Below are 57,671 nucleotides of genomic sequence, written 5' to 3' on the forward strand. Positions count from 1 at the left end.
GAACGTGACACCACCATCCAATGAATAATCTTGAACATAACGCCCAACCTCCGTGTAAATATTTGGGTCAACCTGCATGCTCTGCCAATCTCCGAGCAGAACAAGCACAAGTTACACCAAACAAACAACTGTATCCACCCCCAAAAAAGCCATTTTCCGTCAATTATTCTAAAAAATACCTTACCGCCTGCTCAAATTAGAGGTTGTATCAATACAATTTAAAACACCCAAATGATTCCCAACTAAAAAGCGCCATAACGGCAACTGAATTAGGTTGCCAGTTCAAGTAATGTCTAACAGTAAATTCATCGGGCGGCAGTTTTTAATTGCTGCAGCTTAGCCTGATACCGGTTGATATCGTCTCGCTGAGAAGCAAGCTCCATGGCTTGACGCAGCGCCGATTTGGCACTGTCGTCATTGCCAAGCTCATGATGCACCCTGGTCAATTCAAACCACGCGGGATGGAAATTCGGTGTGAATTTCAGAAACTTGGTAAGATAACGCTCAGCCTCTTTAAACTCTTTCCGAGCCATCGCTTCCCTGCCCAACAAATACAAATCGTAACCCCTTCCTCCGTCCGCTGAGTCAATCTTTGCTTTAAGGCTGCGGGCAAGTTCACTATCACCCTGTAGCAGAGCCAGTGTATGGTAATTCTGAAGCAAATTCAGATCTGAAGGCGCAAATTTCAGGGCATATCGATACAGCGCCTGAGCCGTTAGAGAATCGCCGCTACGACGGTGAATAATAGCGGCGAGATTAAGTAAGGGCACATTTTGCGGGTCATTTTGCAGCCCAGCGTTGGCCAACCAATAGGCACTTGCTAAGGAAGGTGCGAATAAGTCCCGTGCTTGCTCTGCGTGAGCTTACAGCGGGTAGATGCAAGGCACAGTTCGCAGCGAATGGCCCTAGTCCTTCGCAAGAACTGTAACGCGGCAGATACCGCTGTAAGGCACGCCCTACGGGGCTTTGATAGCAACACCATGTCGGCGTTATTCAACTTCACCATGCCTCAGCATGCCTTCAGTTGAATGCCTTGAACTGTCGTCGCTATCACAGCCAGAGCTGTGCGAGGACTTGTTCGCACCTTCCCTAAGTCTCCCGCTATCAGAGCATCAGATGCCAAATTGCGATAGAACATAGCGATAAAGCTGCTGTCATCTATAAAAACACCAAAAAGATTATTGTTGGACGGAAAATAATCGATTGCTATCAAATCATGATTTCCGAAATAGGGACTTAACACTTTCGCGTCAGAAGGAGCATCGAACAGAAGAGTACGCACATGGCTGGAAAGCACTATCAAATCGTCTGTTGCATCCAGTAATACAGGGGCTGCATGCACCAGTTGGAACCTAACCGGAACTCCCAACTCCATGGCAACTGCCTGGGTTACCAGAGCCAGACTCATGCAATTGCCCCCCATATTGCTCAGCGCCTCAGATGCACCAAGATTTTTGCCCTCATACCCAAAATCTATCAATTTGGAGCCGAGAAACCGCTCCACCTGCCTGAATGGCAATAAGGGTGCTATATCGGGCCGAGAGATAAACCTGGCCAATTCGGATCTTTGGTTGTCATTCTGAGTATTAAATGTCTCTAAATCAGCAACTGGCACGGGAGCAAACAGGGTTTCATTCAGCGGTGGAGAAAACTGAGGTTGAGACGTAACATTGGCACATCCCGTCAATGTCGTTAGCAATGCCAATAACAAGGGTGTTAATCCTTCTTTCCTTATTGCAGCTTCCATCCCACAAATTCCATCCAAAACACTCAGACCATGCTCCTTTGGCTGAACAGAGTGTTTAACAGTTAAAAACGAGCAGTAAAAAACGCCGGCTCAGGGCCAGCGTTTTATCAGCTAACTCGCGCTTGCTGTTACTTCTTCAGTACTGAATCTGAAGTACGACCATCGTCATGGCAGCTATCACAGGTTGGCTTCTGGCCTACGTTGTTGTCGTGTGGCTTGTGAACATCGTCCATCTCAGCCAGGGTACCGTGGCAGCTTTGGCACTGCTCAAATTCGTAGGCGCCATCAGCAGAAGGAGACACATCCTGGTGGCATGAATCACAGCCGCCGTTTTCAACGTGAAATTCAGCCAGAGTCTGATCGCCGGCAAAGGCTGCTGCGTGTCCGGACCCGTACTGCTTGATCCAAATTGAATTGTCACTACCGGTCTGATTGATGATGGCCCGATTGTTTTGGCCGTACTGATCCACATCAAGCAGATGTCCAAGCCCCTGTTGGGTGGCCTCAATCCGGTTCATGCTCCCGGCTTGCAGCAAACTGGCCTCAAGATACTGGCCCTGCTGCAACAGACTTATTTCGTTGCCCTGCCCCAGCTGCTGAATATTGGCCTCGCTGCCGAAGCCGTCTTGCAGCAGGGTCAATTGGTTGGCCTGACCTAGCTGACTGGCGTTCACCGTCAGGAAATCCCCCAGCTGCATCACATTGGCCTGATTGGCCCCGAGCGCCAGTTCGTCAATCTCGCTGATATCCTGCCCGGCCTGTGATTGACCAGGGAGGGCAGCCAGTGCCCATCCGAGAGCGATTGCGATTAATCCTTTGTTCATCATCTTTGACATCGTCAAACTGTTGACGCTAATTATGCTGAGGCTTTTATCGCATAGCGTCCCCTACTGGTATTAATAACCCCCCCCGGATCAGGCTAATTTATGGCGCCAACCCCCACTTTAGGATTAGGAAGATTGCCAATCGCTTAAGACGAATGAAGCTAATTTCATTTAATAAAACCCCCAAAGGGGCATAAAATGAGTCCGGGAGTTCAAGATGGGGAAATCTAAATGACACCTGAAATCAAAACCTTGAGGGAGTATCGGGTCTGGCCGCTACCGGTAAGGCTATTTCACTGGGTAAACCTGCTGTTGGTGCTGACCCTGAGTTTTCTGGGATTAGTCATGCTGTTCAAGCCAGAACTTGGGATCAGCGGCACCGATGCCAAGGTGGGCCTCAAAACCGCTCACGTGGTGGTAGGCTATCTGTTTGTCGCCAATCTGGCGCTACGGCTTATTTATGGCTTAATCAGCCGTGGCTACGGCAGCCTTGGGCATATGCTGCCGGGGCCATCAAGCATCAAGGCGCTGACGGAATATAAAGCGCGAACCAAACGCGGTGAAAAGCCTGAGTATCTGGGGCACAACCCCAAAGGCAAGTTGGCGGTTGGCGCCATGGTACTGCTGATGCTGGTGATTGGAGTAACCGGGTTGTACCGTGCCGGTACCGATATCTACTACCCGCCTTTTGGCAGCAGTATCCAGGCCCAGATAGTCAAAGAAGGCGCCGATCCCGCCGCCATCAAACCCTACGATGAAACCTATGTCGATAAGGCCAAGGCGGATGCTATCAAGCCGATGAAATCACTGGCGGGCAAGACCCATGTGTATGCGGTATATCTGCTGTGGCTGTTTGCCGTTATCCATATTGCTGCGGTGATCTATACCGACTGTCGCCGTCAGCCGGGGCTGATTTCCGCGATGTTTTCCGGTAACAAGTACCTGAGCGAACCCCCCGTTGATGGGGATGACAAGCCCTAAACTACCAATAGCATCAGTAATAGCAGGATGAGCCAAAACTGAGCCAGACAGAGCCGGCGGTAAAAGAGCGCCGGCTCACGCCGGATAAGCAGTGGCTCTTGGCTTGTGTCTGCACTGGGACGACTCAGCGCCTGCACAAACTCGTGACTGTCAGCAAAGCGTTTGCCTGGTTCGAGAGACAACGCCCGCTCCAATGCCCCGTCCACCCAGGATGGCAGCGCCGGACTCAGGCAGCGGGCGCTGACATACTTAAGCGCCCCGTAGTCACGGGCCTCATTGCACTGGGCCAGTCTGCCGCCAAAGGGCACCGCACCGGTAAACAGCTCAAAAGCCAATGCCGCCAGCGAAAACAGATCTGACTTCACCGTAGCCTGACCATAAAGCACCAATTCAGGTGCAGAATACTCCGCCGTCCCCAGTACCTGTTCCCGTGCCAGCGGACTGTGTATTTCCGACAGCCCGCGCACCGACACACTGCCAAAATCGATAAGCTTGACCCGACCGTCGGGGCACACCAGCACATTGTCGGGTTTCAAGTCCCTGTGCACCATATCCTTGCGATGAAATGCCCTTAGCCCCTGCTCTATCCTGCCAAGCAGCGTGAGCTTTTCCTCAAACCCCGGCCGCTTCGCCTTGACCCAATCGGTGAGCGTGATGCCATCGCACCATTCGCTGAGATGATACAGCGCCGTCTGCGGCCGGACTGGCTGCACGTGCTCAAGCACAGCCGGATGCTTGATGCGCGCGCCTATCCAGCTCTCCATCAAAAAGCGCTCTATGTAGGCGGCATCATCGCAGAAGTTAAGTGACGGGGTTTTCATGGCGTATTGAACGCCGGTTTCGCTATCACGCACCTGATACAACTGGCTGCGGCGGCTCTCGTGCACTATGCGCAGCACCTTAAAACCATCCAGCGTCTGCCCCGGCAACAGCGGCGGCGGAAACGGCAGCCCGGACAATTGACTGAGCAGGGACTCGGGCGTTTGTGCAGGCAGGGAGCCGACTTTGAGAGCAAGTGCGCTGAGATTATCCTCGCTGCCGGCACGCTCGGCCTCTGCCACCAGCCGTTGACTCAGGGCATCCAGCCAGCCCTCTGCCGGGCAGCCTTGAGCCTGCTTTTCAGCCTCACGCTGCATCTCAAGGGATAGTTCACACAGTTGCCGTTCGCTGAGGCTGCCATGAATGCCGTCGGTAAGCAGCAAAAACAGATCCCCCTCCTCCAGCGCAAAGCGTTGGAAGTCCAGCTCGAGATTGGCCCCCAGCCCCAGAGCACGGGTCAGAAAATGGCCACCGGTAAGGCGATTCCCCACGCAATGATCCCGGGTCAGGCGCTCAAGCACTCTGCCCCGGAGGCGATACAGGCGCGCATCCCCCACATGGAATAGATAGCCGAAGCGGGACTTGAGCACCAAAGCCGTAAAAGTACAGACAAAACCCTTGCCCGCGTCCCGATAGTCGCGCCCCCGCCCCAGTAACCAGTGATTGATGGCCCCAATCACCTTCTGGGCGGCCGTGTCCACCCCCCAGGTCTGCGGCGTACTGTAATAGTCGCTTAAAAAGGAGGTGACCGCCGTCCTTGCCGCTTCGCCGCCCCCTTCGGCGGCGCTGACCCCATCGGCTATCACGGCGGCAATACCCTTGGTGGCTTCAAGCCCCCGTGGCGGCAACCTCAGCCCCAGCGCATCCTCGTTACGTGCTTTTTTGCCCGCACAGGAATATGCCCCGGCCATAATCTTGGGAGCGCTGCCAAGGGGCAACCTGCCCCTGTCGACCAATTCCATGCTCTGTCCTCAACCCACGCTGATAAGCGTCACCTTGCCATCGGCGTCCACTTCGGCCATATGGCCCTTGGGCTCGGCCATAAACGTGAGGCAAATCAAACCAAAGAGTGCACTCGCGGCGATGGCATAGAAAAAGGCCTCCACCGACACAATGGAATACAGGGTCAGGAAAAATACCGCCCCCACATTGCCATAGGCACCGGTCATGCCCGCTATCTGCCCGGTCAGGCGCCTTTTAATCAGCGGCACGGCAGCAAATACCGCGCCCTCTCCGGCCTGCACAAAGAAGGAGCAGGCCATTACAGCAACCACCGCCAGCGCCAGTGGCCAGCCGCTGTTTATCTGCGCCAGGGTGAAGTAACCCACAGCCAGACCGGCGGTGAGGATAAGCAGCACCGACTTACGCCCGAAACGGTCCGACAGCAGCCCACCGCCGGGGCGCGACATCAGGTTCATAAAGGCATAACTGGAGGCCACCATGCCCGCCTCGGCCAGCCCCAAACCAAAGGTCTCGGTAAAAAACAGCGGTAGCATGGATACCACGGCAAGCTCAGAGCCGAAGGTTGAAAAATACAACACATTGAGCACAGCCACCTGCTTGAAGGAGTAGCGCTCAAACTCGGGCACCGCCTCGCTGAAAAGCTTGCGATTGACCCTGAAGGTGAGCGCCAGGTCCACTATCAGTACAGTGAGCAAAAATGCCACACAGAGATTGACGCTGAAGTCACCCAAGAGGCCCACACCGCTTGGCGATAGCTTCCAGCACAGCAGCAGCAAGGTTGCATACATCGGCAGTTTCATGATGCACAGCAGCAGCAAGTCGCCCTTACTGGTCACCTCCATGGCACCGGACTGCTTGGGCTTAAAATAGGTCGAGCCCTTGGGGGTGTCCCTCACCCCGAGGTAAAACGCCAGCGCCGCTGCAAGACAGAGCACGCCTGACAGCCCCACCGCATAACGCCAGCCATCATCGCCGCCAAACCAGAGCGCCAGCAGCGGCAGGCAAAAGGCGGCTGCCGCCGAGCCAAAGTTGCCCCAACCGCCATAGATCCCCTCGGCGGTGCCAAGCTCCCGCGCCGGAAACCACTCACCGATAATGCGAATGCCCACCACAAAGCCTGCGCCGATAAAGCCCAATAAAAAGCGCGCTGCGGCAAGCTCGGCAAAATCATCGGCCAGAGCAAAGGCGAAACAGGGCAAGCTACAAAAGAGCAGCAGCGCCGTGTAGACCCGCCTTGGCCCATACGCATCTGTGACCATGCCAATGATCACCCGCGCCGGAATGGTGAGCGCCACGTTGAGAATAAGCAGGGTTTTGACTTCTTCCTTGCTAAGCCCAAGGCTCGCGGCGATGGGCCCGAGCAGCGGCGCCGCGTTGAACCAGACCACAAAGGTCACGAAAAACGCAATCCAGCTCAAATGCAGTACCCGCATCCGGCCGCTGAAGCTGAAGAGATTGAATTTACTGTCCATTTATACCTCCCCGGCGAGCCAGACGGTGCCATGTTCATGCTTGACTGCAACGGGCTCGGCTTTGAGGCCGGGCTCTTCAAGGCACTCGCCGCTAAGCAGATGAAAGTGCTGTTTGTAAAGCGGCGAGCACACATAGAGCTCCCCATCCAGCTCACACAGTTGGCCCCGGGCCAGCAGGCTCACCCCTGAGCCCGGCTCGCGGTTATCCAGGGCAAACAGGCCCCGCTCTCCCAGATTGAAAATCGCCACCGGACGGGTGCCGAGCCAGGCGGCAATCCCGGCATAGTGCGGCAAAGAGTCCAACGAACAAATCTGTGTCCAATTCATGACAGCTCCTTGATTTCAATGCGTAATGCTTCACTCATTTCGCCCACAAGCGGCGGCATCTTCTGCCCCCTCACCCGGCGATACGGCAATTGAGCCAGCTCGGCGGGAGTGGGGTTCACGAACTCCACAAAGCGACTGCCGAGGGCTGGCTCCTCGATGGCGGCCTTCCACTCACAGCGGTAGCTGTCCACTACCCGCTGCATCCGTGCTTTGAGCTCATCCCCCAGACCCAGGCTGTCGTTAAGCACCACCTCACGCAGGTAGTCGACGCCCCCCTCGAGGGACTCGAGCCACACCGAGGTGCGCTGCAAGCGATCGGCGGTGGCGGCATAAAACATCAGGATTTTGTCGACGCAATCGATAAGAGCCTCAGAGGAGAGATCCGAGGCGAACAGGTCGGCATGGCGCGGCTTCATGCCGCCGTTGCCCCCAACGTAAAGGTTCCAGCCGTTTTCGGTGGCGATAACGCCTATATCCTTACTCTGGGCCTCGGCGCATTCGCGGGCACAGCCAGACACCGCCAGCTTGAGTTTGTGGGGCGAGCGCAGCCCCTTGTATCTGTGCTCAAGCTCAATCGCCATGGACACCGAGTCCTGCACCCCGTAGCGGCACCAGGTGCTGCCAACACAGGACTTTACGGTGCGCAGCGACTTACCGTAGGCATGGCCGGTCTCAAAACCCGCATCCACCAGGCGGCGCCAGATGGCGGGCAGTTCATCGAGCCGGGCACCGAACAGATCGATACGCTGTCCGCCGGTGATCTTGGTGTAGAGGTCAAAGTCCCGCGCCACCTCACCCAGTACAATGAGCTTTTCGGGGGTGATTTCACCGCCCGCGATGCGGGGCACCACAGAGTAACTGCCATCCTTTTGCAGGTTGCCGAGGAAGGCATCATTGGTGTCCTGTAGCCGCGCCCGCTCGTCCCCGAGTACATGATCGTTATGCAGGGTGGCAAAGATGGAGGCCGCCACCGGCTGGCAGATGGCGCAGCCGAGGGCCATTCCTGAGTCCTTAGTGCCGGTATCAGCACTCCCTTCTCTTCCATGGCTGCCATGACGGCTGAGTAAAGTGCCAAAGTCGCGGATATCTTCCACGGCGCAGAGGTGATACAGCGCCTGACGGCTGTGGCTGAAGTGGGGGCAGAGGCGCTCATCCCGTGCCTTACCCGCCTCGGCCAGAGCTGTATCTATTATCTTCTGTACCTCTGGACCACAGCCGCCGCAGCCACTGGCGGCCTTGGTGCAGCGCTTGATATCACCGAGGGTCTCGCAGCCCTCGTTAACCGCCGCCACAATGGCGCTTTTCTTCACCTGATGACAGGAGCACACCAGCGCATCCTTCTTGGGCGCGGTGCCTATACCGCTTGGCTCACCCAACATCAAAGATGCGGGGCTGCCTTCAATGTCGGTCCCTTCAAGATATTGGCCCAAGAGGGTGCCATAATCGCTGGCATCCCCCACCAGCAGCGCCCCGGTAACCCGGGTACCCGCCTCATCGAGCCACAGTTTTTTGTATACCCCGGCGACGGCATCATTGAACTCCACAAAGGGCGAGTCGTCGTTGCCACGGCTGTTGCCCACTGCGCCCACGTCGATGCCAAGCAGTTTAAGCTTGGTGCTCATGTCGGCGCCAGTGAAGGGTGCGGGCAGCGGTTGTGAGGAAGCGTGACTTAAGTGCCGAAGGGTATCGGCGGCGATACGGGCCATCTGGTACCCGGGTGCCACCAGGCCGAAAATCTTATCCTGCCAGCTGGCACACTCGCCAATGGCAAATACCCCTGGCGCAGAGGTCTGCATCAGATCATCCACCGCAAAGCCGCCGCGCGCCCCTTTGGCTATGCCCGCAGCTGTGGCCAGCTCGTCGTGGGGGCGAATACCGGCCGAAAACACCAGCATGTCGGTCTCGAGCATATCGCCCTCGGCAAAGGTCAGCCTAAGCTCGGCGCTCTCGCCATCTTCGATGATGCGGGTGGCTTTTGAGGTGTGTACAGACACCCCCAGCGCCTCAATTTTTTGCTTTAAAAGCTCGCCTGCGGCGCTATCTAGCTGTACCGGCATCAGCTGGGGGGCGAATTCCACCACATGGGTCTTAAGCCCCAGACTCTTAAGTGCATTGGCCGCTTCAAGCCCCAGCAAACCGCCACCAATCACTACCCCGCTGCGGGCGTTTTTGGCCGCAGCCTCGATGGCAAGCAGGTCGTCTGTGGTGCGGTACACCAGACACTGGGGCTTGTCAGCGCCCGCGATGGGGGGCACAAAACCAAAGGAGCCGGTGGCAAGCACCAGATAATCATAAGTGACACTGCTGCCATCGCTGAGGCCGAGCGACCTGGCCACCGGGTCCAGCGCCAGCACCCGGGTGCCAAGCTTAAGCTCCACACCCCACTTGCGGTAAGCCTCAACAGAGCTTAAAGACAGGTCATCCAGCGGCTTGCCCTGAAAATAAGACGACAGCTGCACCCTGTCATAGGCAATGCTGGCCTCGGCGCCAATGACCACCAATTCCCATTGGGTCTGCCAACCCTGCTCACAGACATACTCGACAAAGTGGTGACCCACCATGCCGTTACCCACTACCACGACCCTGGGTTTACGATTGGACATAAGACCTCCAGAAAACAAAAAAGCGCCCACTCCCAACTGGAGTGTGGCGCCTTTGCCAATTCAATCAGAAATCAGGTGGGGCGGCGAAGCGCCCCTGTTTGACAGCCTGTTGCCCCCTGGGGAGCCCTGGCAGTAATTCACAGCCTGTGCCAACTTTTATCTTTCTGTTTTATTTAAATATTTAAAATAAAGCCATGGGTGCATGCCCCTAAAGCTGCGCCATTATCGGGCAGCTGCACTCCTTTGGCGCAGCAGCTCTTGGGCAAGCTGCACCATGGGTTTGCCGGTTTGCATCGAGTAGCGGCGAACAAGACCCACCGCCTCCGCCTCAGCGGCGCCAGCCGCCATCAGTTCTCTGCAAAGGGTTGCCACGGCGCCCGAGCCTTTAACCAGGCTTTCGCCCTCAGCGCCGTCGCCATAGGCAAGCCTTAAGGCTTCATCCGCCGTGCTCGCCCGCTTGCCAAGCAGGTAGGCGGCCGCTAATGATGCGCACACACTGGCACCCTGCAGGCTATCATCGAAGGCACCGGGCAACTCGGCGGCCGCCAGGCGTCTATGGGCCAGCATATCGTCACCAAGCGCCGTCAGGGTCGCCTGGGTGCCTTCGGGGGCGCAGGCAGACAAGTGCCAGCGAGGCTGCAAGGGGTCTAGGTCGCTGCTGGCTTGCGCCAATGGCTCTATGCACCAAAGCGGCGTATCCACCCGGGGGTTGGGTTCAGTCTCCCCCTGAAAACCACGAAACAGCAATTGCCGACAGTCCACACCTGTCTCATTGGCGATTGCACCCATCACCTGGGCGTAATGCCCCTCAAGCTTGGGGTGAAAAAAGGCCCGCATCCCCATGGGCGCATCGAGGGGATTGATAAACTTGAGTGCCTGGGTGATAAGGCTTCGGATCCCAAGCTGCCGATGAAGTGCCTTAAGCCCTGACCACTGTGGCAGCATGGCGTCAAGGGGCAGATAGCAGCTCTTTCTCTCCCGTAAAAAGGAGCGCGCCTCGGCTATGGAGCAGGCCTTTGGGATCCCCACTTGCGCCAGCATCTGCCCCACATGGCAACGGCGGGAAGGCGTATCGGTTTCGCTGTCGCCGTGTAGCAGCACAGGTATGCCTTCACGCTCCAGCCGCTTTACCCCATAAAGCAGCCAGGGGAACTGGCCACGCTTACCTGCATAACAGGGCCAGTCGATAAAGCCCGGCTTCCCTTCTCCCCAACCGCTAAGGCCTGGTTCTGACAGCCCTTTGTCAATCAGCTCCCGCAGCGCCAGCGCCATACCGGCGACCTCGGCGCTACTCTCGCCGCGGCTTCGCATCACCATCAGCGCCGCGCCAAGGGACACATCGGGCACCCAGCCTTCACTCCAGCCAATCAATAGCGCTTTACTCTCGTTCAGGGTGAGGCTTCTTGCCCGCTTGGGGCCACAGGCGACGGCTCTTAGCAGGGTTTTAGCGCACGTTGCAGCCTCATCTTGAGCCTCGCGCCCCTTTGCAGATGTCAATTCAGCCATAGACCACCTCCACGGCGCAGAGATCAACGCCATTAAGCAGCTCGGCCCTTAATTGGTTGAGCTCTTCACCCACAGCGCACACCTCTCCTACCAACATCAGGCAGGGGCCATCTCCTTTCAAACTGGAGGCCGCAGTACTTAAGTCTTTCAGGTGGCAAAATTTAAGCTGCTGGGACGGCCTGCCGCCATCGCGCACCAGGGCGCAGGGTAAGGCCGCTGAGGCGCCGGCAAGTTGCAGGCTGGCCGAGATGAGCCCGGCCTGATTGGCCCCCATGTAAAACACCAGGGTGTTGCCCTGTGCCAACAGTTGCTGCCAGTGTCTGCTGCCTTCGCCGCCGATTTGCTGACCACCCATCTGCTGACCAGTCACGAAACTCACTGAACGGGCAAGCCCCCTGTGGGTAAGCGGGATCATGGCCGCCGCGCCGCAGCCAAGCGCCGCACTGACACCCGGTAGCCAGCGGCAATCTATGCCCCGCTTGAGTAAAAAAGCGGCCTCTTCCGCGCCCCGGCCAAACACCCCGGGATCGCCGCCCTTAAGCCGCAGCACCCGCAGCCCACGCTGCGCCTGCTCCAGCAGGCACAGATTGATGTCGTCCTGATGGCTGCTGTCCCCGCCAGCCCGCTTGCCCATAGGGATGCGCTTAGCAGCCCGATTGGCGAGCGCCAGTATTGACTCATCCACCAGGGCATCGAATACCAGCACATCGCAGCGGCGCAGGCAGGCTAGCACTTCCAGTGTCAGGCTACCCATGCCGCCAAAACCTGCCCCCGCCAGCACCACTGAGCCGGGGGCAAAGTCCGCCGCCAGCGAGTCAATCATTGAGTGGATCTCAGCCATGTGTCAGCTCTCCGGTTAAAGTAAATTCTGATGAAAGGGTAACAAGCTCGCCGACACAGCTGCCGCAGCCGCTGCCACAACCCGTGCTCTCTCGCACCCACAGCGCTCGGTCCATCCCTTCAGGACAAGTGGCCAGCGACGCTTTTATCGCTTTTTGGCTGACGCCCTTACACAGGCAGACCAGTGGGCTGTCACCGGCAACCAGCAGCGCCTCAATCTCGTCGATAAGCCGCGGGGTCAGTTCACGGCCGATAAGGTTGGCAAAGGCCTGATGATTGAGGGACAGTGGCGAGTCACTGGCAAGGGCAAATCCAGTTACAGTGCCCAAAGAAGCCCAAAGCTGCGCCAGCACCTTTTGCTCTCCTAGTCGCCGCTGCCAGCGAAGCTTGCCAGCAGGCACTGGGGTCACTCCCTCAGAAAAATAACTAAGCTCGGCAACCCCTGAGTCGATGCACAGCCGCTGACGCCGGAGCATGGATTGCTCTGGTGGCGGCACTGCGCCATAAGCATATTGCCGCCAGAGAGAGCCGACAGGCTTAAGCAGCACCGGCTGACTTTTAAAGGCGGGCTGGCGGGAGATGGGATCAATCAGAGCGCTGGTAAGAGCATTGACGCCAGAGCCAAGTTCATTGCCCGTCCAGTGCATGGACACAAAGGGTTGCCCGCTCTGCAGGCCATCGTCACACATTACCGGCAGCAACAGCTCCGCCGCCCCTTCCTCGGCAGATTGACCACGAAGGGAAACCAGCTGCCCTTCGGCGAGACCAAGACAGGCCAGATCGGCACTGCACAAATAGAGACAGGGCTCCCATTCCTGCCGACAGAGCGCCGGCACATGGCCGGTGCGGGTACGGGTATGCCACTGATCGCGGCTACGGCCCGAGTTCAGCCGCATCCACACGCCTTCAGCATCGGGCAGCTTGTCAGGAGCAATATGAGTTGTGGCTGGGGCCACAAACCTGGCTCTGCCATCCTTAAAGGCGAAGCGGCCATCGGCAAACAGCCTGCGGGAAGATAACTGATGTGGATGACGTTCATGGACGAAGGGCCAGCGCACCGGTGTGAGGGTATCGAAGGCTTCATCGCTAAGACTGGCAAGCCTGGAAATATCAAAGTGCTTTTCGGGAAAGGCCCGCGTCACTTCACCGGAGAGGGCCGCGTGTTCACGGAAAATCGCTGCGGCAGAAGCAAACTCAAATCCGGGGTAACCCATGGCGTTGGCGAGCTCACACACAGCCTGCCAGTCGGCTTTGGCCTCACCTTTACCCGCCATAAAGGCGCGCTGGCGACTGATGGTGCGCTCGGAGTTGGTAACTGTGCCGGATTTTTCGGACCAGCCCAGGGCGGGCAGGAGCAAATCAGCATGTTTTGCTGTGTCGGTGTCGGCCGAGATATCCGACACCACCACGAAGGGACAGGTCTTGAGCGCCCGCTCCACCAATGCCCTGTCCGGCAGCGACACCAGAGGATTGGTGGCCATTATCCACACCGCTTTTATCCTGCCATCGGCCATGGCACTGAAAAGCTCGGTAGCTGTGAGTCCGGCCGCCTTTGGCGGCAGGCTTTGGGGCCAGAAGTGAGCCAAAAGCTCCCGCTCTTTATCGCCAAAGCCCATATGGCAGGCGAGCTGAGTCGCCAGCGCTCCCACTTCCCGCCCGCCCATGGCATTGGGCTGACCGGTAAGAGAAAAGGGGCCACAGCCGGGCTTGCCTATCTGACCGAGCAGCAGATGGCAATTGATAATGGCATTGATGGTATCTGTGCCCCTGACTTGCTGGTTAACCCCCTGACAAAAGGCGGTGACCACCTTACCGCTGGCATAAAGAGCAAGGAGCCGCTCGAAGGCCTCGTGCACAAGCCCTATGGTTGCCAAAGCCTGCTGAGTGTCGGGATACGCCTGAGCGAGACAGTCAATCAGCGCATCCAGTCCCTGGGTATGGGCACCGACAAAACCCTCATCCACCACTTGCCGCCCGTGCAGCGCCATTGTCAAAAGCGAGTAGAGCGCCAGATCTGAGCTTGGTGCCAGCGCAAGGTGCCAATCGGCCTGAGCAGCGGTGGCTGTTTTTCGTGGGTCTATCACCACGATGCGGGTGCCGCGCTCTTCCCTTGCCCGCAGCAGCCGTTGAAACAGTACAGGATGGGTCCAGGCGGCATTACTGCCCACCAGCACCACAGTATCGGCAAGCTCCAGATCCTGATAATCACAGGGCACCAGATCTTCACCAAAGGCGCGCTGATGGGCACTCACCGCAGATGACATGCACAGCCGTGAATTGGTATCCACATTGGCCGTACCCCAAAAGCCCTTGGCGAGCTTATTGGCCACATAATAGTCTTCTGTCAGCAGTTGTCCCGACAGATACAGGGCCAGCGAATCCGGGCCATACTCGGCAAGGGTGTCAGCGAAGGTTTTGGCCATCAGGGCGATGGCGTCATTCCAACCGATACGCTCGCCCCCAAGGCGCGGATACCTTAAGGCCGATGGCAGCGGCAGGCTTTCGAGCAAGCGCTCCCCTTTTTGGCAAAGGCGCCCGAAATTGGCACTGTGGTGACGGTCACCGGTTAACGAACGGCCATCTGCTGCCACAGTCACGCCGCAGCCAACCCCGCAATAGGCACAGCTTGTATTGACTTCTCCCACCGCCCTCTCCTGCTTAGTTCACGTTTACAGATCACAGGCAAGGGAGAGGCCAAGAGTTATCTTGTTGATTTTATTTGACTACAAGGGAGTGGATTTTTGATGGGGCGCTACAAGGGTGCAAAGGCTGCACCCTTATGGGTCAAAGGGGCAAGACCTTAACGGGCGGCCCTCTTCAGCATCTGTAGCTTGGCATTGTATCTGTTCAGATCATCCTTTCAGGAAGCCTGCTCCAACGCCAGACTCATGTAATTGCCGCCTAAAGTCCCGAGCGCAGTCGATGCTGAAAGGTTTTTTCCTTCATAACATAAATTGACCAGTTTGCTTTCTAAAAACTGCTGCGCCTGAAAGTAAGGTGGAAGAATGGCAATATCGCCACGGCGAACAAAAGTAGCCAGCTCAGCGCGCTGAGTGTCCGTCAAATTAAGGTAATGATAACAATCCGCTACAGGTACTGGCTCATACAAGTTGGGGGTGATGGGCGGCGAGGCAATCTGTGGGGGCGTTATGGCTGGCGCATCTCACCAACGAGAGGTTCACGCACAGGAGTATGGCAGCACCAAAGCCGCGATTGGTCATTGCCCGGATGGGGCGCCCCATCGCCATCAATATCATCCCTAATCATCGATATCGAGCAGGAAATAAATCTACTTCATTAGGACAAATGCCAGCAACAAAAACGCCGACCCAGGGTCGGCGTTTTATCAGCTAACTCGCGCTTGCTGTTACTTCTTCAGTACTGAATCTGAAGTACGACCATCGTCATGGCAGCTATCACAGGTTGGCTTCTGGCCTACGTTGTTGTCGTGTGGCGCGTGGCAGTCAGCACAAACCAGGTTGCCATCGTGTGGCTTGTGAACATCGTCCATTTCAGCCAGGGTGCCGTGGCAGCTTTGGCACTGCTCAAATTCGTAGGCGCCATCAGCAGAAGGAGACTCATCCTGGTGGCATGAATCACAGCCGCCGTTTTCAACGTGGAATTCAGCCAGAGTCTGATCGCCGGCAAAGGCTGCAGGGGTCAGGGCAAGAGCCGCGAAAGCGGCACCGAAGATGGCACTCAAGAGTGTTTTGTTCACTATGGTATCCTCCAAAAGAGACAGCTATGCGGGAATTCTTTGCTCCCATCAGGCCATCTGAGTCTTAGCACGACGTTCTAAAGCAATCGTATCGGCCATGTTGGCCCCGATTTCAACTTGGGCTCAGTTTAACAATTCAGCATTTAACAAAATGTGCGCTGAATCATGTAACCGACTGCACAGAATGGATTTTTACACCACAGCAACACCGTGCTCCACCTACTTAACATAACGGAAAAACCCGTTTCGTCAAATGAGACAAACCGCTAAAGCAAAAAGAGGCCCGCTGGCCTCTTTTTAATTATCAGTCATCCAATCACTGGGCTTTCAATGCAGCGATGCGCTTTTCCAGTGGTGGGTGGCTCATCAGCAACTCGGTCAGCGAGCGTTTACCGCTGATCCCGAAAGCAGCCATTTGTGCTGGCATGGCACCTGTTTCCGGGCCACTGCGCAGTCGCTCAAGGGCGGCTACCATCTTGGCGCGACCGGCGAGTCTGGCACCACCTTCGTCGGCACGGTACTCACGAATACGGGAGAAGTAAGCCACAATCACGGAAGCAAGAATACCAAAGAGTATCTCCAGCACTATTACAACCCCCATGTAGGCCAGGGTACCGAGACCTTCGCCTTCTTCATCATTGCTGGAAACAAAATTGCTGATAATGCCAGCGACAACGCGGGCGGCAAAGATCACAAAGGTGTTTACCACGCCCTGAATAAGGGTCAGGGTAACCATGTCGCCGTTGGCCACGTGGCTGACTTCGTGGGCGAGCACGCCTTCCACCTCGTCCTGGGTCATCCCGTACATCAGGCCTGTGCTGACGGCCACCAGCGAGTTGTTCTTGCTTGGGCCTGTAGCAAAGGCATTCATTTCGGGTGAGTTGTAGATAGCCACTTCGGGCATCTTAATTCCGGCCTGCTGAGCCTGACGGGCAACAGTATCAAGCAGCCATTTTTCGGTGGCGTCCCGTGGGGTGGTGATCACTTCACAGCCCATGGACTTTTTCGCCACCCATTTGGAAATCGCCAGAGAGACAAAGGCACCGCCAAAGCCGAAAATCGCGGCAAATACCAGCAGGCCACCCATGGTCTGGGTATTCACACCCAGTACTGACATCACTATCGACGCAACTACCAGCACCGCCAGGTTGGTCAACAGGAAAAGAAATACACGTTTCATTTCAGCTCCTTTATCGGGCACGTCGCCCATTTACACTCACAAGGGACATAATATGTCCTGATTATCGTTTTTCAAGGGAGGCAAGATTAAAAAGATAATATCCCTTGTGCTCTATATCTTGGCGGCAGTCTATTTGGGCTTTCTTAAGCCAAACTTAAGATTCAGCCATGGCGCCATCACCGAGGATTTTGGTATCTCTGTGAGGTGTTTATCACCATGAATCTTTGTTAACATTGACTTAAACAGCCCAAGCGGCATCAACAATAACCACACCATAATAACGACCTCGCAAATCAGGACGATACATGACCATCAATGCCTTGCTGCTCAGCGCCTCCCGCGTTGGCGACACGCCTTATCTGGAACATACTCTGCCGTTTATCGCGCCTCTTACCCAGAATGCCCGTAACTGGGTGTTTATCCCTTACGCAGGGATAAGCCTTGGCTACGATGCTTACCTTGAAAAGGTACGCGAGGGCCTGAAGCCTTTAAATATTAACATCAGCAGTATCCATGAACATGCAGATCCCCGTCAGGCTATTCGCGATGCCGACGGTATTTTTGTCGGCGGCGGTAATACTTTCCACCTGCTGCACGAACTCTACCGTTACGACCTGCTTTTCGTTATCCGCGAACAGGTGGAAGCAGGCAAGCCTTACGTGGGCTGGTCCGCCGGTTCCAATATCGCCGGTTTATCGATTCGCACCACCAACGATATGCCCATTATCGAGCCGCCATCCTTTACCGCCTTGGGTCTGGTGCCCTTCCAGTTAAACCCCCATTACAGCGATTATCAGGTGCCGGGTCACAACGGTGAGACCCGCGCTCAACGTCTGCAGGAATTTACTGTGGTAGACCCACTGACGGCCATTGTGGGTATCCAGGAAGGCAGCGCCTTGTATCGCCAGGGCGATAAACTGAGCCTGCTCGGTGAGAAAGAAGCCTATTTCTTCAAAGGCAGCATACAAAAAGAGCCTATCGCTATTGGGGCCGACTTAAGCCACCTGCTGTAAAGGCTCCACTATCGATAATACTCTCTTGAGATAAATCGGTCTTTAGATCAAACAGTCTCCAGAGAAACGGGTTGTCCAGTGTCCTGTCCTAAAAAAGGTCGCCCTGTGGCGACCTTTTTTTGTTAACAGCCTTCAAGACAAGAGCGCAGTCAGATCCAAAAAGGCAGCCGCTTCAACTGGCGATGCGCCGGGAAGATAAGGCACAGTGCCAAGGCAGGGAGAACTCATCAACTCTTTCAGGGTGTCGAGATTATCCTCGAAGTGCGCCATATTGGGGTCAACTCTGTTGGCAATCCAACCCGCCAGACGCAAACCATCGGCCAGAATCGCTTCCTGGGTCAGCAAAGCATGGTTCAGACAACCAAGCTTCATTCCCACTACCAAAATAACCGGCAAATCCAACGCCTTGACCAGCTCGGGCATAAAGCGCCCCTCACCCAGTGGCAAACGCCAGCCACCCGCGCCTTCAATCAGGCAAAAATTGCTGCGGGCAATGCTGGTCCAGTCGAGCTTGGCCATAATAGCCTCGGGACTGATATCGACACCCGCTTCACGGGCGGCAATATGGGGCGCTATGGCCGGTTCAAAGGCGATGGGATTGATTCTGTTATAGTCGAGCTCACGGCTGGCGTGGGCCATCAAGGTTTCAGCATCGGCATTTCTGAGCCCTTCTTCGGTGCGTCGGCAGCCCGATGCGACAGGCTTCACTCCAAGGGTTGAATGGCAACCCGGCAATTTCAGCGCCGCCACCAGCATAGCCGCAGACACCAGTGTCTTGCCGCAATCTGTATCTGTGCCGGTCACAAAGTGGATCATAATGTCTCCTGTTGCCGTTGGGCCAACACATAAAGCACTTGATAACTAAGGGGTAATCCTGCTTCGGTGCGCAGCGTTTCTGCCGCAGCAAGCCGCGCCAGCCAGTCTTGCCTTCCCCGAAGCTTAGCGGCCTGTCCGGCATCCTGCCGCGCATTGGCGCCCACACCTTTGATGGAGTAGATCAGCGAGCGTAAATCGGAAAAATGCACAGTCTCTGTCACCAGTTCGCTGCGCCGCATTTGCCAGGTTCCCGCCTCAAATGCCGACAGTGCTGAGCTGGCGTCAATAAAGTGATTCACCGAGAAACCGAGCTGCTCAAGCTCAGGCAATGAGCCGTCACACACCACAGCAATCGCAGCATTTCCGCCCGTTCTCAGAACCCTCGCCGCTTCATCAATAGCTTGGGTAAAGGGCTGACACCACTGCAGCGCGAGATTGGAGTAGAGGCTATCAAAACTGGCGGTTTGAAACGGCAGCTGTCTGGCATCGCCGCATACAGCATCCTGCTGCGCAAAGCGGCTTTTAAGGCGTTCGCACATGCCAAAAGCCAAATCGACACCAATCACCCGCTCTATGGCCTGCCCGTCAAAGCGAGTACCGGGCCCGGCTCCCAAATCCAATAATCGACCGGTTAAGCTTGCATAAGACTTAAGCCTCGCCGCCGTTAGCCGCTGCAGCACATCATGGTTGCTATAATCGGCCGCACGGGAAAAATGGCCTGCCACATCGGAAGCATTGTCACAAACAGAGATCATGACACGTCTACCCCATGTGCTGCGCTATTAACTGCCAGCCACTTAACCAATGCGCCAATCTGGTCCTCAGTGTGGCTCGCACTCAACGTTATCCTGAGTCTTGGCCCCGGCACTGTTGGCGGCCGAATAGCGCCCACCAAAAATCCAGCCTCCCGCAACCTTTGCCCAAGTTCGAGACACAAAGCATTGGAGCCGACCGGCAACAATTGAATTGGGCTTGATGATGGCAAAAGCGCGAGGCCCGCATCATCACTGAGCCGCTTAAACAGGTCGATGTTGGAGTGCAGTTTGGTGTGCATATTACCGCTCGCGATAATGGCAATCGCCTCGGTCGCGACATGGGCCAGCGCCGGTGACAGCGCAGTGGAATAAATATAATGCCGGGCCCGGGCCACCAGAGTCTCAATCAATTCGCGGCTGCCCAGTATCGCAGCGCCCTGGCACCCCATGGCTTTACCAAAGGTAATAATTTGCAGCGCAGGCCGAACGCCGGACAAGCGGCTGGCGCCCATGGCAGCTTCGCCTATCACCCCAAAACCGTGGGCATCATCCACTATCAACAGACTTTGACGCGCTTCACACAGAGCTGACAACTCAGTCAAAGGTGCAAGATCCCCATCCATGCTGAAAATGCTTTCGGTAAGCAGCGCAGTACCAGGGTATTGCGCAAGCAATTTTTCGGCGGCACTGACATCACAGTGAGGATAACGGCGAAGTCTGGCGCCGGAACCCAGCACACCATCAATCATGGAGGCATGAATAAGCTTGTCAGCTATCAGGGTGTCTTCAGGGGTAAATAGTGCATGGCACAACGCGAGATTGGCAGCAAAACCTGAGCAAAACAGTAAAGCAGCCTCGTGGCCTGAGGCATGGCACAGCGTCTGCTCCAGCTGTTGATGAGCCTGATGATAGCCGCTTACAAGCGGAGATGCGCCGCTGCCAACGCCATAGCGGCGCGCACCATCATTGAGGGCGGCGGCAAGACGTAGATCCCGCGCCAGCCCCAAATAGTCGTTGGAGGCAAAGTCGCAAAGCCCTTTATCCAGAACCCGCCTTTCCCGCCACAGACCTTCCATTTTGGCCTTGTCGCGGGAAACCTGCAGACGGGACAGCAACTGATTCATGGCTTGACTCAATTGGCAGCGTCGTAGAAAAGCGGCGTGTTGGCAGTACTGTCTTTAGCCGCACCTTGACCGGCTTTGGCTACCATGGCGGCATCTTCTTCGAGGGTGGCGGCCTTGCCCTGTTCTGGTCTCAAACCCAGACGGCGGAACAGACTCATATCATCATTTTCTTCCGGGTTGGCGGTAGTCAATAGCTTACAGCCATAGAAAATCGAGTTGGCACCGGCGAAGAAGCACATGGCTTGCAGCTCGTCGGTCATCTTTTCACGGCCGGCAGACAAACGCACACGGGAAAGTGGCATCAGAATGCGTGCCACGGCGATGGTGCGCACAAACTCCAGCGGATCCAGGTCGTCCAGATTATCCAGCGGCGTACCCGCTACCTTAACCAGCATATTGATAGGCACTGAGTCAGGATGCTGCTCAAGGTTGGCCAGCTGCTGCAGCAAACCGGCGCGGTCAGTGGCCTGCTCGCCCATGCCCACAATACCACCGGAGCACACCTTCATGCCTGCAGCCCGCACGTTGGAGAGCGTATCGATTCTGTCCTGATAAGTACGGGTGGTGATGATATCGCCGTAGTATTCCGGTGATGTGTCCAGATTGTGATTGTAATAATCAAGCCCTGCGTCCGCCAGCTGGCTTGCCTGGTGAGCCGAGAGCATGCCCAGAGTCATACAGGTTTCCAGCCCCAGAGACTTCACTTCCTTGACCATTTCAGTGAGGTACGGCATGTCACGCTCATGGGGATTACGCCAGGCAGCGCCCATACAAAAACGCGTGGCTCCGGCATCTTTGGCCGCGCGGGCCTCAGTCAGCACCTTCTCCATTTCCAGCAGACGCTCTTTCTCAAGGCCGGTATCGTAGCGGGCGCTTTGCGGGCAATACTTGCAATCTTCCGGACAGGCGCCTGTTTTAATAGACAATAACCGACTGACCTGCACTTCGTTGGGATCAAACACTTCCCGGTGTATGCTGTGGGCACGAAACAGCAAGTCATTCATCGGCAGAGCAAACAAGGCCTCGACTTCCTGACGGCTCCAGTCGTGGCGAACGGTAAAAGACGGCATGGCATTACCCTATAAAATGTTTTCTGTTGGCTAGGATAGCGTTGGACCTTACACTGTCAACGCCAACCAGTTGGCAAGGTTTACTGATGGTTACTTTTTGAGCGCGCAAAATGAGCATAGATTTTGAGTTTGACCGCCACCACCTTTGGCATCCTTATACCTCAATGGCTAGTCCCCTGCCGGTGCTTGGCGTGAAAAGCGCCAGCGGCTGCCGCCTGACGCTGGAAGATGGTCATGAGCTGGTAGACGGCACCTCGTCCTGGTGGTCGGCTATCCACGGTTATGGGCATCCGGCGTTGGTAAGCGCGGTACAGGATCAGGCAGCCAAACTCAGCCATGTCATGTTCGGCGGCCTCACCCATGAGCCAGCCACCGAGCTTGGTAAAGCGCTGCTTAGCCTCGTTCATCCCAAGCTGACCAAGGTATTTTATGCTGATTCAGGCTCAGTGGCGGTGGAAGTGGCGCTCAAAATGGCCATCCAATATTGGCAGGGAAGAAACGAGCCACAAAAACACAAGCTGCTGACCGTGCTGGGTGGTTATCATGGCGATACCTTTGCGGCCATGAGCGTCTGCGATCCCAACTCGGGCATGCACGGTATGTTCGGCCATCTGGTACCCAGGCAGATTTTCGCCAAGGCCCCACCGGCAGGTTTTGACAGGCCGTTTGTTGATGCCGACATCACTGAGCTGCGCACGTTACTGCAAGCCCATCACCATAAAATCGCCGCACTCGTTATTGAGCCCATTATGCAGGGCGCCGGGGGACTGAGATTCCACAGCCCGGAATATTTACAAGCGATACGTGCCCTTTGTGACGAGTATCAGGTGCTGTTGATCCTCGATGAAATCGCCACTGGCTTTGGCCGCACCGGCAAGGCATTTGCCTATGAACATGCGGGCATAGCACCGGATCTGTTATGCCTTGGCAAGGCGCTCACCGGCGGCATGCTGAGCCTGGCTGCCACCTTGTGCACTGATGAAGTGGCTGCGGGCATTTCAGATTCTCCCGCCGGGGTCTTCATGCATGGCCCCACCTTTATGGCTAACCCCCTTGCCTGCGCGGCAGCTATCGCCAGCCTTAGGCTTTTTGCCCAAAACCACTGGCGAACCCAGGTAGCCAATATCCAAACCAAACTGACCCAATCCCTTGAGGCAGCCAGGACCTTGCCCAAAGTAGCCGATGTAAGGGTGCTTGGTGCTGTGGGGGTAATCGAAATGACGCAAACCGTCGATACTGCCTTTGCAGTCAGGGCATTTGCCGCGCGCGGTGTCTGGGTACGCCCCTTTGGAAAGCTGATTTACGTGATGCCGCCATACTGCATCAGCAATACAGAGCTTGCGATGCTCACCGATGCCATGGTCGAGGTTGCGGCTCTGGAAGGCATTTGCAAGACAGCCCACAATCCGGCCCACGGTTAAGGGCAAAAGCCCACAGATATCAAGCAAACAAAAAGGTCGCCGATGGGCGGCCTTTTTTCTGCCTTTAAAAACGCGTCGGACCCAGCTACAGCTTAGCGGGCGCGAAAGCGCGTCGGAACCCAGCTACAGCTTAGCGGGCGCGAAAGCGCGTCGGCGTGGTGCCTGTATGCTTCTTAAAGGTCAGGGTGAAGGAGCGCTCCGAGCCATACCCCACCCGCTCGGCAATCTCATCGATAGTGAGCAGGGATTCTGTCAGCAGTTCCTGCGCCTTTTGCATCCGCAGCTGGGTGAGATAGTCAAACATGGGGCGCCCCACCATGGCGCTGAAGCGGCTGGCAAAGGCGGCGCGCGACATGCCGATGTCATTGGCAAGCGACTGCAAGGTCCAGTTGAGTTCGGGCCGATCGTGCAGCAGTTGCAGCGCACGGGCAATGCGTTTGTCGTTCAGGGCATCCAGAAACGGGCTGCGCTCAGTGCGGCCAAAATTAATCCGGATAAGCTCCACCAGAATTATCTCAGTGAGCTTATTCACGATAAGCTCCGAGCCCGGCCCCTGGGCCATATACTCGGCGCTTAACTGGCCAAAGGTGCTGCGAAGCCAGGGATAATTGGCCAAGTCCCGGTCGCGCACTATGGTCAATCGCGGCAATATATCCAGCAACGGCGTGGTGGCGCTGCGACTGAAACTAAACGAGCCACACAGCAGTAAGGTTGGTTCACTGATGTCAGCATGTTCAGCATCGGGTGCCTGGCTGCTGAGCACATGATCCTGCCCCGGCCCAAGAAAGATAAGGTCGCCCTCCTCCAGCCGCTCAACGGCATCGTCCACCTTTGCCCAGCAGGCGCCGCGGCGGATCATATGAAAGCTGGCGTGCTCAAGTGCTGAGAAGGTTTTGGTCCAGGGCGCCTCCACCTGACTGCAAAAATACACACTGCCCACCACGCGGATAGCCCGCAGTATATCGCTCATCACTTCCATGCCGTTCTCCGGATCGCAACACCAATCACCACAATTAGACTTTCAATGTATCAAATCAAGATTATCATGCATAGATAGTACATTCGCTAATAGTTACATTAGTCCCACACAGCAACCACACCGGAGTATCCACATGGGACAGATTGAGATTTACACCAAAAGCTATTGCCCACACTGCAAAGCTGCCAAACAGACCCTGGCCGCGAAGGGCCTTGGGTTTCGCGAATTTGATGTCACCGATGACCAGGCGCTGTTCAACGAAATGCTTAAGCGCAGCCAACGCAGGACGGTGCCACAAATCTTCATAGGAAATGTGCACATCGGCGGCAATCAGGATCTGATGGTGTCCATCAAAGCGGGCGAATTCGACAAGGTGCTGAAGGCACAGGGTATATCCCCAAAAACCAATTTCCGTTGAGCCAGCACTCCCACAAGGCCGCATTAACCAGAAATCAGATACAAAGTTCAATTGTAAGGAATAACACCATGACTGAATTGACCCAAAACCACAGCGCCCTCGCCCACACAATCAACAAGGTTGCCGATCAGGCCCTTAAGTATTCCATCGTGATAGTACTGGGCTGGATTGGCGCCATGAAGTTTACTGGCTACGAAGCCGGTGCCATCGAAGGCCTGGTTGCCTCCAGTCCACTGACAAGCTGGCTCTACAGCGTGTTCAGCCTGCAGGCGGCCTCAAATTTAATTGGCACTGTGGAAGTCGCCACCGCGCTGGCATTGCTGCTTGCCCCCCTGCATCGCGCCATTGCCGTGGCAGGCGCAGCAAGTGCCGTGTTGACCTTCGCCGTCACCAGCAGCTTTTTGTTAAGCGCGCCCATCACCGAGCCAAGCCTGGGCGGCTTCCCCGCCATCTCGGTGGTGCCTGGACAGTTTTTGCTCAAAGATCTGGTATTACTTGCCGCTGCTGTCAGTTTGCTTGGCAAAGCGCTAACCAAGGAAGAGTGATGTAAAAAAGCCCGGCGGCTCGATTAAGAGCGCCGGGCTTTTATCTAACCAAGATAAAGTCATCGCCTTTATCGCGTATTTCGCCATTATCGGCAAGAAAGTCAAATACACTTGCTCGCCAACTTAACCGGTTGGCACAGTAAGCGAACAAGTTCAGGGTTCGAAGGCTCTTGCCATTCGTCTGATGGCTGCAAGCGGCACGCCGTGGCTGTTACGTTCGGCACAAAGGGTCTGATGGCGCCTGTCGGCCGGATTGCCAATCAGTACCTTCTCCACCTCATACCCCAGCGCCGTCGCCGCCGTTTCGTAGGCCAAAAACTCCCAGTGGGCGAGATTGGTGTTATCACAAATCACCAGCGGCTCACCACGTCCAAGGGCGGCAATAAACCCCGCCAGATTGCGCTGATGATATTCAGACAACTTGGCCACATCAAAATGATACTCGCCGTCACGCATAAAAAAGCTATCGGTGGAAAACAGCCCATGGGCACGAACCTGCCCGGCCATTTCAGGGGGCAACGCTGACAAAAACTCATTCACCCAAAATGACTTACCGCTGCCCGGCAGACCGCGCAGAATAATGGCTCTTTTCATTGTTGCCGCTGATGTTTCCATATGTGTTCAGGCGCTTTCGGTCAGCACATCGGCCAGGCTGCAAAGGCTCTTGCCCGCTAACAGGGCCTCAGTCAGCCGCGGTATGATATGACCTGCGCTGCCGGTAAGATGCCATTGAAACTGGCTGTGGCGGTCAGCAGGCATCAGGTTTACCTCAACGGTTTGCGCGCCGTGGTGATTGGCGGTATCGACAAAACCGGCGGCCGGATACACGGTTCCTGAGGTACCTATGGCAATGAACAAGTCGCAACGCTCCAACGCATCGTGGATCCGATCCATGCCATAAGGCATCTCACCAAACCAAACGATATGGGGTCTAAGACGTTGAGCCGGAATACAACAGGTGCACACATTATCCGGGCCGAAGGGTTCACGCAGCAGAAAGGTTTGCCGTGAACGCGGACAGCGGCCCTTTACCAGCTCACCATGCATATGGATAAGCTTGCGACTACCGCCTCGCTCATGCAGATCATCCACATTCTGGGTGATCAGCAAAAACTCGCCACCAAATTCGGCTTCAAGCTTCGCCAGCGCCTCGTGGGCGGCATTGGGGGCCACCTCAGCGGATTTCAGCTGCGTCCAGCGCTGATTGTAGAAACGCTCAACCAGCTGCGGATCACGCTCATAGCCCTCAGGCGTGGCCACATCTTCAATATGATGCTCTTCCCACAGACCATGTTGATCCCTGAAAGTTCGGATCCCGGACTCGGCGGAAATCCCGGCGCCGGTGAGTACAACTATGTGGCGGTACATGCTGATGTCTTCCTTATTATTTTGCTTTCAGCCTGCCATGTCCCTCAGGCTACTGACAATTAGGCCTTGGTATAACCATACTTAAATCAGGGCTTCAAGGCCAATACACAATGAATTTGTCTGATATGGCACCAAATCTTGGTGTCGGACAACAATTCCCCGTTACCAAAGGTTTAAGTTTTGAATTTAGACACATATAATGACTTTCATTGTCCACAAAAGAGCCCAAAGGTTCTGCAATCAAGAGATTAGCCATGACAGATGGAAATCAGGCGCTGAAGAAAGCGGGATTGAAAGTTACCCTGCCACGAGTAAAAATCCTGGAGCTGATGCAAGAACCGGAAAACCAGCACATCAGTGCAGAAGACCTTTACAAGAAACTGCTCGACATTGGCGAAGAGATTGGCTTGGCCACTGTGTACCGTGTACTGAACCAATTTGATGATGCAGGTATCGTTTCTCGTCACCATTTTGAAAGCGGCAAAGCAGTTTTTGAGATGTCAACACAACATCATCATGACCATCTGGTATGCCTTACCTGCGGTAAAGTCATTGAGTTTTCTGATGATGTCATTGAACGCCGTCAGAATGAAATTGCCATGCGCCACAACATTAAGCTCACCAACCACAGTCTGTATCTGTATGGTGTGTGTACCAACGACAAGTGCGATCACGGCGACGAATAAGCCGGGAATAAACCCGATTTGCTCCATAAAAAAGCCCTGCAACGCAGGGCTTTTTTATTCTCTATATTTATCACAGCCACTTATGGAACACTGTAACATCATGCTCCATAAACTTATCGCGTCTGAGCGGCTCCATACCAATCTGGCGCGCGACGCCCATTGAGCCCAGGTTGCCGTCAAGAATAAGCGCAATAGCTTCATCGATGCCAAGCCTTGGTTTGAACTCGGCAATGGCGGCGCGGGCTGCTTCACTACCAATCCCCTGCCCCCAATATTGCGGCAAGTATCGATAACCCAGCTCTACCTTATCGTACTCGGGAAGAAACTTGGGGCCACAAAAACCTATCACCTTGCCACTGGCCTTATGTTCCACCGCCCAGCGGCCAAAACCGCGGCTTTGGTAATCGGCGAAAATCACTTCATGCAGCACTTTTTCGGCCTGTGTCAGATCCGTCAGTGGCTTCTGAGGGATATAGGTCAGCACTTCGGGGATGCTGTTCATCAAAAAGATGGCTTCGATATCCCCTTCGTTGAAGTGCCGTAAAATCAATCTGTCTGTTGTTGTAATTATCATAAAATGCGCTCCTGCAATGCCCTTCTCAGAGCTACCCGAAAAGAGTCCTCAACCCAGAAAGAGTCTTCAGCCAAAGACAAAGAAAAGTCTTCACCCCAAAAAAGAGGCCTCACGTTAACACAGTTAACCAGAAGATCACAGAAAGGATACATAACATAGAAGACAGTACTACGGCGCCAGCAATGATGTCGCTGTCGCGCTTAAGTTGGGCCGCAATCAGGTAGGCATTCACCCCAAGTGGCGATGCGCCAAGCAGCACTGTAACCGCAAGCTCCAGTGAGGTAAGCCCAAGCAGTTTACCCATAATCAGGATAAGCAGCGGCAGCAGCATAAGCTTTATCCCACTTAACACCGCCGTCAGGGCAAAGGCGCTGGAGAGGCGATATTGATTCAAATTGGCACCCAGCACAAAGAGCGCGCTGGCAATGGCAGGTTTGGCGAGCATCTCAAGACTGCTGTTAATGGCTGTGAGCAGGCTCAGCCCTGCAACGTTACCGATAAGTCCAAGGCCGATACTCGCCACCACGGGGTTAAACAGCAGCCCTTTGAAAAGCTGCAAAGCCCTGCTGCCACCCTCGGCAGCCGTATTATCAGCCAGAGCAAAAGTGAGCCCGAACAGCACCGCACTGTGAAAGGGGATAATTAAAAACACGCTTGCCATCTGCGCAGGGCCGAAGGCAGCCATGATCACCGGCAAGCCCACCAGCAAGGTGTTGGAATAACTGCCGCCGAGAGCCAGCACGGCGCAGTCTCGGTATGGGCGTTTAAGGGCCTGGCGCGCCAGCAGCAAAGTTAGCGCAAAAGTCATCACCACAGGCACATAAAAGGCCGCCAGTACCGGTAAGCGGATACTGTCCTTAAGTGGTACTTTCAGCATGGCGGAAAACAGCAGCGCGGGGATGCACACATAAAAGGCGAACTTGCTTATGCCGGCAATATGCTCCCGGCTAAACCAGCCACTGCGACTGGCACCATAACCCAGTGCGGCGATAAACAGCAGCGGGAAGACGATTTCGATTACGGACATGCCACGCCTATCAATGAGTCAATACACACATAAATACACATAAAAAAGGCGCCCGAAGGCGCCCTTTTTCTACCGGATGGGATTACCAACCAGTCTTTTCACGCAGCGCCTTGCCGATATCGGCCAGAGAGCGAACGGTGGTTACACCGGCAGCTTCCAGGGCAGCGAACTTGTCTTCGGCAGTACCTTTACCCCCGGCGATGATAGCACCGGCGTGGCCCATGCGCTTACCGGCAGGTGCAGTAACACCGGCGATGTAAGACACAACTGGCTTGGTCACGTTAGCCTTGATGTAAGCAGCAGCTTCTTCCTCGGCAGTACCACCGATTTCACCGATCATCACGATGGCTTCGGTCTGAGGATCGTTCTGGAACATTTCCAGTACGTCGATGAAGTTGGTACCTGGAATTGGGTCACCACCAATACCTACGCAAGTAGACTGGCCGAAACCTTCGTCAGTGGTCTGCTTAACGGCTTCGTAAGTCAGAGTGCCGCTGCGGGAAACGATACCCACTTTACCTGGCTTGTGGATGTGACCTGGCATGATACCGATCTTACATTCGCCTGGAGTGATAACGCCTGGGCAGTTAGGACCAATCATGCGAACGCCGGTTTCTTCCAGCTTCACTTTCACCTGCAGCATATCCAGCGTTGGGATACCTTCGGTGATACATACGATCAGCTGAATGCCACCGTCGATGGCTTCCAGGATGGCGTCTTTACAGAAAGGCGCAGGTACGTAGATTACAGAAGCGGTGGCGCCAGTGGCAGCAACGGCATCTTTCACAGTGTTGAACACTGGCAGACCCAAGTGAGTAGTACCGCCTTTACCAGGAGATACACCACCAACCATCTGAGTACCGTAAGCAATAGCCTGCTCAGAGTGGAAAGTGCCCTGACCACCGGTAAAACCTTGGCAGATTACCTTGGTATCTTTGTTGATCAATACAGACATTACTTGCCCTCCGCAGCTTTAACAACTTGCTGAGCAGCGTCGGTCAGGCTCTTGGCAGCAATGATGTCCAGACCAGATTCAGCCAGCACCTTGGCACCCAGTTCAGCGTTGGTACCTTCCAGACGCACAACTACAGGCACCTTCACGCCCACTTCTTTCACCGCACCGATGATACCTTCGGCGATCATGTCACAACGCACGATACCACCGAAGATGTTAACCAGAACGGCTTTCACATTGCTGTCAGACAGAATGATCTTGAACGCTTCGGAAACGCGCTCTTTGGTCGCGCCGCCACCTACGTCGAGGAAGTTGGCTGGCTTACCACCGTGCAGGTTTACGATGTCCATGGTACCCATGGCGAGACCGGCACCGTTCACCATGCAGCCTACGTTACCGTCCAGCGCTACGTAGTTCAGTTCGAACTTGGCAGCGTGGGCTTCACGGGCGTCATCCTGAGAAGGATCGTGCATGTCTTTGATTTTTGGTTGACGGAACAGAGCGTTACCATCCACACCAATCTTACCGTCCAGGCAGTGCAGGTTACCCTCGGTAGTGATTACCAGTGGGTTGATTTCCAGCAGCGCGAAGTCGTGATCCAGGAACATCTGGGCCAGGCCCATGAAGATCTTGGTGAACTGCTTCATTTGAGTTGGGTTCAGACCCAGCTTGAAGCCAAGGTCACGAGCCTGGAAAGGCTGTGGACCGGCGATAGGATCGATAATGGCTTTGTGAATGAGCTCTGGAGTCTCTTCAGCCACTTTTTCGATTTCCACACCACCTTCGGTAGAAGCCATGAACACTACGCGACGGGTAGCGCGGTCAACTACGGCACCCAGGTACAGTTCGTTGGCGATGTCGGTGCAGCTTTCAACCAGGATCTTGGCAACTGGCTGACCGTTTTCGTCAGTCTGGTAAGTCACCAGGTTCTTGCCCAGCCACTTTTCAGCGAAGGCGCGGATTTCTTCTTTGTCGCCAGTCACTTTAACGCCACCAGCCTTACCGCGGCCGCCAGCGTGTACCTGACACTTGACTACCCACATATTTCCGCCAATACGACCGGCCGCTTCTACCGCTTCTTGAGGGGTATCGCAGGCATAGCCTTCTGACACTGGTAAACCATATTCGGCAAAGAGGGCTTTTGCCTGATACTCATGCAAGTTCATGATGATCTATCCGTATACTACGTTTTAAATCCAACTGGCCCCGAGGGGCCAGTCACGAGGTTTTTTGTCTGTGCTGATTAGATGTCCAGCAGCAGACGGGTTGGGTCTTCCAGGAATTCCTTGATGGTTACCAGGAAGCCAACAGATTCACGGCCATCGATGATACGGTGGTCGTAAGAAAGAGCCAGGTACATCATGGGCAGGATTTCAACCTGACCATTGACTGCCATTGGGCGGTCCTTGATGGCGTGCATGCCGAGGATAGCGCTCTGTGGCAGGTTCAGAATTGGGGTAGACATCAGCGAGCCGAATACACCACCGTTGGTCACGGTGAAGTTACCGCCGGTCATGTCTTCTACAGTCAGCTTGCCGTCACGGCCCTTGATGGCCAGATCGCGTACTGCTTTTTCGATATCAGCCAGGCTCATGGTATCGGTGTCACGCAGAACTGGAGTAACCAGACCACGGGGAGTAGACACAGCGATGCTCACGTCGAAGTAGTTGTGGTAAACGATGTCATCGCCATCAATAGCCGCGTTCACTTCCGGGAAGCGCTTCAGGGCTTCGGTTACGGCTTTCACGTAGAAAGACATAAAGCCAAGACGGATACCGTGCTTCTTCTCGAAGATATCCTGATACTGCTTACGGATATCCATGATGGGCTTCATGTTGACCTCGTTGAAGGTGGTCAGCATGGCGGTAGAGTTCTTGGCTTCCAGCAGGCGGCTGGCAATGGTCTTGCGCAGACGGGTCATAGGCACGCGCTTGTCTGAGCGGTCGCCAGACAGAGCAACTGGTGCTGGGGCAGCGGCTTTGGCAGCAGCTGGCGCCTTGGCGGCATTCTTCACGAAGGCGTCAACGTCTTCCTTGGTGATGCGACCACCCACACCGGTGCCTTTGATTTTGCTGGCATCCAGGTTGTGTTCTGCAATCAGACGGCGCACAGATGGGCTCAGGGCGTCGTTGCTGTCGTCACTGGCAGCGGCTGGGGCGGCGGCCTCAGCTTCAGCCTTGGTCACTTCCTGACCGGCTACAGCGCCAGCCACGAACTGGGCGATGACCTGCTCAGCCAGAACGGTGTCACCTTCCTGTGCCAGGAATTCAGCGATGTGGCCATCTTCTGGCGCTACCACTTCCAATACAACTTTGTCGGTCTCGATATCAACCAGGTTCTGGTCACGAGATACAGCCTCACCAGGCTTAACATGCCAGGTGGCGATAGTGGCATCGGCCACGGATTCTGGCAGAACGGGTACCTTAATTTCGATACTCATTGAAAGCTATCCTTTTTATAAATGTCTGTTACTTCAAGTTCAAAGCGTCTACCACCAGAGATTCCTGCTGGTGAGCGTGCAATTCCGGATAACCACAGGCCGGTGCAGCAGCAGCTTCACGGCCAGCGTAGGTCAGAGTGGCACCCTTGGGAATTGCGGCCCAGAAGTGGTGCTGACTGCAGTACCAGGCGCCCTGGTTCTGCGGCTCTTCCTGACACCAAACGAAGTCGTTCACATGCTGATAGTCCGCGAGGATCGCAGCCATGTCTTCGGCTGGGAACGGATACAGCTGCTCGACACGAATGATAGCAACGTTGGTGAGATTTTCCTTGCGGCGGCGTTCCAGCAGTTCGAAGTATACCTTGCCGCTACAGAAGACCACACGATTAACACCTTTAGGATCCAGGCTATCGATTTCACCGATAACATTCTGGAAGGTGCCGTTTGCCAGTTCTTCCAAAGAAGACACGGCCAGAGGGTGACGCAGCAATGACTTGGGCGACATCACCACCAGCGGACGACGCAGAGGGCGAACCACCTGACGACGCAGCATGTGGTACACCTGCGCCGGAGTCGAAGGCACACACACTTGCATGTTGTGGTTGGCGCACAGCTGCAGGAAACGCTCCAGACGGGCTGAAGAGTGCTCTGGGCCCTGACCTTCGTAGCCATGTGGCAACAGCATGGTCAGACCGCACAGACGGCCCCACTTTTGCTCACCGGAAGACAGGAACTGGTCAATCACCACCTGAGCACAGTTGACGAAGTCACCAAACTGGGCTTCCCAAATGGTCAGGCCGCCTGGCTCAGCAGTGGCATAACCATATTCGAATGCCAGCACAGAGGCTTCTGACAGCACAGAGTCAGTAATGTCAACCGGGCCCTGCTCCTCGGCGAGGTTACGCAGCGGCATATAGGTGGTGGCATCGTTCTGGTTGTGCAGCACAGCGTGGCGGTGGAAGAAGGTACCACGGCCGGAGTCCTGACCTGTGATGCGCACGCGGTTGTTGTCTTCGAGGATAGTGGCATAGGCCAATGTCTCGGCAAAACCCCAGTCCAGCAGCTTCTCGCCTTTGGCCATGGCACCGCGGTCGGCGTAAATCTTGGCAACGCGAGACTGCAGCGGATGGGTTTCAGGCACGTAAGCCAGCTTTTCAGCCAGTTTCTGCAGACGGGCAACGGCCACTGTTGGCTCGTAGGCCGCATCCCAGTCCTGACCGATAAACGGAGACCAGTCTACGGTACGCAGTGACATGGGGCGCCATTCTTTCACTACGCAATCACCCTGATCCAGGGCGTCACGGTAGCCATTGATCATGGCAGTCACTTCGTCGGCACTGATAGCATTTTCGGCAATCAGACGGTCGGCATAAATTTTACGTGGCGTAGGGTGTTTCTTGATTTTCTGGTACATCAGCGGCTGAGTGGCACTTGGCTCGTCAGCTTCGTTGTGACCATGGCGACGGTAACACACGAGATCGATCACCACGTCGCGTTTGAAGGCGTTACGGTAATCAACGGCAACTTGAGCCACAAAGGCTACGGCTTCCGGATCGTCGGCGTTCACGTGGAAAATCGGCGCCTGCACCATCTTGGCGATGTCGGTACAGTACTCGGTAGAACGCACGTCGTGATGGTTAGAGGTAGTAAAGCCCACCTGGTTGTTCACGACGATGCGGATGGAACCGCCAACGCGGAAACCACGGGTCTGAGACATGTTGAATGTCTCCTGCACAATGCCCTGCCCTGCAATCGCCGAGTCACCGTGGATGGTGATAGGCATAACAGACAGGCCATCTTTGCAGCCACGGCGGTCTTGACGGGCACGTACAGAGCCCATGACCACGGGGTTGACGATTTCCAGGTGCGATGGGTTGAACGCCAGCGCCAGGTGCACGTTGCCACCGGGTGTTTCGAAATCAGAGGAGAAGCCCTGGTGGTACTTAACGTCGCCTGAGCCTGAGCTTTCGCCGTGCTTACCGGCGAATTCGTCAAACAGCTCGGCAGGACGCTTACCCAGCACGTTAACAAGTACGTTCAGACGGCCACGGTGGGCCATACCTACGACGATTTCCTTGGTACCGGCTTCGCCGGCGCGGTAGATGATTTCACGCATCATTGGCACCAGCGCATCACCACCTTCCAGTGAGAAGCGCTTGGCACCCGGGAACTTGGCACCCAGGTACTTTTCCATACCTTCGGCGGCGTTCAGGCCTTCGAGGATACGGCCTTTCACGCCTTTATCGAACGCGGCGCGGCCCATGGAAGGCTCGAGGCGTTGCTGGATCCAGCGTTTTTCGTCGGTGTCGGTAATGTGCATGTATTCGGCACCGATAGAACCACAGTAAGTGGCCTTCAGTGCTTTTACCAGCTCACCCAGTTTCAGGGTCTCACCGCCATAGGCGAAGGAGCCGGTGTTGAATTCACGCTGCATGTCGTCGGCGGTCAGGCCGTGGAATGCCGGGTCGAGTTCAACTACTGCGTCACGCTTCCACAGTTCCAGCGGATCCAGATTAGCGTTCTGGTGTCCACGGAAACGATAGGCGTTGATAAGCTGCAGAACCTTAACCTGTTTGGCGTCTACTTCGGGGTCGGTTACACGACCAGCGCCTTTACGATGGCCTTCCTGGGCCAGAGAGCGGAAGTAATCACGGATCTTGGAATGAGCAGCTTCAGGTACGTCAGCAGAGGCACCGTTCACGGGAGGGAGATTGTCAAATACCGCACGCCAGTCTTCAGACACTGAAGTGGGGTCTTCTTGATAGGCTTCGTACATCTCCTCCACGTAGGTCGCGTTCGATCCGTACAGGTGAGATGACTCCAGCCAGGCTTTCATGCTGCCTTGGTGCATTTCTTATCCTTTCAAACTTTATACACGTGCTTAGCCATGGTTTGGCATACAAGGTATGCCGACAGCCGCCCCGAGGGTTCCAACATTACGGCTTCAAGTAGTTCCTTTACACACAAAAGAGCCACCATCCCCCAGAAGGGACAGTGACTCTCGCTGAGCTATATCATTATTATCGTTAGCTCGTTTTGTTGCATCACACAGCCCGCTTCAGCAGCATGGACTTGATGTGTCCAATCGCCTTGGTCGGGTTCAGTCCTTTTGGACATACGTCTACGCAGTTCATGATGCCGTGGCAACGGAACACACTGTAGGCGTCGTCAAGCTCAGCCAGACGCTCTTCAGTCGCGGTATCGCGGCTGTCGATAAGGAAGCGATACGCGTGCAGCAGACCACTTGGACCCACGAACTTGTCGGGGTTCCACCAGAACGATGGACAGGCGGTCGAGCAGCAGGCACACATGATACACTCGTACAGACCATCGAGGTGCGCGCGCTCCTCAGGGCTCTGCAGGTGTTCACGGGCAGGCTTCTTCTCGTCGTTGATAAGGTATGGCTTAATCTTCTCGTACTGCTTGTAGAACTGGCTCAAATCAACCACCAGATCACGTACCACGGGCATGCCGGGCAGTGGGCGGATTTCAATCTTTTTGCCTTTGAAGGTAGAAACAGGCGTGATACAGGCCAGGCCATTCTTACCATTCATGTTCACACCGTCCGAACCACACACACCCTCACGGCATGAGCGACGGAACGACAGCGTCGGATCGATTTCTTTCAGCTTCAAAAGGGCATCCAGCACCATCATGTCTGAGCCATCAGGCACTTCGAAGCTGTAATCCTGCATACGTGGCTTGGTATCTACGTCAGGATTGTAACGATAAACTGAAAACTCCAACTTCATCTTCGCAACTCCTTAGTAGGTACGCTTCTTCGGTGGGAAGGCTTCACGGTGCTTGGGTGACATGTTCACGTCGCGCTTGGACATAGCCTCAGTCACGGGGTCGAACAGGCTGTGGCACAGCCAGTTGTCATCATCACGCTCGGTGAAGTCTTCACGGCTGTGAGCACCGCGGCTCTCAGTACGGAAGTTAGCGGCGTAAGCAGTCGCGATGGCGGTAGCCATCAGGTTATCCAGCTCCAGACACTCGATACGCTGAGTGTTGAACTCTTTGGAATTGTCAGACAGCTTGGCATTTTCCAGACGCTTGCGGATAGCCTGCAGCTGCTCCAGGCCTTCGGCCATGGCTTCACCGGTACGGAACACAGAGAAGTTAAGCTGCATACACATCTGCAGGTCTTTACGGATTTGCGCAGGGTCTTCGCCGTCTTTGTTGCTTTCCCAACGGTTCAGACGAGCCAGTGACGCGTCGATATCCGCATCGGTAGCATCTTTCGGATCGGCAGTTTCGTCCAGCGCCTTACCCAGGTGCTGACCAGCCGCACGGCCGAATACTACCAGGTCAAGCAGCGAGTTACCGCCCAGACGGTTGGCACCGTGAACAGATACACAGGCGATTTCGCCCACAGCGAACAGACCGACTACATCGGTTTCGCTGCCGTCATCGTTCTTACGGATAACCTGACCGGATACCTTGGTAGGCAGACCACCCATCATATAGTGACAGGTTGGGATCACAGGGATTGGGCCATCGGCCGGATCGATGTGAGCAAAGGTACGTGACAGTTCACACACCCCCGGCAGACGCGCTTCCAGGGTTTCTTTACCCAGGTGATCAAGCTTGAGCTTGATGTGTGGACCCATAGGACCATCACAGCCACGGCCTTCACGGATTTCGGTCATCATGGAACGGGCCACTACGTCACGGGACGCGAGGTCCTTGGCGTTTGGCGCGTAACGCTCCATAAAGCGCTCACCGTCTTTGTTGAGCAGGTATCCACCTTCACCGCGGCAACCTTCGGTTACCAGTACGCCGGCACCGGCAATACCGGTTGGGTGGAACTGCCACATTTCCATGTCCTGCAACTGCACGCCGGCACGGTAGGCCATACCCACACCGTCACCGGTGTTGATGTGTGCGTTGGTAGTAGAAGCATAGATACGGCCTGCACCGCCGGTGGCAAGTACAGTGGCTTTGGCTTTGAAGTAAACGATTTCACCGGATTCGATGTCGATGGCAGTACAGCCAACTACAGCGCCGTCTTCGTTCTTCACCAGATCCAGGGCGTACCACTCAGAGAAAACCTGAGTCTTGTTCTTCACGTTCTGCTGATACAGACAGTGCAGCAGAGCGTGACCGGTACGGTCGGCAGCCGCAGCGGTACGAGCAGCCTGCTCACCACCGAAGTTTTTGGACTGACCGCCGAATGGACGCTGGTAAATCTTGCCGTTTTCGAAACGGGAGAATGGCAGACCCATGTGCTCCAGTTCAATAATGGCTTCAGGACCGGTTTGGCACATGTATTCGATAGCGTCCTGGTCACCGATAAAGTCGGAGCCCTTAACGGTGTCGTACATGTGATATTCCCAGTTATCCTCGTGGGCATTGCCCAGCGCTACTGTGATACCGCCCTGGGCAGATACAGTGTGCGAACGGGTTGGGAATACTTTTGACAGGAGCGCACAGCTCTTGCCTTCTTTGGAAATCTGCAGCGCAGCGCGCATACCGGCACCGCCGGCACCAATCACGACTGCATCAAATTCGCGAACTGGAATACTCACTTAAACCCCCCACACAATCACAATGCCGGCAGCCAGATAAGCAAAGGCAGTCACGACAAAAGTAAACTGTAATACGCCACGCAGTGCTGTGTGCTTGACATAGTCAGTCAGCACTTGCCAGATACCAATCCAGGCATGGATCAGCAGGGCAATCAGCGCCAGCAACGTGAAGACTTTCATCGGCAGGGTTGCAAACAGCCCATGCCAGATTTCATAAGTCAGAGGAGCACTCAGTGCAATAAAGCTCACCAAGAAGATGGTGTAGCACGCCAGAATGACGGCACTGGCACGAAGAAGGATAAAGTCATGGACACCACTGCGCCCGAAACTTGCTGCATTAGTTACCATACCCAGATCCCCGCAATGATTGAAAGGGCAACTGCCAGCACAAGCACAGCTTTGGCTGACGCATTACCTGAGCCCAACTCTTCCCAACGGCCGGTATCCATTACCAGGTGACGAATACCGCCCAGCAAGTGATAACCCAGTGCAGTCAGAATGCCCCAGATAACGAACTTCACCAGGAAGTTGTCAAACAGAGCTTGAACGCCTTGGAAACTCTCGGCAGAGGCCAGTGACGCATTGAGTAACCAAATCAGGATACCCATAGCGAACAGCATGATCACACCGGAGACGCGATGAAGAATGGACACTTTCGCTGTAGCAGGAAAGTGGATGGTTTGCAGATCTAAATGGACAGGTCTTTGCTTTTTCACGTTCTGCTCACTCAGCTCCATTGAGCATTTTATTGTTATGCGAACCGCTTCTGGTCAAACTTTGAACCATGATTTGGGTCACGGCGACAGTCGTCACAAAAGAAAAAAGTGTAGTAGACAGAGCGCTTTGTCAGCAGCCATTTTTTCATGTAGAGAAAAGGTGCCTAAAGCCTTCTGTAATCAGCCCTTTCGAGCCGGAGCAAGTATACTAGCCGCAAAAGTCAAATACAAACGTCACATTATGCAAATTTAGTTTTTTTGGCCTTTTTCTTGAGTAAGTACTAGTCTTGTCAGGGAAATTGGTCAGACCTATACCATGGTCTAAGGAATTTAAACGCTTATTTAAATTGAAATGTGATCTATATTGCCTGTAAAGTAGTGGCCGTTTGACATGCCGCACTCACCACAAGAATGAAGTAAGGAGAACGGGGTATGGCTGATTTGAAAGCCAAATTGGAATTACCAGGGAACGATTCGATTGAACTGCCTGTTAAGCAGGGAACTGAAGGCTTTGATGTTATCGACATCAGCAAACTGGGCAGTAAAGGTTATTTCACCTTTGACCCGGGGTTTCTGGCCACAGCGTCCTGTGAATCAGCAATCACCTATATTGACGGCGACAAGGGCATTTTGCTGCACCGCGGCTACCCTATCGACCAGCTGGCAGTAGAATCCAGTTATCTGGAACTGTGCTACGCCCTGTTGTACGGCGAGCTGCCAACCAAGGCGCAGTTCGAAGAATTCATGAGCACTGTGAAAGCACACACCATGGTGCATGAGCAGCTGGCATTTTTCTTCCGCGGCTTCCGCCGCGATGCACACCCTATGGCTATGCTGTGTGGTGTGACTGGCGCTTTGTCCGCGTTTTACCAGGACTCCCTGGATGTAAACGATGCGACCCACCGCGAAATAGCAGCTTATCGCCTGGTGTCCAAGATGCCGACGCTGGCGGCCATGTGCTACAAGTATTCCATCGGCCAGCCGTTCGTATACCCACGTAACGATTTGAGCTACGCCGGTAACTTCCTGTCGATGATGTTTGCCGTACCTTGCGAAGAGTACAAGGTAAACCCCATCATCGAGCGCGCTATGGACAGGATTTTCATCCTGCACGCTGACCACGAGCAGAACGCTTCAACCTCTACCGTGCGTCTGGCCGGCTCGTCCGGAGCCAACCCATTCGCCTGTATTGCTGCCGGTATTGCGTCTTTGTGGGGTCCAGCCCACGGCGGCGCCAACGAAGCCTGTCTGCATATGTTGGAAGAAATCGGCACTGTTGATCGCATTCCTGAGTTCATCGAACGCGCCAAGGACAAGAATGATCCATTCCGTCTGATGGGCTTCGGACACCGTGTTTACAAAAACTTTGACCCACGTGCCAAGGTTATGCGTGAGACCTGCCACGAAGTACTGGGTGAGCTGAAGGTGAAAGATCCTCTGTTGGATGTTGCCATGGAGCTTGAGCGTATTGCACTGAATGATGAATACTTTATCTCCAAGAAGCTCTACCCGAACGTAGACTTCTACTCGGGTATCATCATGAAGGCAATAGGTATCCCAACCAGCATGTTCACCGTGATTTTTGCCCTGGCCCGTACTGTTGGCTGGATCTCTCACTGGAAAGAAATGCTGGATCAGCCTGGTCACAAGATCAGCCGTCCACGTCAGTTGTACACTGGTGAAAAAAGCCGCGAGTTCGTCAACATAAACAAACGTTGATACTGCACACTTCCTCAAAAGGCGCCTGATGGCGCCTTTTCTATTTCCAATCTCAACCGATTTCATTTTTTGTTGCAATTGCAGACTTGAATTGCAGTTGTTAACAAGCTTTAGTATTTCTCACCACTCGATAAACATTTTCGCCACTTTCGTATCGACGCCCATCGATTACCAACACCGCCAACTTCACGTCAAGACGCTGTTTTCAAAGTGTTTATATGAATTGGCACAAAGTGTGCTATTGACGTCTATCACAGTTAACACTACAGGTAGAACCATGGAAGCTCGTAAAACATTCAAACTCGCCCTCCCGCTACTCGTTATTGGTATGCTCACCGCATGCGGCCAGGAAGAAGTCAAAAAGGAAGAAGAAAAGTATGCAATACCTGTCGAAACCCAGTTGGTAATGCAAGGAAACGTTTCCTCATTTTACTCTACGACTGCCACCCTTGAAGCACCGGTTGAAGCCCATGTAGTCACCCGCATTGCCGGTCTGATTGAGTCCATTCATGTGGAAGAAGGCGATCGGGTTAAAAAAGGCCAGTTGCTTGCCGTAATTGATGCCAAGCGTCAGCAATACGATCTTGACCGCTCCGAAGCCGAGGTGCTCATCATCGAGCAGGAGCTGCAGCGGGTGAAAAAGATGAAGAACAAAGAGTTCGTCAGTGCCGACTCTATCGCCAAACTGGAATATAACCTGCAGGCCGCCATTGCCCGTCGCGATCTGGCCCAGTTACAGGTAAAGGAAAGCCGCATAGTGTCACCCGTGGATGGTATAGTCGCCAAGCGCAACGTCAAGGCTGGCAATATGGCCAAAGATTTTGATGAGCTGTTCTATGTCGTCAATCAGGATGAACTGCATGGCATAGTGCATCTGCCGGAGCAGCAGCTCACCAGTTTGCGTCTTGGCCAACATGCCGACGTCTACGCCAGTGGCCAAAAAAACCAGGCCATCAACGCCAAGGTACTGAGGATAAGCCCGGTAGTTGATGCCCAAAGCGGTACCTTTAAAGTCACGCTCACTGTCCCTAATCAAGAAGGCAGCCTCAAAGCGGGCATGTTTACCCGGGTGGAGCTTAAGTACGACACCCACGAAGACGTAATTGCCGTGCCTTACAACGCCATTATCAATCAGGACAATAAACAAACCCTCTATGTGATTAACGACTCCACGGCCGAGCGCCGTGAAGTACAGCTGGGCTACCGCGAAGGCAGCATGGTGGAAGTGACAGCGGGCCTTAACGCCGGCGAGCAGCTGGTTATCAGGGGTCAGCAAAACCTCAAAGACCAATCGCAGGTCGAAATTATTTCCCCGCTGGATGTGGCTTCGGCCAAGCAATAAGGAGCCCTTCCATGTCTGTGATCACGACTTCCGTAAAACGGCCGGTCACCGTGTGGATGTTTATGCTGGCGGTGATCCTCTTTGGAATGGTTGGCTTTTCACGTCTGGCAGTCATGCTGCTGCCAGATTTAAGCTACCCCACCGTTACTATCCGCACTCTCTACGACGGCGCCGCGCCGGTTGAAGTAGAGCAACTGGTATCCAAACCCATCGAAGAATCTGTGGGTGTGGTAAAAGGGCTGCGTAAAATCAGCTCTGTGTCCCGCTCTGGCATGTCCGATGTCATCCTTGAATTTGAATGGGGAACAGACATGGATATGGCAAGCCTGGAGGTACGCGAAAAGCTCGACATCATTGCACTGCCTCTGGATATCCAAAAGCCGCTGCTGCTGCGTTTTAATCCAAACCTTGACCCGATTATGCGTGTGGCACTGTCGGTGGATAACGCCACTGGCGATGACTTAAAGCAGCTGCGTACCTACGCCGATGAGGAACTTAAGCGTCAGCTCGAAGGTCTGCCCGGCGTCGCTGCCGTGAGACTGTCCGGCGGTCTGGAGCAGGAAGTACAAATTCTGCTTAATCAGGAACGCCTCGCCCAACTCGATTTGAACGCCGAACAAATTCGCAGTCGTATCGCCGCAGAAAACTTAAACGTGTCTGCCGGTAAAGTAGTTCAGGGTGATAAAGAGTACCTGGTTCGCACCCTTAACCAGTTCAACTCCCTGGAGGAGTTGGGTCAGGTGGTGGTGTACAAAAATGGCCAGAGCCTGGTACGCCTGTTCGAAGTGGCCACCATTATCGATGGCCATAAAGAGCGCAGCGACATCACCCGCATCGGTGATCGCGAGTCCATCGAACTTGCCATTTACAAGGAAGGCGATTCCAACACTGTAACAGTGGCAAAAAAGCTCAAGCAGGACATCGAGCGCATCAACGGCAAAGAGCCTCTGGCCAAGATGGAAATTATCTATGACCAGTCCGAGTTTATCGAAAGCGCAGTCAGTGAAGTCACCACTTCGGCGCTCATAGGCTCAGTGCTGGCGATGCTGGTCATTTACCTGTTTCTGCGTGACATCATCCCAACCCTGATTATCTCTATCTCCATCCCGTTTTCGGTGATAGCCACCTTTAACATGATGTATTTCGCCGATATCAGCCTGAACATCATGTCGCTGGGCGGTATTGCACTGGCGGTGGGCCTGTTGGTGGATAACGCCATCGTGGTACTTGAAAACATCGACCGCTATCGCAAGCTGGGCCTTGGCCGCATGGATGCCGCTATCAAAGGCACGAAGGAAGTCAGCGGCGCCATTTTTGCCTCCACCCTCACCACCCTGGCAGTGTTTGTCCCCTTGGTGTTCGTCGACGGCATTGCCGGGGCACTCTTCTCCGATCAGGCGCTGACGGTCACTTTTGCCCTGCTCGCCTCCTTGCTGGTTGCGCTCACCTCCATACCCATGCTGGCATCCCGCGAAGGCTTTAAGGCCCTGCCGCCGCTGCTGGACAATGCCCCAAAAGCCAAGCCACAAGGCAAACTGGGTAAGCTTAAGCATTACAGTGCAACCGTGTTCAGCTTTCCCTTTGTGCTGCTGTTTAAATGGCTACCAGCAATGTTGCTGACTCTGGTACTGATGCTGACCCGTTTGCTGTCCTGGCTCGCTGGCTTGCTGATGCGGCCACTCTCAACGCTGTTTAATCTGGGTTATCGTGCCGTGGAGGCCATTTATCACCCTCTGCTGGCTGGTGCCCTCAAGGCACGCGTGCTGACCCTGATTGTGGCCCTTGGCGTTACCGCCAGTGCCGGTTTGCTGTTGCCACGCCTTGGTATGGAACTTATTCCCAATATGGATCAGGGTGAGTTTTATGTAGAAGTGCTGCTGCCTCCCGGCACCGAAGTGAGTGAAACCGACAGAGTACTGCAGTACCTGGCTCTCTCCATCAAGGACATGCCGGAAGTGAAGCACGCCTACAGCCAGGCAGGCAGTGGCGGTCTGATGACATCTGATGTCAGCCGCGGCGGTGAAAACTGGGGCCGCCTGCAGGTGGTATTGCAAGATCACGGCGCCTTTGAAGCGGTAAGTGATACACTGCGCCGCCAAATTCAGCGAGTGCCTGAACTGGAAGCCAAGGTGAAGTTCCCTGAACTGTTCAGCTTCCGCACGCCCCTTGAAATTGAGCTTCGCGGTTACGAGCTTGGCCTGCTCAAGCAAAGTGCCGATACCCTGGTGCGTGCCCTGGACGAATCTGACCGCTTCACTGATATCAACACCAGCCTCAGAGATGGTCAGCCTGAGCTTGCCATCCACTTCGATACCAACCGACTGGCAGCCTTGGGTCTGGATGCGCCCACAGTAGCCAACCGTATCGCCCAGCGTGTCGGCGGCACTGTCGCGAGCAAGTACAGCCTGCGCGACCGCAAAATCGACATACTGGTCCGAGCCGAGGAAGAAGAGCGCGATCAGGTAAGCGATATCGCCAGCATGATCATCAACCCGGATGCGGCCACCCCAATTCCGCTGTCAGCGGTGGCGGAAGTGACCCTGGAGCTTGGCCCTTCAGCCATCAATCGCATCAGCCAGCAGCGCGTTGCAATTGTCTCTGCCAACCTCGCCTATGGTGATTTGGCTGAAGCGGTAACCGAAGCCCGCAGCATTCTGGCAAACCAGCAGCTGCCAGCCTCAGTACAGGCCGAATTCGGCGGTCAGAATGAAGAAATGGAGCACTCGTTCCAGTCGCTGAAAATTGCCCTCATTCTGGCGGTGTTTCTGGTGTATCTGGTCATGGCGAGTCAGTTTGAATCCTTCCTGCACCCGCTGCTTATCCTGTTTGCCGTACCCATGGCAGTGAGTGGCAGCGTGTTTGGGCTGTATCTCACCGGGACCCATGTGTCTGTGGTGGTGTTTATCGGCCTTATCATGCTGGCAGGGATTGTGGTGAACAACGCTATCGTATTGATTGACCGGATTAATCAGCTGCGTGGTGAAGGCATGGATAAGCTTGAGGCCATAACCGATGCAGCCCAATCACGTCTGCGGCCTATCATGATGACCACGCTCACTACAGTGCTGGGCCTGCTGCCCATGGCAATGGGGCTTGGAGATGGCAGTGAAGTACGTGCTCCCATGGCCATCACGGTAATTTTCGGACTGGCGCTGTCGACCCTGCTGACACTGGTGCTTATTCCTGTGCTTTATGCGCTGTTTGACAGAAAAGCCTTCGTGCCCAAAGCGCCATTGGAAGGAGAGCAGGCCTGATGACAATCACTAAACTGGCGGTTCGCCGCCCCGTCACCACAGTCATGGCGTTTGTGGCCATATTGCTGTTCGGTATGGCCTCCAGTCGCCTTTTGCCGCTGGAGCTGTTCCCTGGCATCGATATTCCGCAAATCATGGTGCAGGTGCCTTACAAAGGCTCTACCCCTGCTGAAGTGGAGCGTGACATCACTCAGGTGCTGGAGGAGTCTCTCGCCACCATGAGTGGAATTGAGCGAATGACTTCCGAATCAAGTCAGGATGGCGCCTTTATCAACCTGAACATGAAATGGGGAGAGAACGTCGCCACTAAAAGCCTCGAAGCACGGGAAAAGGTAGATGCGGTACGTCATCTGCTGCCCAAAGACGTTGAAAGGGTGTTCATTCAGCAGTTCTCCACTTCGGACATGCCCATTTTTAACCTGCGTATTTCCAGTGAACGCGAACTGTCCGGCGCCTACGACCTGCTCGAAAAGCAGCTGCGCCAGCCACTGGAGCGGGTTGATGGCGTATCTAAGGTCACTCTTTACGGCGTTGAACAAAAGCAAATCAGTATCCGTGTCGATGCCGACAGGTTATCAGCCGCTGGCATTTCTGCAGCAGAGCTTAACCGTCGTCTGCAGTCGGAGAACTTTGTACTCAGCGGTGGCGTGCTGCGTCAGGAAGGTGCTGTTTATCAGGTATCCCCCAAGGGCGAATTCCGCTCGCTGGAAGAAATCGAGGCCATAGTGCTCAAGCGTGGTCTGCGCCTTGGCGATATCGCCACTGTACGCTTCGAGCTGCCCGAACGTATCGAAGGACGTCATCTGGATAAACGCTACGCTGTGGGTCTGGATGTGTTTAAAGAATCCGGTGCCAATCTGGTAGAGGTATCCAGCCGGGTAATGCGCGTCATCGAAGAGGTGAAAGCTGACAAACAGTTCAGTGGCATCAAACTCTTCATCATGGAAGACCAGGCAGAAGGGGTGAAGTCATCCCTGTGGGATCTGACCATGGCAGGCCTTATCGGTGCCCTGCTTTCGTTTGCGGTTCTGTATCTGTTCCTGCGCAATATAGGCATGACTCTCATTGTGGTGTCGTCTGTGCCCATTTCTATTTGCATGACCCTGGCAGCCATGTACTTCCTCGGTTACAGCCTCAATATTCTGTCGATGATGGGGCTGCTGCTTGCGGTGGGTATGCTGATTGACAATGCCGTGGTGGTCACCGAAAGCGTACTGCAGGAGAAACAAAAAGAGCTGCATGAAACCAAAGATAAAGCCGTACTTGCCGGGGTCGACAAGGTGGCGTTGGCGGTACTGGCCGGTACCCTGACCACAGCCATAGTTTTCTTCCCCAATATCTTTGGTGCCAAGGTACAGCTCACCATCTTCCTTGAGCATGTGGCCATCGCCATTTGTATCTCGCTGGGTGCTTCGCTGCTGGTAGCCAAAACCCTGATCCCCTTGATGCTGACCCATGTACATATTCACCACGAAGACAAAGCCAATAAGTCCTGGGTGCAGCAGTATTACGAGAAAAGCCTTGACTGGGTATTAAGCCACCCAAAATGGAGCACCCTGGCAGCAGTGCTGATGCTGGCGTCCACCGCATTGCCGTTAGCCAATGTAAAACAGGATCAGGAGGACGGCTCCAACAACCAGCGGCTGTTCATTAATTATCAGATTGAAGGTCGCCATGCCCTGGGTGTGACAGAGGCTGTGGTATCCGAAATGGAAGCCTACCTCTATGCCCATAAAGAGGAGTTCTTTATTGATTCGGTGTACAGCTACTTTAATCCCGAGCGGGCCAGCTCCACAGTGCTGTTCAAAAAAGATGTGAAGTTCGACCTTGAAGCACTGAAAAAAACCATGCGTGAAGGCTTTCCCAAATTCTCCATCGCCAAGCCACAATTTGGCTGGAGTGATGACCGGCAAGGTATTCGCGTGACCCTCACCGGCCGCTCTACCACAGAGCTCATTCGCCTCAGCGACGAGGTGATCCCTGTGCTGTCGGCTATCGAAGGGCTTGAGGACGTGAACTCTGAAGTAAACGGAGCCCAGCAGGAAGTGTTGGTGAAGGTAAACCGCGAAATGGCTGCGCGCCTTGACACTCAGGCTGGCGACATTGCCCGCAGTATCGCCACCGCCCTGCGTGGCCAGATGCTCAGGAGCTTCCGCCACGACCCCAGCGGTGAAATCCGTATCGAGCTTGCGTTTGATAAGTCATGGCAGCAATCCCTTGAGCGTTTGAAACAATTACCGGTACTGCGTATTGGCGAACAGGTGTACAGCCTGTCGAGCCTGGCCGAAGTGGAAATCGTGCCCCGCTTCGATACCATCCGCCATTTCAATCGCAAAACTGCATTGTCTATTGGTGCCAACCTCGAAGGTATCACCACCGAAGAGGCCCAGAAGAAGATAAATCAGGCGATGAGCCATATGAACTTCCCCCATGGATATGCTTATTCCTTGCGTGGCGGCTTTGAGCGTCAGGAAGAAGATCAACAACTGATGGTGGTGAACATGCTTTTGGCTGTGGCCATGATTTATATCGTCATGGCGGCGCTGTTCGAGTCGCTGCTGCTGCCATCTGCCATCATTACCTCCATTCTGTTCTCCATCACAGGCGTGTTCTGGGCACTGTGGCTCACCGGCACCCCCAACGGCATTATGGCCATGATTGGCATATTGATTTTGATGGGGATTGTGGTGAACAACGGCATTGTGCTGGTTGACCAAATCAACCAGATGACGCCGGAGCTGGATGAACTGTCGGCCACCATTCACGCTGTTTGTGTTACCCGTCTGCGGCCGGTATTGATGACTGTTGGTACCACAGTATTGGGGCTGGTTCCACTTGCCATGGGTGATACCCAAATTGGCGGCGGTGGCCCACCATACTATCCCATGGCCATTGCCATTATTGGCGGCCTGAGCTTTTCCACCCTGACCAGTCTGTATCTGGTGCCCCTGTGTTATCAGGCGCTGTACCGGTTAAGACACAGATCGGCACAGGGGTTGTGGATGGCCGACAAGCGCGCAAATCGCTTCTTGCCCTGGCTGGCAAAATAACCAAAGATAGAACTGAGTTGAAAACAAAGACCGCTACAACGCGGTCTTTGGCTTATGAGGTAAAACAAAAACTACAGGGCATTCCCCTAAAGAAAAGGATAACAAGATGAACAAGTCCCCTCGCCTGCTCTCCATCTGGCTGCCATCGTTGTTGGCGCTGTCGTTTCTGTCCCTGGCTGCCGAAGATGACAGGTTTGCCAAGGTAAACATCAAGAGTACCCATCTCAATGCCAGCGCCTGGTTGTTTGAAGGTGCCGGCGGCAATATCGGCGTCAGCAGCGGCGAGGATGGCATCCTTATCATCGACGACCAGTTTGCGCCACTGGCAGAAAAAATCACCGCCGCACTGGCGAGCACCCCGGGCGCTAAATCCTCCGCCATGCCAAGGTACATCATCAATACCCACTACCATGGCGATCACACCGGCAGCAACGGCCATTTTGGTGTGCATGGCACCATCATGGCCCACGATAATGTACTCAAACGACTGCAAAATGATGAAAAGACCGCCAGCGCCGCGCTGCCGGTGATCACCTATGAACAGGGCATCAATATCCGCTTCAACGGCGATACGATAAAAGTTGTGCATATGGGCCCGGGGCACACCGATGGCGACAGCGTCGTGTTTTGGCAGCAGGCCAATGTCGTCCATATGGGGGACCTGTTCTTTAAAGACCGCTTCCCTTATATCGACCTCGAGGCCGGCGGCTCTGTGATTGGCTACCGTGACAATGTTGCAGCCGTGCTCGCCATGATAGATGACAAAACCCAGGTCATTCCCGGCCATGGTGAACTGGCTTCCAAAACCGATTTGCTGCGCTTTAAGCATATGCTGGATACCAGTATCAACTGGGCCAAGGCCGCCAAGGCGCAGGGCAAAACACTGGAGCAAATGACCGCCGATGGCATTGCCGATTATAAGAGCTGGGGCTGGCAATTTATCAGCGAAGAAAAGTGGATTGAAACCCTCTATAAGGGCCTTTAAACTCGATATTTCCACGCCGAAATGACAGAAATAAGGATATCCAATGCAGCTGACCACGGTATTTAAGCGCCAGAGCTTCTGGGGTAATGAAGCAGACCATGAGGCGCTGAATGCGAAAATTGCCAGCCTGAATCAGGAAGGCTGGCGGGTGATAAGCATGACATCCAACACCAATTTTTTGGGGATGGTTCGCTCCTACACCCTACTGATTGAGCGTGATTAGCCATACCCAGTCTATAAGGCCGAACAGGCTGACTCTATAAAATGAAAGGAAAGATAAGCATGGCAACCGCCGAGGATGTATCGACAGCCAAACTCACCGGCGGCTGTCACTGCGGCCATATTCGCTACGAAATCAGTGGCATGCCATTCGATGCCGACTACTGCCATTGCCGTGATTGCCATAAAATCACCGGCGCACCTGTGAGTGCCTGGGTGGATGTAAAAGTAGCGCAATTAAGCTGGCTCGGCGCCACACCAAAGGAATATGCCTCATCAGAAACCATCCGTCGCGGCTTTTGTCCTGAGTGTGGCAGCACCCTGAGTTATCGAAGCACTGCCTATCAAGACTACTTCACACTGAGCATAGGCTCGCTGGACGACCCAGGCACCATAGCGCCCAAATACCATATTTACACCCAAGACATGCCATCCTGGCTGGTCATAGAGGATGACAATCCCCGTTATGCCACAGCAAGGGGGAATACCAAATAAGATTAAGACTTGGAAATTCCTGCAGTAAGGTTGAAGCGCATCGCCTCTTCAAAGCTCCAGTCCACGGGTATGAGTTCTTCACGGCGAACCAGGGTCGTAACACCGGCCATTTGATAGGAAAGCTGAAACAGCACCGGCACCCAGTCACCATCACCCAATGCGTTTTTTAAGGGTTCAGGCGCCTTGTCAGTCATGATAAAACCTACCACAAAGCCGCCATTGGCCTGTCTGACCAATACCACCTGCTGATTTTTGGGTTTGCCATCGCGGTTCATCAAGGACGCTATATCACGGATACTGCCGTACACCGATTTAAACAGCGGAAAGCGCATCAGCGCACGCTCAACCTTGCCCCAAAGCCATACGATAGGACTGACGGAAAACAGCAGCCCTGCAGCAAATACCAGTGCGATTACCAGCACAAAGCCTTCGCCGATAAACAGCTGCGGCACTCCCACCAATTCCAGCAGTAATCTGCCCAATTCATCAAGCGACACGAACAGTGACCAGAATAGCCATAAACTCAGGGCCATCGGCAACACATTCATCAAACCCCGGGTCAGAGTGGTTTTCATTTAAACCTCAAAAAGCATACTAAAACCTGCCCGGTAAATTGATGAACCGGACACATGGCCGGGTATGTTAGCACAGTCGCTTAAGCCTGCGATTTGGGTAATGCAGCTTTATTTTGTGGCGCCATAACTGAAACGGGGCCAGCTGGCCCCGTTTCAGCAAAAATGGACATCAACGATGGACATCTTTTTCCATTTCCTCATAGGAGGTATGGCGCACATCTTTACCTTTCACATAGTAAATGATGTATTCACAGATGTTCTTACAGCGATCCCCTACCCGCTCCACGGCGCGGGCAGCCCAAAGCACATCGAGCACGCCGGGAATGGAGCGTGGATCTTCCATCATATAGGTCATCAGCTGACGGATAATGCCTTCGTATTCTTTATCGAGACGCGCATCTTCACGGTGCAGCTCCAGCGCCGACTCCACGTCCATCCGCGCCAGCGCATCCAAAGTGGCATGCAGCATCCGCGTGGCGTGGCGGCCCATCGACTCAATGCTCACCAGCAGCGGCTGCTGGTTGTTGTTGCGCTTTTCCAGCGCCGCCTTGGCAATACGCACACAGGCATCACCAATGCGCTCGAGATCAGCAATGGTCTTGGAAATGGCAATAATCAGCCGCAAGTCGCTCGCCGCAGGCTGACGCTTGGCGATAATGCGGGTGCACTCTTCGTCGATAGCCACTTCCATGCCGTTGACCTTGTGGTCACCATCAATCACTCGCTTGGCAAGCTCTGCATCCAGGGCACCAAGTGCATCCAGCGCCTGCTCCAACTGACGCTCCACCAGCCCGCCCATGGCCAGAACGCGGTTACGGATATCGTCCAGCTCGGCATTGAACTGGCCGGAAATGTGCTTATTGGTACTCAGTTTATCCATGAGAATTCAGCTGCCTCTTGCTGTTAACCGTAACGGCCGGTGATATAGTCTTCCGTCTTACGCTGGGACGGCGTGGTAAAGATGGTATTGGTATCAGCGTATTCCACCAGTTCACCCATATACATAAAGGCGGTCTGATCTGATACCCGCGCAGCCTGTTGCATGTTGTGGGTAACAATCACTACTGTGTACTTGGTCTTAAGCTCGGTGATGAGTTCCTCGATGGTGAGCGTGGAAATCGGGTCCAGCGCCGAGGTGGGTTCATCCAGCAGCAGCACTTCCGGCTCAATGGCAATGGCGCGGGCAATCACCAGACGCTGCTGCTGACCACCGGACAGACCAAAAGCGTTATCGTGCAGCCGGTCTTTCACTTCATCCCAAATGGCAGCGCCACGCAAAGAGCGCTCACAGGCCTCATCCAGCTCGCGGCGATTGTTGATACCCTGCAGGCGCAGGCCATACACCACGTTCTCATAAATGGACTTGGGGAACGGATTGGGGCGCTGAAACACCATGCCGACGTTACGGCGCAGTGCCGCCACATCCACGGCTTTGTCGTAAATATTCTGTCCATGCAAGCGGATTTCACCGCTGATATGGCAGTTATCCACCAGATCGTTCATGCGGTTGATGCAGCGCAGCAGGGTCGATTTACCACAGCCGCTGGGGCCGATAAAGGCCGTCACCCGCTTTTTGGGGATTTTCATCGACACATCAAACAGTGCCTGCTTGCTGCCGTAGTGCAAATTCAGGTTGTGGATCTCCAGAGCCGTTTCCGACGCAGGCAGATTTTGCAGATCCAGGGCTTCGGTTTTCATAACTGAACTGTCTATCGAAATCATATTCTGTACCAATTTTCAGGATAATCGCCGGATTATCAATGCTCAAGTGAGCGGTATTTTTCACGCAGGTGGTTACGTACACTGATGGCGGTCAGGTTAAGCGCCACAATCACAGACACCAGCAGGAAGGAAGTGGCATACACCAGCGGGCGCGCCGCTTCCACGTTGGGGCTCTGGAAGCCCACGTCGTAAATATGGAAGCCCAGGTGCATGAACTTGCGGTCCAGGTGCACAAAGGGGAAGTTCATATCTATGGGCAGCGTTGGCGCAAGTTTCACCACCCCCACCAGCATCAAAGGCGCCACTTCACCGGCGGCGCGGGCAACCGCAAGGATAAGACCGGTCATAATGGCGGGGCTTGCCATTGGAATAACAATGCGCCACAGGGTTTCGGCCTTGGTGGCACCCAGCGCCAGACTGCCCTGACGCACAGCACTTGGGATACGTGACAGGCCTTCCTCGGTAGACACAATCACCACCGGCAGCGTCAGGATGGCAAGCGTCAGCGCCGACCAAATCACCCCGGGTGAGCCAAAGGTTGGCGATGGTAACGCCTCTGGATAGAACAGCTGGTCGATGGAGCCCCCCAGCATATACACAAAGAAGCCCAGACCAAATACGCCGTAAACAATGGATGGCACACCGGCCAGGTTAATCACCGCGATGCGGATCATCTTGGTCAGCGGGCCCTTCTTGGCATATTCGTGCATATAAATGGCGGCAATCACACCGAATGGGGTCACAATCACGGCCATCAACAGCACCATAAACACGGTACCGAAAATCGCCGGGAACACACCACCCTCAGTATTGGCCTCACGGGGATCGGCGCTGATAAAGTTAGCCACACCGCTGAACCAGTGTGCAACTTTACCAACAAAACCAAGACGGTTGGCATAAGTCACGTCCAGTACACTGTCGAGGCGCAGAACCACTTCCTCACCGCGCATATCACGCACAATCACGCTGTCCCGTCCGGCCTCATCACGCAGGGCAAACAGCTCTTTTTCAAGCACGAGATAATCAGCATCAAGCTTATTGCGGATAGCGGCAAACTCTTGCTGTCGGCTATCGGTTAACTCGCCCTTCAGCTCTGCACGACGTTCTTTAAGGCGCAGACGCTCAAGCTCATAGTTAATTGCGCCAATGTCATGCTTTTGCAACGCCATGGCGCGGTCACTGATTTCAACTGCGCGCTCGATATGCTCTTCCAGCGAGTGCTGTACATCGGTCAGCTCCAGACGCTTACCATCTTCAATCACGGCAACCGGATAACCATAAAAGTTACCGTTTTTGCTGCGCTCCAGTTTGACAAGTCCTTCAGGCGTGCTGCGGGAGACAATGTCAGTTGCCAGCACCCAGCGGAAATCCAGCCCCACAAACTCACGGTTACCGGTTTTTATCAGATAGCGGGTGACAAACTCGCCGGGATGTTCGGCAAACTCAACACCGGCGGTGATAAGACGCTCGGTCGGCACTTCTTCACGGTCGTAAATTTCACCAATCAGAGTGGATTCAACCCCTTTGGCATCCCGCAGTTGCCACTGATAAACATCAGCAGGCCAGAAGTAGGACAGACCACGCCAGGCAATCAGCAGCAGCAACCCCAACACAGCGATAAGACTCAGGCTCACCGCGCCACCCGTCATCCAAATCCAGGGGGAACCCGATTTAATCCACTTACCCATAGTGCTGTCCCCAAATAAAATCTACGCTTTCCATCTTGAATTCATTCCTGCTTACAGCGAGCTGTAACGTTCACGCAGTCGCTGACGCACAACCTCAGCCACCGTGTTGAAAATAAAGGTAAATATAAAAAGCACAAAGGCGGCGAGGAACAGTACCCGGTAGTGGCTGCTGCCAATGGCCGATTCAGGCATTTCCACCGCAATATTGGCGGCCAAAGTACGCATACCTTCAAATACACTCCATTCCATGATGCCGGTATTACCGGTTGCCATCAGCACAATCATGGTTTCACCTACGGCGCGGCCAAGCCCCATCATGATGGCAGAGAAAATGCCCGGGCTGGCGGTCAGAAGCACCACGCGGGTCAGGGTTTGCCACTGGGTTGCCCCCAGTGCCAGACTGCCGTTTGACAGATGCCGCGGCACAGAGAAAATAGCGTCTTCGGCAATGGAGAAAATAGTCGGGATAACCGCAAAGCCCATGGCAATACCCACCACCAGCGCATTACGTTGGTCAAAGGTAATACCAAGCTCATTGGTAATAAACTGGCGGGTGTCACCATGGAAGAACAGCACCTCCAGTGTCGGGCTGATAGCAAATGAAACATAACCAACCACACAGAGCACCGGCAGCAACATCAGCTCCTGGTAGGTTTCTGGCAGGCGCTGCTTCCAGCGGCCCGGCAGCTTACTCCAGCCAAAAGCGCTCAGCAGAATCGATACCGGCAGCAAAATCAGCAGCACCAGAATGCCGGGCAGATGCTCTTCAATCAACGGGGCAAGCCAAAGGCCGGCGAGAAAACCCAGGATCACGGTCGGCAACGCCTCCATGATTTCGATGGTAGGTTTCACAACGCTGCGAACCTTCGGCGACATGAAGTAAGCGGTGTAGATGGCCCCGGCAATGGCCAAAGGTACCGCAAACAGCATGGCATAGAGTGCCGCCTTCATGGTGCCAAACGCCAGCGGCATCAGGCTGAGTTTGGCTTCAAAGTCGTCGGAGCCTGAAGTGGACTGCCACACAAACTGCGGCTCTGGATAGCCTTCGTACCACACCTTGCTCCACAGCGCGCTCCAGCTTACCTCCGGGTGGGCATTGTCCACGGCCAAAAGATGCAGCTTGTTACCTGAGTCCACTACCAAAGCATTGGAGCGGGGGCTGAAACCCAATGCCTGCGGTTTGGCAATATCAAACTGTTCGCTTAACAGTTCACGCTCACTGGTGGTGTACAGCAATGTCAGGCGGCCGTCATCGGTCACAGTGGCAAAGCTTTTACGATAGAACTCAGTGCCAACGGCAGCTATCTGCCCTAATCCTTTGAAGTCACGAATTTCACGGTACAAACGGCCTTTATCACTGCTGACCTGGAAATACTGCACCATCTCGCCGTTATCGTAGGCCAGCAGCAGTGAACTTGCGCCCGAAAGCAGTGAAACACCGGTCAGACGGCTTTTAGCGCGTCCTGCATCAATCACCTGCATCAGCGAAGGCTCTTCGGCATCGCGGATGTCGTACACAAAAATCTTGTTGCCGGAGCGCAACATCAACTGGCGTTGATCCGGCGTCATCAACTGCTGCTCAACCTGAGATGGCGCATCCGGCAGCGAAGCACTGCTGCTGCTCCATTCAATTTCTTCAGTCAGCAGATTCTCTTCCCCTTCGAGGCGGGTAAGTTGCCAGCTTCCCTGAGCCCTAAAAGCCACTGTCAACTGCTTATTGGTCCGGCCGAAAGTAAACTGGGAGATAGCGGTACCTGTCTGGCTGATAAGTAACTCACCATCCTCGCTCAGACGACGCAGTCGGGGGGTGATCACCCGCTGGTTATCAGGGTAACTGACACCGAACTCTACCCGATACAGCTGCAACTCACCGTTTGACAATCCCAATGCAAAGCTTTGCTCATTGGGCACCGATGCGGCGGAGCTGACAACTTCAACACCATCGGGCAATTGTGGAGCAATCAGCTCAGCCTGTTCACCCGATGCACGGTAAAATGCCACCACACCATCGGTTGCCACCCGATACAACAATTCATTCTGCTCGTCGCTACCCACCATAAGTGCAGGCGCAGTGGCTGGGGAATAGTCAACAGAGGTGCGTTTGCTTACCGATGCGCCATCAAAAATAGGCTTAATCACATAAAGCAGGTAAAAGAAGATCAATAACAGCGCAACGAATACCATCACACCGCCGACACTGACGCCGATAGCTGTTGCCTTGTCCTTGAGGGCGCGTCGCCCTGTGCCCCGGCCTGCCAGAATACTGGCAGACGTTTCAGGCTTAGTGACCTGAATTTCCATTCATAACCTCTGATTGATTGGCCTGAGCTCTTTTCGCTGGGCATGCCCGTTAGCCTGTGCTAACTATTAATAATCCGGGCCATAGCCAACTTGGGATAGGCGTAGTATATGACGCCTATATGACAGTTGTGTTACGCCACACCCATTAACGCAGTAAATAAATGCACTCTGTGAAAAACATATTTTGTAGCAAACACAAGGAGTAAGCGAGCGATGTTGAGATACCTCATCACCCTGCAGGCACCGGACAGAACCGGATTGGTGGAACAGATCGCCCATGCAGTGAGCCGACATGGCGGCAACTGGCTGGATTCAGAGCTGCGCCATATCGACGGCATCTTCGCTGCCATTATAGTGCTGGAAATTCCATCGGATAACTGGGATGGCCTGATTGAAAATCTTGAATACATCGAAGGCCTTACCCTGACACACGCCAGTACCCGCGCAGCCAAGCGACCGGCGCACAAACGCAGCTACACTCTGGTCGCCTACGACAGGCCCGGATTGGTACTCGATATTTCTAACAAAATCAATGCCCTTGGCATTAACATTGAACATTTTTCGACCCAGCTTGAAAGCGCTAGCCACACAGGTGTGCCCTTGTTCAGGGCAACCTTTGTACTGGGACTGGAGGAGCTCAGCAAGCAGGAGCTGCTGGCGGAATCCCTGTATTTGATTGGGGACGATGTACTGCTGGATCAGATAATCAACGATTAATGCGCTGACTTAAGCAGGCGCCATCAGAAAGCGGCATTTACGCCGCTTTCTGATGGCGTGACTTAACCAGATACCTCAGCGGCACCTGGCTTATCAACATACCAAACAACATCAGGCCACAGCCAAACAGCGCCCGCCCAGACAGACTTTCATCCAGAAACATCATACCGCCAACGGCAGCAAACACGGTTTCCAGACTCAAAATAATGGCCGCGTGGGCTGGGTGGGCATGTTTTTGTGCCAGCACCTGCAGCGTGTACGCCACCCCTACCGACACCAAACCGGCATAAGCAAGCGCAGCCCAGGCCGCCTGAATACCTGCCACCGTGGTGGTTTCAAGCACCAAAGACACCCCAAAGCTCGCCAGCGCACACACCAGAAACTGACCAAAGGCCAGTACCACGGGGGCAACGCGGGCAGCAAAATGATCTACCGCCAAAATATGCATGGCCCAGAACAGTGCGCCAATCAGCTGTAAGCCGTCACCATAGGAGATACTGAAATCATCGCCCACGCTCAAAAAAAACAGCCCCACGACGGCTACTGCGCAGCCAAGCCAGGTATTAAGGCCAGTGCTGTGTTTCAGCGCCAAGCCAAGTACTGGCACCAACACGATATAAAGCCCGGTAATAAAGCCGGCATTGGCCGCCGTGGTGTGCAGCAGACCGACCTGCTGAAAGGAGGCGGCAATAAACAAAATGCCACCGCAGCCCAGAGCGCCAATACAGGCTCTACGTAAAAAATCTTTATCAGAAAACCCTTTGAGCCGGCTCTGACGTTTCATAATCCAAATCAGCGGCAGCAGACTCAGCGCCCCAATCACAAAGCGCAGACCATTAAAAGCAAACGGTTCAAGATGGTCCATCCCAAGGCGCTGCGCCACAAAGCCAAAGCCCCAAATGGCCGCAGCCAGCAACAACATCAAATTGGCCACACTTCCCCCAATATACAAAGCCAACAGCGAGCGGCTATTCTGCCGAGCCAGCAAGCGATTTACAACGTCATGTGCAGAATAAAAAACGGCGCCCTTATCGGCGATAAGCCGGGGCGCCTTAAAGGACAAGCACAAAAGCGCCTCATCCATGAGGCAAGGCAGACACAAACACAACGCCGGCCGCAGCCGGCTTTCAAAACCTCATAACCCGATATATCAACATCTGTGCCCGGGCGTCCAACGCACACTGGT

At 54.6% G+C, this 57,671-nt stretch carries 49 protein-coding genes and 1 pseudogene; 14 read left to right on the forward strand and 36 right to left on the reverse strand.

Annotated features, from left to right (window positions below; genetic code table 11):
- Window positions 1-305: 305 nt before the first annotated feature.
- The 4 genes and pseudogenes from ABYK60_RS07430 to ABYK60_RS07445 form a co-directional block, all read right to left on the reverse strand.
- The gene (locus ABYK60_RS07430; RefSeq protein WP_372871337.1) at window positions 306-806 is read right to left on the reverse strand and encodes a tetratricopeptide repeat protein; all 501 of its coding nucleotides are present in this window, start codon (window positions 804-806) and stop codon (window positions 306-308) included.
- A gap of 203 nt (window positions 807-1,009) precedes the next feature.
- Window positions 1,010-1,747: a hypothetical protein gene (locus tag ABYK60_RS07435; protein ID WP_372871338.1), complete on the reverse strand. Its 738-nt coding sequence runs from the start codon at window positions 1,745-1,747 to the stop codon at window positions 1,010-1,012.
- Between the two features lie 128 nt (window positions 1,748-1,875).
- The gene (locus ABYK60_RS07440; protein ID WP_372871387.1) at window positions 1,876-2,265 is read right to left on the reverse strand and encodes a cytochrome c3 family protein; all 390 of its coding nucleotides are present in this window, start codon (window positions 2,263-2,265) and stop codon (window positions 1,876-1,878) included.
- A pseudogene (locus ABYK60_RS07445) lies at window positions 2,248-2,583 on the reverse strand (hypothetical protein); the annotation flags it as partial. The pseudogene ABYK60_RS07445 and the gene ABYK60_RS07440, both read right to left, overlap by 18 nt.
- A gap of 219 nt (window positions 2,584-2,802) precedes the next feature.
- Between ABYK60_RS07445 and ABYK60_RS07450 the strand changes: the two are divergent.
- On the forward strand, window positions 2,803-3,552 hold the full coding sequence (locus tag ABYK60_RS07450; protein WP_372871339.1) for a cytochrome b/b6 domain-containing protein: 750 nt from the start codon (window positions 2,803-2,805) through the stop codon (window positions 3,550-3,552).
- Here the strand turns inward: ABYK60_RS07450 and ABYK60_RS07455 are convergent.
- The 9 genes from ABYK60_RS07455 to htpX all read right to left on the reverse strand — a co-directional run bounded on the left by ABYK60_RS07455 (window position 3,549) and on the right by htpX (window position 16,980).
- Complete coding sequence (locus ABYK60_RS07455; RefSeq protein WP_372871340.1) at window positions 3,549-5,333, reverse strand: protein kinase; 1,785 nt, start codon at window positions 5,331-5,333, stop codon at window positions 3,549-3,551. The two genes, ABYK60_RS07450 and ABYK60_RS07455, sit on opposite strands and share 4 nt — an antisense overlap.
- Before the next feature lie 9 nt (window positions 5,334-5,342).
- Window positions 5,343-6,806, reverse strand: coding sequence for a NarK family nitrate/nitrite MFS transporter (locus ABYK60_RS07460; RefSeq protein WP_372871342.1), 1,464 nt, complete (start codon window positions 6,804-6,806; stop codon window positions 5,343-5,345).
- Window positions 6,807-7,133, reverse strand: coding sequence for a nitrite reductase small subunit NirD (gene nirD / locus ABYK60_RS07465; protein WP_372871344.1), 327 nt, complete (start codon window positions 7,131-7,133; stop codon window positions 6,807-6,809).
- A complete protein-coding gene (gene nirB, locus ABYK60_RS07470) occupies window positions 7,130-9,736 on the reverse strand; it encodes a nitrite reductase large subunit NirB (protein WP_372871345.1) in 2,607 nt (868 codons plus the stop codon). The genes nirD and nirB overlap by 4 nt, the downstream gene beginning before the upstream one ends.
- Window positions 9,737-9,958: 222 nt before the next feature.
- Entirely contained in the window at window positions 9,959-11,242 is a 1,284-nt protein-coding gene (locus ABYK60_RS07475) for a hypothetical protein (RefSeq protein WP_372871346.1), read from the reverse strand.
- The gene (gene cobA, locus ABYK60_RS07480; RefSeq protein WP_372871347.1) at window positions 11,235-12,083 is read right to left on the reverse strand and encodes a uroporphyrinogen-III C-methyltransferase; all 849 of its coding nucleotides are present in this window, start codon (window positions 12,081-12,083) and stop codon (window positions 11,235-11,237) included. The genes ABYK60_RS07475 and cobA overlap by 8 nt, the downstream gene beginning before the upstream one ends.
- On the reverse strand, window positions 12,076-14,727 hold the full coding sequence (locus ABYK60_RS07485; protein WP_372871348.1) for a molybdopterin-dependent oxidoreductase: 2,652 nt from the start codon (window positions 14,725-14,727) through the stop codon (window positions 12,076-12,078). The genes cobA and ABYK60_RS07485 overlap by 8 nt, the downstream gene beginning before the upstream one ends.
- Before the next feature lie 722 nt (window positions 14,728-15,449).
- On the reverse strand, window positions 15,450-15,800 hold the full coding sequence (locus ABYK60_RS07490; protein ID WP_372871349.1) for a cytochrome c3 family protein: 351 nt from the start codon (window positions 15,798-15,800) through the stop codon (window positions 15,450-15,452).
- Between the two features lie 316 nt (window positions 15,801-16,116).
- A complete protein-coding gene (gene htpX / locus ABYK60_RS07495) occupies window positions 16,117-16,980 on the reverse strand; it encodes a protease HtpX (protein ID WP_372871350.1) in 864 nt (287 codons plus the stop codon).
- Between the two features lie 305 nt (window positions 16,981-17,285).
- Between htpX and pepE the strand changes: the two genes are divergently transcribed.
- Complete coding sequence (gene pepE / locus ABYK60_RS07500) at window positions 17,286-17,993, forward strand: dipeptidase PepE (RefSeq protein ID WP_372871351.1); 708 nt, start codon at window positions 17,286-17,288, stop codon at window positions 17,991-17,993.
- Window positions 17,994-18,125: 132 nt separating this feature from the next.
- Here the strand turns inward: pepE and bioD are convergent, their stop codons facing one another.
- The 4 genes from bioD to bioB are packed head-to-tail and all read right to left on the reverse strand — an operon-like array spanning window position 18,126 to window position 21,758.
- The gene (gene bioD, locus ABYK60_RS07505) at window positions 18,126-18,806 is read right to left on the reverse strand and encodes a dethiobiotin synthase (protein WP_372871388.1); all 681 of its coding nucleotides are present in this window, start codon (window positions 18,804-18,806) and stop codon (window positions 18,126-18,128) included.
- Window positions 18,806-19,564, reverse strand: a complete 759-nt coding sequence (locus ABYK60_RS07510) for a methyltransferase domain-containing protein (RefSeq protein WP_372871352.1) — start codon at window positions 19,562-19,564, stop codon at window positions 18,806-18,808. Before ABYK60_RS07510 ends, bioD begins: the two co-directional genes overlap by 1 nt.
- Complete coding sequence (locus ABYK60_RS07515; RefSeq protein WP_372871353.1) at window positions 19,561-20,688, reverse strand: aminotransferase class I/II-fold pyridoxal phosphate-dependent enzyme; 1,128 nt, start codon at window positions 20,686-20,688, stop codon at window positions 19,561-19,563. The genes ABYK60_RS07510 and ABYK60_RS07515 overlap by 4 nt, the downstream gene beginning before the upstream one ends.
- Window positions 20,689-20,696: 8 nt before the next feature.
- On the reverse strand, window positions 20,697-21,758 hold the full coding sequence (gene bioB / locus ABYK60_RS07520; protein WP_372871354.1) for a biotin synthase BioB: 1,062 nt from the start codon (window positions 21,756-21,758) through the stop codon (window positions 20,697-20,699).
- 110 nt (window positions 21,759-21,868) lie between these two features.
- Between bioB and bioA the strand changes: the two genes are divergently transcribed.
- Window positions 21,869-23,179 (forward strand): adenosylmethionine--8-amino-7-oxononanoate transaminase, encoded by a 1,311-nt coding sequence (gene bioA / locus ABYK60_RS07525; protein ID WP_372871355.1) that lies wholly within the window; start codon window positions 21,869-21,871, stop codon window positions 23,177-23,179.
- Window positions 23,180-23,309: 130 nt separating this feature from the next.
- Here bioA and ABYK60_RS07530 read toward each other — a convergent pair whose 3' ends face one another.
- Window positions 23,310-24,158 (reverse strand): cupin domain-containing protein, encoded by an 849-nt coding sequence (locus ABYK60_RS07530; RefSeq protein WP_372871356.1) that lies wholly within the window; start codon window positions 24,156-24,158, stop codon window positions 23,310-23,312.
- Between the two features lie 133 nt (window positions 24,159-24,291).
- Between ABYK60_RS07530 and grxC the strand changes: the two genes are divergently transcribed.
- Together grxC and ABYK60_RS07540 are read left to right on the forward strand one after the other, a co-directional pair.
- The gene (gene grxC / locus ABYK60_RS07535) at window positions 24,292-24,576 is read left to right on the forward strand and encodes a glutaredoxin 3 (RefSeq protein ID WP_372871357.1); all 285 of its coding nucleotides are present in this window, start codon (window positions 24,292-24,294) and stop codon (window positions 24,574-24,576) included.
- Window positions 24,577-24,644: 68 nt separating this feature from the next.
- On the forward strand, window positions 24,645-25,121 hold the full coding sequence (locus ABYK60_RS07540; RefSeq protein WP_372871358.1) for a DUF417 family protein: 477 nt from the start codon (window positions 24,645-24,647) through the stop codon (window positions 25,119-25,121).
- Between the two features lie 153 nt (window positions 25,122-25,274).
- On the opposite strand, the gene ABYK60_RS07545 is transcribed toward ABYK60_RS07540, so the two are convergent.
- Window positions 25,275-25,715: an AAA family ATPase gene (locus ABYK60_RS07545; protein ID WP_372871359.1), complete on the reverse strand. Its 441-nt coding sequence runs from the start codon at window positions 25,713-25,715 to the stop codon at window positions 25,275-25,277.
- Window positions 25,716-25,742: 27 nt separating this feature from the next.
- Window positions 25,743-26,489: a Sir2 family NAD+-dependent deacetylase gene (cobB, locus tag ABYK60_RS07550; protein ID WP_372871360.1), complete on the reverse strand. Its 747-nt coding sequence runs from the start codon at window positions 26,487-26,489 to the stop codon at window positions 25,743-25,745.
- 254 nt (window positions 26,490-26,743) lie between these two features.
- Between cobB and fur the strand changes: the two genes are divergently transcribed.
- Window positions 26,744-27,175 carry a ferric iron uptake transcriptional regulator gene (fur, locus tag ABYK60_RS07555; protein WP_372871361.1) on the forward strand — a complete coding sequence of 144 codons (432 nt, stop codon included), beginning with the start codon at window positions 26,744-26,746 and terminating at the stop codon, window positions 27,173-27,175.
- Window positions 27,176-27,245: 70 nt separating this feature from the next.
- Here fur and ABYK60_RS07560 read toward each other — a convergent pair whose 3' ends face one another.
- The 10 genes from ABYK60_RS07560 to sdhC all read right to left on the reverse strand — a co-directional run bounded on the left by ABYK60_RS07560 (window position 27,246) and on the right by sdhC (window position 38,439).
- Window positions 27,246-27,749, reverse strand: coding sequence for a GNAT family N-acetyltransferase (locus ABYK60_RS07560; protein ID WP_372871362.1), 504 nt, complete (start codon window positions 27,747-27,749; stop codon window positions 27,246-27,248).
- Between the two features lie 109 nt (window positions 27,750-27,858).
- Window positions 27,859-28,776, reverse strand: coding sequence for an AEC family transporter (locus ABYK60_RS07565; RefSeq protein WP_372871363.1), 918 nt, complete (start codon window positions 28,774-28,776; stop codon window positions 27,859-27,861).
- An 82-nt stretch (window positions 28,777-28,858) separates the two neighbouring features.
- Complete coding sequence (sucD, locus tag ABYK60_RS07570; protein ID WP_220067423.1) at window positions 28,859-29,731, reverse strand: succinate--CoA ligase subunit alpha; 873 nt, start codon at window positions 29,729-29,731, stop codon at window positions 28,859-28,861.
- Window positions 29,731-30,897 (reverse strand): ADP-forming succinate--CoA ligase subunit beta, encoded by a 1,167-nt coding sequence (gene sucC, locus ABYK60_RS07575; RefSeq protein WP_011759544.1) that lies wholly within the window; start codon window positions 30,895-30,897, stop codon window positions 29,731-29,733. The genes sucD and sucC overlap by 1 nt, the downstream gene beginning before the upstream one ends.
- Before the next feature lie 77 nt (window positions 30,898-30,974).
- On the reverse strand, window positions 30,975-32,171 hold the full coding sequence (gene odhB / locus ABYK60_RS07580) for a 2-oxoglutarate dehydrogenase complex dihydrolipoyllysine-residue succinyltransferase (protein ID WP_372871364.1): 1,197 nt from the start codon (window positions 32,169-32,171) through the stop codon (window positions 30,975-30,977).
- Between the two features lie 28 nt (window positions 32,172-32,199).
- Entirely contained in the window at window positions 32,200-35,022 is a 2,823-nt protein-coding gene (gene sucA / locus ABYK60_RS07585) for a 2-oxoglutarate dehydrogenase E1 component (protein ID WP_372871365.1), read from the reverse strand.
- A gap of 193 nt (window positions 35,023-35,215) precedes the next feature.
- Window positions 35,216-35,923, reverse strand: coding sequence for a succinate dehydrogenase iron-sulfur subunit (locus ABYK60_RS07590; RefSeq protein WP_372871366.1), 708 nt, complete (start codon window positions 35,921-35,923; stop codon window positions 35,216-35,218).
- A 12-nt stretch (window positions 35,924-35,935) separates the two neighbouring features.
- Window positions 35,936-37,702, reverse strand: a complete 1,767-nt coding sequence (sdhA, locus tag ABYK60_RS07595; RefSeq protein WP_372871367.1) for a succinate dehydrogenase flavoprotein subunit — start codon at window positions 37,700-37,702, stop codon at window positions 35,936-35,938.
- Window positions 37,703-38,050, reverse strand: a complete 348-nt coding sequence (sdhD, locus tag ABYK60_RS07600; RefSeq protein ID WP_126166579.1) for a succinate dehydrogenase, hydrophobic membrane anchor protein — start codon at window positions 38,048-38,050, stop codon at window positions 37,703-37,705.
- On the reverse strand, window positions 38,044-38,439 hold the full coding sequence (gene sdhC / locus ABYK60_RS07605; protein WP_372871368.1) for a succinate dehydrogenase, cytochrome b556 subunit: 396 nt from the start codon (window positions 38,437-38,439) through the stop codon (window positions 38,044-38,046). Before sdhC ends, sdhD begins: the two co-directional genes overlap by 7 nt.
- A gap of 411 nt (window positions 38,440-38,850) precedes the next feature.
- Here sdhC and ABYK60_RS07610 point away from each other — a divergent pair, with 411 nt between their 5' ends.
- The 7 genes from ABYK60_RS07610 (at window position 38,851) to ABYK60_RS07640 (ending at window position 49,482) form a co-directional block, all read left to right on the forward strand.
- Entirely contained in the window at window positions 38,851-40,137 is a 1,287-nt protein-coding gene (locus ABYK60_RS07610; protein ID WP_372871369.1) for a citrate synthase, read from the forward strand.
- 277 nt (window positions 40,138-40,414) lie between these two features.
- Window positions 40,415-41,479, forward strand: a complete 1,065-nt coding sequence (locus tag ABYK60_RS07615) for an efflux RND transporter periplasmic adaptor subunit (protein WP_372871370.1) — start codon at window positions 40,415-40,417, stop codon at window positions 41,477-41,479.
- A gap of 11 nt (window positions 41,480-41,490) precedes the next feature.
- Window positions 41,491-44,733, forward strand: coding sequence for an efflux RND transporter permease subunit (locus ABYK60_RS07620; RefSeq protein ID WP_372871372.1), 3,243 nt, complete (start codon window positions 41,491-41,493; stop codon window positions 44,731-44,733).
- Window positions 44,733-47,783: an efflux RND transporter permease subunit gene (locus ABYK60_RS07625; protein ID WP_372871373.1), complete on the forward strand. Its 3,051-nt coding sequence runs from the start codon at window positions 44,733-44,735 to the stop codon at window positions 47,781-47,783. The genes ABYK60_RS07620 and ABYK60_RS07625 overlap by 1 nt, the downstream gene beginning before the upstream one ends.
- 106 nt (window positions 47,784-47,889) lie before the next feature.
- A complete protein-coding gene (locus tag ABYK60_RS07630; RefSeq protein ID WP_372871375.1) occupies window positions 47,890-48,768 on the forward strand; it encodes an MBL fold metallo-hydrolase in 879 nt (292 codons plus the stop codon).
- Between the two features lie 43 nt (window positions 48,769-48,811).
- Window positions 48,812-48,991 carry a hypothetical protein gene (locus tag ABYK60_RS07635; RefSeq protein ID WP_372871376.1) on the forward strand — a complete coding sequence of 60 codons (180 nt, stop codon included), beginning with the start codon at window positions 48,812-48,814 and terminating at the stop codon, window positions 48,989-48,991.
- Between the two features lie 59 nt (window positions 48,992-49,050).
- Window positions 49,051-49,482, forward strand: coding sequence for a GFA family protein (locus ABYK60_RS07640; protein ID WP_372871378.1), 432 nt, complete (start codon window positions 49,051-49,053; stop codon window positions 49,480-49,482).
- A gap of 2 nt (window positions 49,483-49,484) precedes the next feature.
- Here ABYK60_RS07640 and ABYK60_RS07645 read toward each other — a convergent pair whose 3' ends face one another.
- The 5 genes from ABYK60_RS07645 to ABYK60_RS07665 all read right to left on the reverse strand — a co-directional run bounded on the left by ABYK60_RS07645 (window position 49,485) and on the right by ABYK60_RS07665 (window position 55,768).
- The gene (locus ABYK60_RS07645; protein WP_372871379.1) at window positions 49,485-50,057 is read right to left on the reverse strand and encodes a DUF502 domain-containing protein; all 573 of its coding nucleotides are present in this window, start codon (window positions 50,055-50,057) and stop codon (window positions 49,485-49,487) included.
- Between the two features lie 169 nt (window positions 50,058-50,226).
- Window positions 50,227-50,937, reverse strand: coding sequence for a phosphate signaling complex protein PhoU (gene phoU / locus ABYK60_RS07650; protein ID WP_372871380.1), 711 nt, complete (start codon window positions 50,935-50,937; stop codon window positions 50,227-50,229).
- A gap of 23 nt (window positions 50,938-50,960) precedes the next feature.
- Window positions 50,961-51,779: a phosphate ABC transporter ATP-binding protein PstB gene (gene pstB, locus ABYK60_RS07655; RefSeq protein ID WP_372871381.1), complete on the reverse strand. Its 819-nt coding sequence runs from the start codon at window positions 51,777-51,779 to the stop codon at window positions 50,961-50,963.
- Window positions 51,780-51,814: 35 nt separating this feature from the next.
- Complete coding sequence (pstA, locus tag ABYK60_RS07660; protein WP_372871382.1) at window positions 51,815-53,467, reverse strand: phosphate ABC transporter permease PstA; 1,653 nt, start codon at window positions 53,465-53,467, stop codon at window positions 51,815-51,817.
- Between the two features lie 51 nt (window positions 53,468-53,518).
- On the reverse strand, window positions 53,519-55,768 hold the full coding sequence (locus ABYK60_RS07665; RefSeq protein ID WP_372871383.1) for an ABC transporter permease subunit: 2,250 nt from the start codon (window positions 55,766-55,768) through the stop codon (window positions 53,519-53,521).
- 213 nt (window positions 55,769-55,981) lie between these two features.
- Here ABYK60_RS07665 and ABYK60_RS07670 point away from each other — a divergent pair, with 213 nt between their 5' ends.
- Window positions 55,982-56,485 carry a glycine cleavage system protein R gene (locus ABYK60_RS07670; RefSeq protein ID WP_372871384.1) on the forward strand — a complete coding sequence of 168 codons (504 nt, stop codon included), beginning with the start codon at window positions 55,982-55,984 and terminating at the stop codon, window positions 56,483-56,485.
- Between the two features lie 37 nt (window positions 56,486-56,522).
- Here ABYK60_RS07670 and ABYK60_RS07675 read toward each other — a convergent pair whose 3' ends face one another.
- Window positions 56,523-57,407 (reverse strand): DMT family transporter, encoded by an 885-nt coding sequence (locus ABYK60_RS07675; protein ID WP_372871389.1) that lies wholly within the window; start codon window positions 57,405-57,407, stop codon window positions 56,523-56,525.
- Window positions 57,408-57,671 lie beyond the last annotated feature (264 nt).

The organism is Shewanella sp. (assembly GCF_041630135.1).
In the GTDB taxonomy this organism is placed as follows: Bacteria; Pseudomonadota; Gammaproteobacteria; order Enterobacterales; family Shewanellaceae; genus Shewanella.

What these genes read in the sequence shown, in the direction of transcription:
- ABYK60_RS07435 (WP_372871338.1), bottom strand. Translation starts at nt 1,747, where the DNA reads ATGGAAGCTGCAATAAGGAAAGAAGGATTAACACCCTTGTTATTGGCA.
- ABYK60_RS07440 (WP_372871387.1), bottom strand. Translation starts at nt 2,265, where the DNA reads ATGAACCGGATTGAGGCCACCCAACAGGGGCTTGGACATCTGCTTGAT.
- ABYK60_RS07450 (WP_372871339.1), top strand. Translation starts at nt 2,803, where the DNA reads ATGACACCTGAAATCAAAACCTTGAGGGAGTATCGGGTCTGGCCGCTA.
- ABYK60_RS07455 (WP_372871340.1), bottom strand. Translation starts at nt 5,333, where the DNA reads ATGGAATTGGTCGACAGGGGCAGGTTGCCCCTTGGCAGCGCTCCCAAG.
- ABYK60_RS07460 (WP_372871342.1), bottom strand. Translation starts at nt 6,806, where the DNA reads ATGGACAGTAAATTCAATCTCTTCAGCTTCAGCGGCCGGATGCGGGTA.
- nirD (WP_372871344.1), bottom strand. Translation starts at nt 7,133, where the DNA reads ATGAATTGGACACAGATTTGTTCGTTGGACTCTTTGCCGCACTATGCC.
- nirB (WP_372871345.1), bottom strand. Translation starts at nt 9,736, where the DNA reads ATGTCCAATCGTAAACCCAGGGTCGTGGTAGTGGGTAACGGCATGGTG.
- ABYK60_RS07475 (WP_372871346.1), bottom strand. Translation starts at nt 11,242, where the DNA reads ATGGCTGAATTGACATCTGCAAAGGGGCGCGAGGCTCAAGATGAGGCT.
- cobA (WP_372871347.1), bottom strand. Translation starts at nt 12,083, where the DNA reads ATGGCTGAGATCCACTCAATGATTGACTCGCTGGCGGCGGACTTTGCC.
- htpX (WP_372871350.1), bottom strand. Translation starts at nt 16,980, where the DNA reads ATGAAACGTGTATTTCTTTTCCTGTTGACCAACCTGGCGGTGCTGGTA.
- pepE (WP_372871351.1), top strand. Translation starts at nt 17,286, where the DNA reads ATGACCATCAATGCCTTGCTGCTCAGCGCCTCCCGCGTTGGCGACACG.
- ABYK60_RS07510 (WP_372871352.1), bottom strand. Translation starts at nt 19,564, where the DNA reads ATGATCTCTGTTTGTGACAATGCTTCCGATGTGGCAGGCCATTTTTCC.
- ABYK60_RS07515 (WP_372871353.1), bottom strand. Translation starts at nt 20,688, where the DNA reads ATGAATCAGTTGCTGTCCCGTCTGCAGGTTTCCCGCGACAAGGCCAAA.
- bioB (WP_372871354.1), bottom strand. Translation starts at nt 21,758, where the DNA reads ATGCCGTCTTTTACCGTTCGCCACGACTGGAGCCGTCAGGAAGTCGAG.
- bioA (WP_372871355.1), top strand. Translation starts at nt 21,869, where the DNA reads ATGAGCATAGATTTTGAGTTTGACCGCCACCACCTTTGGCATCCTTAT.
- ABYK60_RS07530 (WP_372871356.1), bottom strand. Translation starts at nt 24,158, where the DNA reads ATGGAAGTGATGAGCGATATACTGCGGGCTATCCGCGTGGTGGGCAGT.
- grxC (WP_372871357.1), top strand. Translation starts at nt 24,292, where the DNA reads ATGGGACAGATTGAGATTTACACCAAAAGCTATTGCCCACACTGCAAA.
- ABYK60_RS07540 (WP_372871358.1), top strand. Translation starts at nt 24,645, where the DNA reads ATGACTGAATTGACCCAAAACCACAGCGCCCTCGCCCACACAATCAAC.
- ABYK60_RS07545 (WP_372871359.1), bottom strand. Translation starts at nt 25,715, where the DNA reads ATGAAAAGAGCCATTATTCTGCGCGGTCTGCCGGGCAGCGGTAAGTCA.
- cobB (WP_372871360.1), bottom strand. Translation starts at nt 26,489, where the DNA reads ATGTACCGCCACATAGTTGTACTCACCGGCGCCGGGATTTCCGCCGAG.
- fur (WP_372871361.1), top strand. Translation starts at nt 26,744, where the DNA reads ATGACAGATGGAAATCAGGCGCTGAAGAAAGCGGGATTGAAAGTTACC.
- ABYK60_RS07560 (WP_372871362.1), bottom strand. Translation starts at nt 27,749, where the DNA reads ATGATAATTACAACAACAGACAGATTGATTTTACGGCACTTCAACGAA.
- ABYK60_RS07565 (WP_372871363.1), bottom strand. Translation starts at nt 28,776, where the DNA reads ATGTCCGTAATCGAAATCGTCTTCCCGCTGCTGTTTATCGCCGCACTG.
- sucD (WP_220067423.1), bottom strand. Translation starts at nt 29,731, where the DNA reads ATGTCTGTATTGATCAACAAAGATACCAAGGTAATCTGCCAAGGTTTT.
- sucC (WP_011759544.1), bottom strand. Translation starts at nt 30,897, where the DNA reads ATGAACTTGCATGAGTATCAGGCAAAAGCCCTCTTTGCCGAATATGGT.
- odhB (WP_372871364.1), bottom strand. Translation starts at nt 32,171, where the DNA reads ATGAGTATCGAAATTAAGGTACCCGTTCTGCCAGAATCCGTGGCCGAT.
- sucA (WP_372871365.1), bottom strand. Translation starts at nt 35,022, where the DNA reads ATGCACCAAGGCAGCATGAAAGCCTGGCTGGAGTCATCTCACCTGTAC.
- ABYK60_RS07590 (WP_372871366.1), bottom strand. Translation starts at nt 35,923, where the DNA reads ATGAAGTTGGAGTTTTCAGTTTATCGTTACAATCCTGACGTAGATACC.
- sdhD (WP_126166579.1), bottom strand. Translation starts at nt 38,050, where the DNA reads ATGGTAACTAATGCAGCAAGTTTCGGGCGCAGTGGTGTCCATGACTTT.
- sdhC (WP_372871368.1), bottom strand. Translation starts at nt 38,439, where the DNA reads ATGGAGCTGAGTGAGCAGAACGTGAAAAAGCAAAGACCTGTCCATTTA.
- ABYK60_RS07610 (WP_372871369.1), top strand. Translation starts at nt 38,851, where the DNA reads ATGGCTGATTTGAAAGCCAAATTGGAATTACCAGGGAACGATTCGATT.
- ABYK60_RS07615 (WP_372871370.1), top strand. Translation starts at nt 40,415, where the DNA reads ATGGAAGCTCGTAAAACATTCAAACTCGCCCTCCCGCTACTCGTTATT.
- ABYK60_RS07620 (WP_372871372.1), top strand. Translation starts at nt 41,491, where the DNA reads ATGTCTGTGATCACGACTTCCGTAAAACGGCCGGTCACCGTGTGGATG.
- ABYK60_RS07625 (WP_372871373.1), top strand. Translation starts at nt 44,733, where the DNA reads ATGACAATCACTAAACTGGCGGTTCGCCGCCCCGTCACCACAGTCATG.
- ABYK60_RS07630 (WP_372871375.1), top strand. Translation starts at nt 47,890, where the DNA reads ATGAACAAGTCCCCTCGCCTGCTCTCCATCTGGCTGCCATCGTTGTTG.
- ABYK60_RS07635 (WP_372871376.1), top strand. Translation starts at nt 48,812, where the DNA reads ATGCAGCTGACCACGGTATTTAAGCGCCAGAGCTTCTGGGGTAATGAA.
- ABYK60_RS07640 (WP_372871378.1), top strand. Translation starts at nt 49,051, where the DNA reads ATGGCAACCGCCGAGGATGTATCGACAGCCAAACTCACCGGCGGCTGT.
- ABYK60_RS07645 (WP_372871379.1), bottom strand. Translation starts at nt 50,057, where the DNA reads ATGAAAACCACTCTGACCCGGGGTTTGATGAATGTGTTGCCGATGGCC.
- phoU (WP_372871380.1), bottom strand. Translation starts at nt 50,937, where the DNA reads ATGGATAAACTGAGTACCAATAAGCACATTTCCGGCCAGTTCAATGCC.
- pstB (WP_372871381.1), bottom strand. Translation starts at nt 51,779, where the DNA reads ATGATTTCGATAGACAGTTCAGTTATGAAAACCGAAGCCCTGGATCTG.
- pstA (WP_372871382.1), bottom strand. Translation starts at nt 53,467, where the DNA reads ATGGGTAAGTGGATTAAATCGGGTTCCCCCTGGATTTGGATGACGGGT.
- ABYK60_RS07665 (WP_372871383.1), bottom strand. Translation starts at nt 55,768, where the DNA reads ATGGAAATTCAGGTCACTAAGCCTGAAACGTCTGCCAGTATTCTGGCA.
- ABYK60_RS07670 (WP_372871384.1), top strand. Translation starts at nt 55,982, where the DNA reads ATGTTGAGATACCTCATCACCCTGCAGGCACCGGACAGAACCGGATTG.
- ABYK60_RS07675 (WP_372871389.1), bottom strand. Translation starts at nt 57,407, where the DNA reads ATGTTGTTGCTGGCTGCGGCCATTTGGGGCTTTGGCTTTGTGGCGCAG.